The organism is uncultured Fibrobacter sp., from assembly GCF_947305105.1.
Taxonomy (GTDB): domain Bacteria; phylum Fibrobacterota; class Fibrobacteria; order Fibrobacterales; family Fibrobacteraceae; genus Fibrobacter.
In genome coordinates this window covers 1-57,671 of record NZ_CAMZCS010000010.1, presented here as the reverse complement: position 1 = coordinate 57,671, position 57,671 = coordinate 1, and the positions used below count along the sequence as shown (strand labels likewise).

General features: G+C 49.2%; 53 protein-coding genes (1 of these 53 running past the window's edge). 32 read left to right on the top strand and 21 right to left on the bottom strand.

Annotated elements, in window-relative coordinates; all coding sequences use genetic code 11:
• Positions 1-1,695: the 3' portion of an acyl-CoA dehydrogenase family protein gene (locus tag Q0Y46_RS06805; protein ID WP_297946041.1), read on the top strand. Its footprint begins 18 nt before the window's first position; the window shows 1,695 of its 1,713 coding nt (coding positions 19-1,713); its start codon lies off the left edge, out of view; the stop codon is at positions 1,693-1,695.
• Positions 1,696-2,007: 312 nt separating this feature from the next.
• Here Q0Y46_RS06805 and Q0Y46_RS06800 read toward each other — a convergent pair whose 3' ends face one another.
• From Q0Y46_RS06800 to Q0Y46_RS14890, 3 genes are all read right to left on the bottom strand, one after another.
• Positions 2,008-3,345, bottom strand: coding sequence for a hypothetical protein (locus Q0Y46_RS06800; RefSeq protein ID WP_295685359.1), 1,338 nt, complete (start codon positions 3,343-3,345; stop codon positions 2,008-2,010).
• A gap of 189 nt (positions 3,346-3,534) precedes the next feature.
• Positions 3,535-3,774 carry an IS30 family transposase gene (locus tag Q0Y46_RS14895; RefSeq protein WP_366522491.1) on the bottom strand — a complete coding sequence of 80 codons (240 nt, stop codon included), beginning with the start codon at positions 3,772-3,774 and terminating at the stop codon, positions 3,535-3,537.
• 78 nt (positions 3,775-3,852) lie between these two features.
• Positions 3,853-4,287 (bottom strand): hypothetical protein, encoded by a 435-nt coding sequence (locus tag Q0Y46_RS14890; protein WP_366522488.1) that lies wholly within the window; start codon positions 4,285-4,287, stop codon positions 3,853-3,855.
• Positions 4,288-4,625: 338 nt separating this feature from the next.
• On the opposite strand from Q0Y46_RS14890, the gene Q0Y46_RS06790 reads away from it, so the two are divergent.
• The gene (locus tag Q0Y46_RS06790; RefSeq protein ID WP_297946037.1) at positions 4,626-5,303 is read left to right on the top strand and encodes a DUF3800 domain-containing protein; all 678 of its coding nucleotides are present in this window, start codon (positions 4,626-4,628) and stop codon (positions 5,301-5,303) included.
• A 219-nt stretch (positions 5,304-5,522) separates the two neighbouring features.
• On the opposite strand, the gene Q0Y46_RS06785 is transcribed toward Q0Y46_RS06790, so the two are convergent.
• From Q0Y46_RS06785 to Q0Y46_RS06745, 9 genes are all read right to left on the bottom strand, one after another.
• Positions 5,523-5,870 carry a UPF0175 family protein gene (locus Q0Y46_RS06785; RefSeq protein WP_297946036.1) on the bottom strand — a complete coding sequence of 116 codons (348 nt, stop codon included), beginning with the start codon at positions 5,868-5,870 and terminating at the stop codon, positions 5,523-5,525.
• Between the two features lie 128 nt (positions 5,871-5,998).
• The gene (locus tag Q0Y46_RS06780) at positions 5,999-7,285 is read right to left on the bottom strand and encodes an FISUMP domain-containing protein (RefSeq protein ID WP_297946034.1); all 1,287 of its coding nucleotides are present in this window, start codon (positions 7,283-7,285) and stop codon (positions 5,999-6,001) included.
• Positions 7,285-8,124, bottom strand: coding sequence for a TIGR02147 family protein (locus Q0Y46_RS06775; protein WP_295685344.1), 840 nt, complete (start codon positions 8,122-8,124; stop codon positions 7,285-7,287). Before Q0Y46_RS06775 ends, Q0Y46_RS06780 begins: the two co-directional genes overlap by 1 nt.
• Before the next feature lie 165 nt (positions 8,125-8,289).
• Complete coding sequence (locus Q0Y46_RS06770; RefSeq protein WP_297946032.1) at positions 8,290-8,826, bottom strand: hypothetical protein; 537 nt, start codon at positions 8,824-8,826, stop codon at positions 8,290-8,292.
• Between the two features lie 194 nt (positions 8,827-9,020).
• Positions 9,021-9,560, bottom strand: coding sequence for a hypothetical protein (locus Q0Y46_RS06765; protein ID WP_297946030.1), 540 nt, complete (start codon positions 9,558-9,560; stop codon positions 9,021-9,023).
• A gap of 423 nt (positions 9,561-9,983) precedes the next feature.
• Complete coding sequence (gene ileS, locus Q0Y46_RS06760; RefSeq protein ID WP_297946028.1) at positions 9,984-13,169, bottom strand: isoleucine--tRNA ligase; 3,186 nt, start codon at positions 13,167-13,169, stop codon at positions 9,984-9,986.
• 198 nt (positions 13,170-13,367) lie between these two features.
• Positions 13,368-14,060, bottom strand: coding sequence for a WbqC family protein (locus Q0Y46_RS06755; protein ID WP_295685213.1), 693 nt, complete (start codon positions 14,058-14,060; stop codon positions 13,368-13,370).
• Positions 14,057-15,271 carry a hypothetical protein gene (locus Q0Y46_RS06750; protein WP_297946026.1) on the bottom strand — a complete coding sequence of 405 codons (1,215 nt, stop codon included), beginning with the start codon at positions 15,269-15,271 and terminating at the stop codon, positions 14,057-14,059. The genes Q0Y46_RS06755 and Q0Y46_RS06750 overlap by 4 nt, the downstream gene beginning before the upstream one ends.
• Positions 15,272-15,280: 9 nt before the next feature.
• Positions 15,281-16,465, bottom strand: coding sequence for a hypothetical protein (locus tag Q0Y46_RS06745; RefSeq protein ID WP_297946024.1), 1,185 nt, complete (start codon positions 16,463-16,465; stop codon positions 15,281-15,283).
• Positions 16,466-17,147: 682 nt separating this feature from the next.
• Between Q0Y46_RS06745 and Q0Y46_RS06740 the strand changes: the two genes are divergently transcribed.
• Positions 17,148-17,975, top strand: a complete 828-nt coding sequence (locus Q0Y46_RS06740) for a diguanylate cyclase (protein ID WP_297946022.1) — start codon at positions 17,148-17,150, stop codon at positions 17,973-17,975.
• Here the strand turns inward: Q0Y46_RS06740 and Q0Y46_RS06735 are convergent.
• On the bottom strand, positions 17,972-18,991 hold the full coding sequence (locus tag Q0Y46_RS06735) for a DUF4172 domain-containing protein (RefSeq protein ID WP_297946020.1): 1,020 nt from the start codon (positions 18,989-18,991) through the stop codon (positions 17,972-17,974). The genes Q0Y46_RS06740 and Q0Y46_RS06735 overlap by 4 nt on opposite strands.
• Before the next feature lie 87 nt (positions 18,992-19,078).
• On the opposite strand from Q0Y46_RS06735, the gene Q0Y46_RS06730 reads away from it, so the two are divergent.
• Both Q0Y46_RS06730 and Q0Y46_RS06725 read left to right on the top strand, forming a co-directional pair.
• Entirely contained in the window at positions 19,079-19,921 is an 843-nt protein-coding gene (locus tag Q0Y46_RS06730) for a 50S ribosomal protein L11 methyltransferase (protein WP_295859872.1), read from the top strand.
• Between the two features lie 77 nt (positions 19,922-19,998).
• Complete coding sequence (locus Q0Y46_RS06725) at positions 19,999-22,152, top strand: hypothetical protein (RefSeq protein WP_297946018.1); 2,154 nt, start codon at positions 19,999-20,001, stop codon at positions 22,150-22,152.
• A gap of 12 nt (positions 22,153-22,164) precedes the next feature.
• Here the strand turns inward: Q0Y46_RS06725 and Q0Y46_RS06720 are convergent, their stop codons facing one another.
• Positions 22,165-24,369 (bottom strand): YgiQ family radical SAM protein, encoded by a 2,205-nt coding sequence (locus tag Q0Y46_RS06720; RefSeq protein WP_297946017.1) that lies wholly within the window; start codon positions 24,367-24,369, stop codon positions 22,165-22,167.
• 140 nt (positions 24,370-24,509) lie between these two features.
• Here Q0Y46_RS06720 and Q0Y46_RS06715 point away from each other — a divergent pair, with 140 nt between their 5' ends.
• The 4 genes from Q0Y46_RS06715 (at position 24,510) to Q0Y46_RS06700 (ending at position 27,963) form a co-directional block, all read left to right on the top strand.
• Positions 24,510-25,148 carry a SagB/ThcOx family dehydrogenase gene (locus Q0Y46_RS06715; RefSeq protein WP_297946015.1) on the top strand — a complete coding sequence of 213 codons (639 nt, stop codon included), beginning with the start codon at positions 24,510-24,512 and terminating at the stop codon, positions 25,146-25,148.
• A 174-nt stretch (positions 25,149-25,322) separates the two neighbouring features.
• On the top strand, positions 25,323-26,153 hold the full coding sequence (locus Q0Y46_RS06710) for a TIGR02147 family protein (protein WP_295683754.1): 831 nt from the start codon (positions 25,323-25,325) through the stop codon (positions 26,151-26,153).
• Complete coding sequence (locus Q0Y46_RS06705; RefSeq protein WP_297946013.1) at positions 26,146-27,201, top strand: hypothetical protein; 1,056 nt, start codon at positions 26,146-26,148, stop codon at positions 27,199-27,201. The genes Q0Y46_RS06710 and Q0Y46_RS06705 overlap by 8 nt, the downstream gene beginning before the upstream one ends.
• Positions 27,202-27,294: 93 nt before the next feature.
• Positions 27,295-27,963, top strand: a complete 669-nt coding sequence (locus Q0Y46_RS06700; RefSeq protein WP_297946011.1) for an outer membrane beta-barrel protein — start codon at positions 27,295-27,297, stop codon at positions 27,961-27,963.
• Here Q0Y46_RS06700 and Q0Y46_RS06695 read toward each other — a convergent pair.
• The 3 genes from Q0Y46_RS06695 to Q0Y46_RS06685 all read right to left on the bottom strand — a co-directional run bounded on the left by Q0Y46_RS06695 (position 27,960) and on the right by Q0Y46_RS06685 (position 30,799).
• Positions 27,960-28,649 carry an epoxyqueuosine reductase QueH gene (locus tag Q0Y46_RS06695; protein ID WP_297946009.1) on the bottom strand — a complete coding sequence of 230 codons (690 nt, stop codon included), beginning with the start codon at positions 28,647-28,649 and terminating at the stop codon, positions 27,960-27,962. The genes Q0Y46_RS06700 and Q0Y46_RS06695 overlap by 4 nt on opposite strands.
• A gap of 112 nt (positions 28,650-28,761) precedes the next feature.
• Complete coding sequence (locus tag Q0Y46_RS06690) at positions 28,762-29,163, bottom strand: hypothetical protein (RefSeq protein WP_295683765.1); 402 nt, start codon at positions 29,161-29,163, stop codon at positions 28,762-28,764.
• 181 nt (positions 29,164-29,344) lie between these two features.
• Positions 29,345-30,799, bottom strand: coding sequence for a hypothetical protein (locus tag Q0Y46_RS06685; protein ID WP_297946007.1), 1,455 nt, complete (start codon positions 30,797-30,799; stop codon positions 29,345-29,347).
• Positions 30,800-30,878: 79 nt separating this feature from the next.
• Between Q0Y46_RS06685 and rsmG the strand changes: the two genes are divergently transcribed.
• The 4 genes from rsmG (at position 30,879) to Q0Y46_RS06665 (ending at position 35,072) form a co-directional block, all read left to right on the top strand.
• Positions 30,879-31,643, top strand: a complete 765-nt coding sequence (rsmG, locus tag Q0Y46_RS06680) for a 16S rRNA (guanine(527)-N(7))-methyltransferase RsmG (RefSeq protein ID WP_295683770.1) — start codon at positions 30,879-30,881, stop codon at positions 31,641-31,643.
• A gap of 610 nt (positions 31,644-32,253) precedes the next feature.
• Positions 32,254-33,066: a TIGR02147 family protein gene (locus tag Q0Y46_RS06675; protein WP_295683772.1), complete on the top strand. Its 813-nt coding sequence runs from the start codon at positions 32,254-32,256 to the stop codon at positions 33,064-33,066.
• A gap of 10 nt (positions 33,067-33,076) precedes the next feature.
• Entirely contained in the window at positions 33,077-33,751 is a 675-nt protein-coding gene (locus Q0Y46_RS06670; protein WP_297946004.1) for a hypothetical protein, read from the top strand.
• 88 nt (positions 33,752-33,839) lie between these two features.
• Positions 33,840-35,072 (top strand): hypothetical protein, encoded by a 1,233-nt coding sequence (locus tag Q0Y46_RS06665; protein WP_297946002.1) that lies wholly within the window; start codon positions 33,840-33,842, stop codon positions 35,070-35,072.
• Between the two features lie 319 nt (positions 35,073-35,391).
• On the opposite strand, the gene Q0Y46_RS06660 is transcribed toward Q0Y46_RS06665, so the two are convergent.
• Together Q0Y46_RS06660 and Q0Y46_RS06655 are read right to left on the bottom strand one after the other, a co-directional pair.
• The gene (locus Q0Y46_RS06660; protein WP_295683783.1) at positions 35,392-37,581 is read right to left on the bottom strand and encodes a PorV/PorQ family protein; all 2,190 of its coding nucleotides are present in this window, start codon (positions 37,579-37,581) and stop codon (positions 35,392-35,394) included.
• Positions 37,574-38,137 (bottom strand): hypothetical protein, encoded by a 564-nt coding sequence (locus Q0Y46_RS06655; RefSeq protein WP_295683787.1) that lies wholly within the window; start codon positions 38,135-38,137, stop codon positions 37,574-37,576. Before Q0Y46_RS06655 ends, Q0Y46_RS06660 begins: the two co-directional genes overlap by 8 nt.
• Before the next feature lie 73 nt (positions 38,138-38,210).
• On the opposite strand from Q0Y46_RS06655, the gene Q0Y46_RS06650 reads away from it, so the two are divergent.
• The 15 genes from Q0Y46_RS06650 (at position 38,211) to Q0Y46_RS06580 (ending at position 52,512) form a co-directional block, all read left to right on the top strand.
• Positions 38,211-39,491 (top strand): FKBP-type peptidyl-prolyl cis-trans isomerase, encoded by a 1,281-nt coding sequence (locus Q0Y46_RS06650; RefSeq protein ID WP_297946000.1) that lies wholly within the window; start codon positions 38,211-38,213, stop codon positions 39,489-39,491.
• Between the two features lie 228 nt (positions 39,492-39,719).
• Positions 39,720-40,577 (top strand): DUF4423 domain-containing protein, encoded by an 858-nt coding sequence (locus Q0Y46_RS06645; protein WP_297945998.1) that lies wholly within the window; start codon positions 39,720-39,722, stop codon positions 40,575-40,577.
• A complete protein-coding gene (locus Q0Y46_RS06640; protein ID WP_297945996.1) occupies positions 40,574-41,764 on the top strand; it encodes a carboxypeptidase-like regulatory domain-containing protein in 1,191 nt (396 codons plus the stop codon). The genes Q0Y46_RS06645 and Q0Y46_RS06640 overlap by 4 nt, the downstream gene beginning before the upstream one ends.
• Before the next feature lie 208 nt (positions 41,765-41,972).
• A complete protein-coding gene (locus Q0Y46_RS06635) occupies positions 41,973-44,021 on the top strand; it encodes a carbohydrate-binding protein (protein WP_297945994.1) in 2,049 nt (682 codons plus the stop codon).
• A 67-nt stretch (positions 44,022-44,088) separates the two neighbouring features.
• On the top strand, positions 44,089-44,685 hold the full coding sequence (locus Q0Y46_RS06630; protein WP_297945992.1) for a hypothetical protein: 597 nt from the start codon (positions 44,089-44,091) through the stop codon (positions 44,683-44,685).
• Positions 44,686-44,836: 151 nt separating this feature from the next.
• A complete protein-coding gene (locus Q0Y46_RS06625; protein WP_297945990.1) occupies positions 44,837-45,754 on the top strand; it encodes an Rpn family recombination-promoting nuclease/putative transposase in 918 nt (305 codons plus the stop codon).
• 53 nt (positions 45,755-45,807) lie between these two features.
• Positions 45,808-47,523, top strand: coding sequence for an RHS repeat-associated core domain-containing protein (locus Q0Y46_RS06620; RefSeq protein WP_297945988.1), 1,716 nt, complete (start codon positions 45,808-45,810; stop codon positions 47,521-47,523).
• Position 47,524: 1 nt separating this feature from the next.
• Positions 47,525-48,007, top strand: coding sequence for a hypothetical protein (locus Q0Y46_RS06615; protein WP_297945986.1), 483 nt, complete (start codon positions 47,525-47,527; stop codon positions 48,005-48,007).
• Complete coding sequence (locus Q0Y46_RS06610; RefSeq protein ID WP_297945984.1) at positions 47,989-49,224, top strand: RHS repeat-associated core domain-containing protein; 1,236 nt, start codon at positions 47,989-47,991, stop codon at positions 49,222-49,224. Before Q0Y46_RS06615 ends, Q0Y46_RS06610 begins: the two co-directional genes overlap by 19 nt.
• 1 nt (position 49,225) lies before the next feature.
• Positions 49,226-49,726, top strand: coding sequence for a hypothetical protein (locus Q0Y46_RS06605; RefSeq protein ID WP_297945982.1), 501 nt, complete (start codon positions 49,226-49,228; stop codon positions 49,724-49,726).
• Positions 49,727-49,774: 48 nt separating this feature from the next.
• Entirely contained in the window at positions 49,775-50,269 is a 495-nt protein-coding gene (locus Q0Y46_RS06600) for a hypothetical protein (protein WP_295683809.1), read from the top strand.
• Between the two features lie 50 nt (positions 50,270-50,319).
• Positions 50,320-50,664: a hypothetical protein gene (locus Q0Y46_RS06595; protein ID WP_297945980.1), complete on the top strand. Its 345-nt coding sequence runs from the start codon at positions 50,320-50,322 to the stop codon at positions 50,662-50,664.
• Positions 50,665-50,687: 23 nt separating this feature from the next.
• On the top strand, positions 50,688-50,906 hold the full coding sequence (locus tag Q0Y46_RS06590; protein ID WP_297945978.1) for a hypothetical protein: 219 nt from the start codon (positions 50,688-50,690) through the stop codon (positions 50,904-50,906).
• Positions 50,893-51,372 (top strand): hypothetical protein, encoded by a 480-nt coding sequence (locus tag Q0Y46_RS06585; RefSeq protein ID WP_297945976.1) that lies wholly within the window; start codon positions 50,893-50,895, stop codon positions 51,370-51,372. Before Q0Y46_RS06590 ends, Q0Y46_RS06585 begins: the two co-directional genes overlap by 14 nt.
• A 42-nt stretch (positions 51,373-51,414) precedes the next feature.
• Complete coding sequence (locus Q0Y46_RS06580) at positions 51,415-52,512, top strand: RHS repeat-associated core domain-containing protein (protein ID WP_297945974.1); 1,098 nt, start codon at positions 51,415-51,417, stop codon at positions 52,510-52,512.
• Between the two features lie 499 nt (positions 52,513-53,011).
• On the opposite strand, the gene Q0Y46_RS06575 is transcribed toward Q0Y46_RS06580, so the two are convergent.
• Both Q0Y46_RS06575 and Q0Y46_RS06570 read right to left on the bottom strand, forming a co-directional pair.
• Complete coding sequence (locus Q0Y46_RS06575) at positions 53,012-53,452, bottom strand: hypothetical protein (protein ID WP_297945972.1); 441 nt, start codon at positions 53,450-53,452, stop codon at positions 53,012-53,014.
• The gene (locus tag Q0Y46_RS06570) at positions 53,445-53,903 is read right to left on the bottom strand and encodes a DUF3990 domain-containing protein (protein ID WP_297945970.1); all 459 of its coding nucleotides are present in this window, start codon (positions 53,901-53,903) and stop codon (positions 53,445-53,447) included. Before Q0Y46_RS06570 ends, Q0Y46_RS06575 begins: the two co-directional genes overlap by 8 nt.
• A gap of 209 nt (positions 53,904-54,112) precedes the next feature.
• Between Q0Y46_RS06570 and Q0Y46_RS06565 the strand changes: the two genes are divergently transcribed.
• The 4 genes from Q0Y46_RS06565 to Q0Y46_RS06550 all read left to right on the top strand — a co-directional run.
• Positions 54,113-54,436, top strand: a complete 324-nt coding sequence (locus Q0Y46_RS06565; protein ID WP_297945968.1) for a hypothetical protein — start codon at positions 54,113-54,115, stop codon at positions 54,434-54,436.
• An 81-nt stretch (positions 54,437-54,517) separates the two neighbouring features.
• Complete coding sequence (locus Q0Y46_RS06560) at positions 54,518-54,940, top strand: hypothetical protein (protein WP_297945966.1); 423 nt, start codon at positions 54,518-54,520, stop codon at positions 54,938-54,940.
• A 226-nt stretch (positions 54,941-55,166) separates the two neighbouring features.
• A complete protein-coding gene (locus Q0Y46_RS06555; RefSeq protein ID WP_297945964.1) occupies positions 55,167-56,852 on the top strand; it encodes a sialate O-acetylesterase in 1,686 nt (561 codons plus the stop codon).
• A 236-nt stretch (positions 56,853-57,088) separates the two neighbouring features.
• Positions 57,089-57,671 (top strand): glycoside hydrolase family 27 protein (locus Q0Y46_RS06550; RefSeq protein ID WP_297945963.1); only part of this gene is annotated, 583 nt, incomplete at its 3' end.

Genomic DNA, 57,671 nt, shown 5'->3' with positions numbered 1-57,671 from the left:
GATCATCCCGAGATTAAATTCAACCTCGAAAGCAATTCCCTGATGCCGCGCATTGTCGAGCTCAAGGAAAAGGGCTATGCCGACAAGGACGCTTTCGACTATGCGCCGGAAGATTTTGCCGACGCTATGGACAACTACAACCGCGTGCTCGAAGTCGCTGGCGACATCACCGCGAACACCGTCTTCCCGAACTCGGAAGAAGTGGACGCCGAAGGCCCGCACTGCGAAAACGGCCGCGTTCGTTACGCCGCGAAGACCTACGAAAACCTCGAAGCCACCCGCAAGGCTGGCCTCAACGGTGTCACGATGCCGCGCCGCTTTGGCGGCCTGAACTTCCCGATTACCGCCTACACGGCCATCAACGAAATGATCGCCTCTGCAGACGCCGGTTTCGAGAACATCTGGTCCTTGCAGGACTGCATCGAGACGCTCTATGAATTTGGCGACGAAGACCAGCGTTCCCGTTTCATTCCGCGCATCTGCGCCGGCGAAACGATGTCGATGGACTTGACCGAACCCGATGCCGGTTCCGACCTGCAGCGCGTGATGCTCAAGGCCACCTACAGCGAAGAGGACAAGTGCTGGTACTTGAACGGCGTGAAGCGCTTCATCACGAACGGCGACTCCGACATCCACCTGGTGCTCGCCCGCTCCGAAGAAGGCACCCGCGACGGTCGTGGCCTTTCCATGTTCATCTACGACAAGCGCGACGGTGGCGTTGACGTCCGCCGCATCGAAAACAAGATGGGTATCCACGGAAGCCCGACTTGCGAACTTGTCTACAAGAACGCCAAGGCTGAACTCTGCGGCCGCCGCAAGTTCGGTCTCATCAAGTACGTGATGGCCCTCATGAACGGCGCCCGCCTCGGCATTGCCGCCCAGTCCGTGGGCATCAGCCAGATGGCCTACAACGAAGCTCTCGCCTACGCCAAGGACCGTAAGCAGTTCGGTCAGGCTATCGTGAACTTCCCGGCCGTGTACGAGATGATTTCCCACATCAAGGCTCGTCTCGACGCAGGCCGCGCCCTGTTGTACCTGACCGCCAGCTACGTGGACATCTACAAGGGCCTCGAAGACATCGAACGTGACCGCAAGCTCACCGACGAAGAAAAGGCTGAACTCAAGAAATACCAGAAGCTCGCCTCCGCATGCACTCCGCTCGCGAAGGGCATGAACTCCGAATACGCGAACATCAACAGCTACGACAGCATCCAGGTTCACGGCGGTTCGGGCTACATGCTCGAATACGCTTGCCAGCGCCTGTACCGCGACGCCCGTATCACTTCGATTTACGAAGGTACGACGCAGTTGCAGACGGTTGCGGCTCTCCCGCACGTGACCACCGGTACCTACAGCCAGATGCTCGAAGAATTCGAAGCCCAGGATGTGCGCCCGGAATACGAAGCACTCAAGGCCCGCGCAAAGGCCATGGACGCTAAGTACAACGAAGCTGTGGAATTCGTGAAGGCCGCGAACAACAACGAGTTCACCGACCTCTGCAGCCGTCACCTGTACGAAATGGCCGCCAACTGCGTGATGAGCCAGCTGCTCCTCCGCGATGCCACCAAGTCGCCTGAACTGTTCGACAAGAGCGTGAAGGTGTACCTGAACCTCGCTGAAGCCGAAGTCGCAAAGCACTACAACTTTGTGAAGAGCCTCAGCGTGGAATCGCTGGAAAGCTACAAGCAGGCATAAGCCATAGAATGTCATTCCCGCGAAGGCGGGGATCTCCCTTTAAAGAAAGCCTCGGTGATGAATCGAGGTCTTTTTGAATTGCTAAAAAAAATACAGCTAAAGTTTTTCCATATTCCGTTTTATTTACGTAAAAAAATGTTGTAAAAAAAACATTGCAACAGCAATTGTTCGCCATAGATATTCAGAACGAGACTATACTAAGTCTGAAAAGAACGCTACTCTTTGGCGCTATTTAAGTTTATCAAACTTTATCGTTTTATTAAAGAATAAATCCCTTTATTTCTCTAGAGCAAGTTTCAAGTTCCATTCATTTTAGAATTTTAATTCAATGTTATGTTTCTTGTTGTAGATAGTAATCTTTCCATCCGAAGAAACCTTTATTGAAGAACCTTTTTCTCCTAAAATTCTACATGCCATTTGTCCAGTTCCCAGTAGTTTTCCATGCGAAGTCAATTCACGTTGTTTAACAATAACACCATGCTTCAACAACAAGCCTTTTTTCGAAATAATAGAAACCCCATCACTCGTAAATATATTGAACAACGTATTTGTATATGTTTTATCAGAAACATTTATTTCGCCAAGAATGTTCAACCCTTCGTAGGACAAATCACTCTCATAGTCAGAATCTTCTTCTGGAATGAAAATAATTGAACTTTTGCGTTTTTGTGACAATTGAATTATAAAAAAGAAAATTGTTTTTAGGACATCTTCTTCCATAGTAAGCAAATTCATAAGTTTTTTTATTAAAGCATTGTAGTCTCGTACATGCCAAGCCCCCTCCAAATTAACAAACTCAACATTATTAGCTACCACAGATAAATAATTGGGATTCACAACCCTAATAAGAATATCCATTTGTGACAAAGTATTGGTCATTAAATACTGAGATATGTATTCTTTTAAAGGCAAATCCCGATGTTGCAAAACATATAGACAATTTGACTCTAATTTTTTTGAAAAAAGAAAAAAACTTGTTTTACCATCCGCAATGTACCATAAACGTTTATTGATTTCATCATTTCTTATTAAATTAAACAGATTATCATTTTTTGAAATGAAACCTCCACGATTTTTATCCCCAATAATATTTTTTCCATTAAACGAATGGAAAGATTTTGTTAGAATCATACCTGTTTGAATATTGGCTCCTTCAAAAGTCAAACTTTTTATTTTTATTGCATAAGCTATAAGAAATTTTATGTAATCAACATTATATTTGCCCTTCGCGGCATACGTCGTTATAATCTCTTTAATTAATGTTTCTCCAGCTTCATAAATCAAAGGATTATTCCTTTTAGCATAGACACTTGACAACAACGCAGTTAGCCCCTTTCCAATACAGTCAAATATTTTTGAAGGTATATAGCAAACGGCAAATCCCACAACACGAACACCCATTAATGAAACTATTTTTTTTTCATTCAAAACACAAGCAACTATAGAAACAGTCTGTTCATCCTCTATATATGTAGTACGTTCAGGACATTTAAATAGATTAAACTTTGATTGGTATGTGCTTAATTTACATTGTAAACGTACATCACAATTCAGCAATTCAGCCAAACAATTTTGAAGAACAGAAAGAAACCCACTTTCTTTTAAAGACTTAAACCTTGGCAACATTTCAAAATCAGTGATTTTTTCCATTGTTATCACTCCCTTCTTTTTAGAATAATTATTGTCAAAATGTCATCAATCAAAAACCAACACACCACAACGACTCATTGAAAGGGGAACAACACACCCCTCAGAAGTTGAAGAACCATTTTATAAAAATCAACCATCCTTTAAATCAACCATCCTTTACACAAATTCTCATTTAATTCATTGGCGAATTTAAGTCGCCAAGTAAATTTGTTTAACTTGCCTAGAAATATACTCTAATGGAGTCAGAAATCCAAGTCGTTTTCTCGGCCGATTGTTCAATTTCCACTCAATCCACTTGACCTCTTCTCTTGTCAGGTCCTCAAACGAGGTTCCCTTTGGCAGGTACTGGCGAATCAAGCCGTTCATGTCTTCGTTTGCTCCTCGTTCCCACGAATGGTACGGGTGGGCGAAGTAATAACCGACATTCAACCTTTGGGCAATTCGGGCATGATCGGCAAACTCCTTTCCGTTGTCGGTAGTGGTTCCAGAATGCAAAACATGGACATTCTATCGTTGGCGGTAAGCAGGTTGCCCTTGTGGTGTGCCCCGCTCTCGATACTTCTTGTCTCCATGCCTAAGGTGGGGCTTGAATTCCTCTCTGCCCTCGATATGGCGGTATATCGTCGGAACGCTTGGGGATTTCTTGCCCTCCAACCCCCTGCGTCCAACGACCTGCTCCGGTGACAAATCCTCCTTTATCAAGGCTTCTGTTTCCGCCCAGACTTCGTCGCTATACTCATAGTGAATGTGGGCTTTGTGCTTGAGCCTTACGGCCCTCTTGTCTGCCTTGTCCGGATCGTACTTTTTGCGTCCTCCGTTCCTGGAAATCTCCTTGCTGAGTCCGCCTTCGGAAATTCCGACCAGCTTTGCTATGACTTTTTGTTGATGTCCGGCAACCAACAGTGCGCTAATTTGGCATCTTATGTCTCGGTTAAGTCTCATCGCTTGTCCTTTTCTTGGTCGAAAACGCAAGTTAGAAACCTAACCATCCCTAGGATTTACTTTCTAGGGATTTTTTTATTTTCAGCCTAGATAGGATTTACTTGACGATGAGAATCCGCGTAACTTAAATACAACCCAGACGCACGGAAAAATTACAAAGCCGTCTGTTTTTGTGCCAAAAACGCCCTATCTGAAACTGCCAGACGATTATTCCAAGCTGGAAGAAGCTCAACATGTTGACTTTTCTAATAAAAATTGGTATATTATAACCGGGCTGGTCGAAAGACCCAGGTCCATCTTTGGCGAGGAAGTTCCTCGCCTTTTTTGTGGAGAGAGTCTTGAAGGAACTAAGTGTTTTCATCGATGAGTCGGGGGATTTTGGCGAATATAGCCCACATTCTCCGTATTACATAATAACAATGGTGTTCCATGACCAAGAAGTCGACATTCAAGAAAATGTTCTTCGCCTTGATACCGAGCTGTCCTATCTTGGACTTGAGAATCTTTGCATCCACACCGGCCCAATTATCCGCAAGGAAGAAATTTATAAAGACATGGGAATAGCTGAGCGGAGGCGCATTTTCAACAAAATGATGGCGTTTATCCGTTCAGTAGGTATCCAGTACAAATGTTTTTCCATCGAAAAAAAGCACATCAAAGATTCTGTAGAAGCAACAGGCAAACTTTCGAAGCAAATATCCTCGTTCATTAGAAATCATTATGATGATTATCTTGCTTTCAACGATGTCAAAATCTACTACGACAATGGACAAGTCGAAGTAAGCAAGCTTTTGTCGTCTGTATTCAACGCACTGCTGCCAAACCCAATTTTCCGAAAAGTGATGCCTACTGATTATAAATTGTTCCAGGTCGCAGACTTTATTTGCACGATGGAACTTTTGAACCTGAAACTTGAAAACAATCTTTTCTCAAAATCCGAAATGATTTTCTTCGGCAACAAGCGCGACTTGAAACAGAACTATTTAAAGGCTCTGAGAAAGAAAGAATGGAATTAATAGCTCGGGCGTTGCGGGGCGGCGTCTGAGCACCCGCAGTGGGGGTAGCGTAAGACCCGGCCGGGGGGGGGTGTCCGTGTTCCCGAAGGGAACGACTATAAGGGCGGGGGCCGGGGCTGAAGCGAGGGGGACTCCTCCCCCTTTATATTATGGCAAATATTTGCTATAGAGTCCTTGGTTGGAGAATGTCGGCTCCACGCCGTGCGTTTCTTTGGAAACCTAGCCGCTGATGGGACTCCTTTTTGCATAGGCATAACCGCATTCCATTTTGCGTTCGAACTCTTCGTCCGTTTCTTGCAAAGTTTTTACGCACTCCGTGATATTGGCTGCATCTTGTTCCACCTCGTCCCAGCTCTGGTCGATATAGGGGATTCCTTCGCTTCCGTAAAGTTCAATCAATTCCCATTTGGAAATGCCCAAAATATCCGCAGCACGGCCATGCGAAATAGTTTCGTTCTTGATGAAAGGATACAATAGCAACGCATTACGACGGAGCTCGTCGCTTTTATTTTCACACACCATGAAGTCCATGATTTCTTCAGGGATGTCCATTGTTACCGTAGCCATAAGAAGCCTCTGTCATTAAATATAAACGAATTCTGCAAGAGTGGCAAGCAGGCTTAATTATTAGGAAGTAGAAAAACTTAAAGACCTCGGCAGGAATGCCGGGGTCTTTGTTGTGTCCAATGCCGAACTTAGTCTTTCACGCAACGGACTGAATGTCCGTCGTTCTCGTCGTCGGCGCAGACGCTCACCATTCCTTCGGAACCATTGCCGAAGTGAATCATTGTTGGACAATCGTGATTTAAATTGTCTATAGTGGATGTCCAGAAAAAGGCGAAACGGCCGGGCTCAAGGAAAGATTGCGAACTTGCTCTGTATTCTCCGGCAGGCAAAACGGTAAAGCCGTATGTGTCTTTTCCGCCACCCCAGCCAACGACGGCGTAGTCAACGAATGCGGGGTATCCGCCGTTTCCTCTTTCGGGCCATTCTTCGACTGTGGGCAGGCTCCATCCGGGAGGGCATGCCACTTTTGCGGCTTCGAGGTTGTACAGGCGGCCATACTTGTCGCAGTTTTCTTGCTTGTTGCCGTTGCACCAGCTTTGCGGCCGGTTGGTTGGGAATCCCATGTCGCAGCCCCCGTTTTCGTCGCAATTGCTCACAAGGCTGTCTTTTATTTCGTAGTTGAGGTTTTCGGCCATCCAGATGCGTTCGCCGAGTTTTACAGTCCTGTACGTCTTTCCGTCTCGTGTGTCCGTAAATGAGGAACTGTCCTGTGCCGAAGTGGAATCGGTTTGCATCGATGTGGTATCGTTCTGCGTTGATGTGGTATCGATTTGCGTCGAGGAGGAATCGTTCTGTGTTGCTTTTGACGGTTCTGGATCCGGCTTGTTGCTGACTTCGTAAGTCTTTCCGCTGAACCGGACGAATTCGATGTCGTTGTTCTTTGCTTCGATGTCGAACCAGTGATCGCTATTGCACATGCATTTCGTTACATGTTTGAGGTCGCCATATTCGATATCCAAGGTGTCGCCGGAACGTTTTGTCGAAAGGTCCGCATCGAATGCACAGTAGTCGTTTACGTTCAAGAGCATCACCTGATAATGCCCTTCACCGTCGTTAAGGATGTACGCTTCGGGCAATTCTTCCGATGCCGCGTCGATGTCTGCTGCCAAGAAGGTTCGTCTTGCCAATGTAGAGATGCAAGAGCCGAGCTTGATGCCGTTCTTGGTGTCTGCGGCAAACGCCTTTGAGGGCTTCTCTTTGATACTTGAGCTGGATTGCTGCTCGCTTGACGACGGTTGCTTGCCGCCGACGGAACTGGACGAATTGCCGGTGTCGGGCGCGATGCTCGAAGAACTGTCGTTCTGCGCCACGGTGTTGTCAATTTCTGTAGTTCCCGCTTCGTTAGGCGAATCGGAGCAGGCCCAGAATAGTGCTACAGATAATGCGATGAAGTAATTTGTCTTGTTCATATTCATTAGCCTTTCCTTGATTCTGTGGTGTTAATCTTGTCTGTTAAAGGGAATACTTGCAAATTCATTTGATAGACCTGGTCTATCTTTTGGCATTCGTTTGCAATGTCAATAATCTTTTTGCGGAAGATGTCAATCTCTTTTGTGATGCGGTCATAAACGGATTTGTTTATTCCCATGGTGACACCCGAAAAGTTGCGTTCTTCTGCAGAATCTTTGGCAATGGACTGCACTGCCAATTCAGACATTTTCTTGTTCATCGTGCGGATGACAAGGGGAATCGTTTCTTTGGACCCTTTGACGGCTTTCTGTGTTTGTTCGTATGTTCCGTCGTCGTTCTTTTTGAGCAAATCTGCTTTGACAAGAAATTGAAGGATATCGCGGACTTGGACGGCCGTGATGTCGTGCTTTATTTTAGAGGCGATTTCTCCAAACGAGGCGTTTGGCATGAGGGGGGCGAGTTCGCGAATGATGGGGCAGGCCGGGGTCTCGTAATAATGGAATGCGTCGGCATCGACAATGCGAATCTTGTTCATGCGTGCTTCGCGTTCGAGTTGCTGGAGCGCGGCTTCTTTTTCGCTTTCGTTTTTTGCATTCCCGAATTTTACGAGCAAGGCAAAATAGGTGTAGTCAAAACCTTCAAGGCCCATGGCTCGGGCTGCTTTTGCAATACCTGGCTTGCTGAGGCTGGTTTTTCCGTCGCTAACGAGTTTCAAGTATGCTGGAGATGCAAATCCTGCAAGACTTGCGAACTTCCGCCAAGTGAAATACGAACTTCTCTTGCGCTCGGCATAGAAATCTCGCATGTACTCGCGATAATCTTGATATTCAGTAATTGGCTTCATATTCAAAAAAATAAAACAAAAATGCTGATTATGCAATAAAAACAGCAAATTTTAACAAAAAATTTTATCAGTCAATAAAATATGATACAAGGGTGTTTCATAAAGTTTTTTGCTAGGTAGAACCTGAGCTAAAATAAAAATGAAATTAAAAAACGATATCAAATGTTAGGGGTCAAAAATCCCGATTCTTGGAAATGACATCGTGAATATGGCGTTCACAAATACATTTTCTTTTTTGGCAAAATAGCCAACTTCAATATTTAGTAGAGATAAAAGGTCAAAACGGACGGATGCGCCATAGTCTAATCCCGTTGAAGAAAACCAACCCACCTGGGGGCCTGCTGCAACGCCCGCCAAAACGACAAATAGACCCTGAATATTTGGATAAAGTAAAACACCATGTTCATGATCGATGTAGTCATAAACATATCTAGTGCGAATGGACCACACAAATGCGTATTTCGGAACCCACAGACCATCTATACCCTTGGGACGTTCTTGCGCACCGATTAACATAGTAGGCAAAATCCACCACTCCAATCCAGCCACGAACATATTTCCGCCACCTACCTCTAACCCAAGAGGCAGTGGTATATAATCTGAGGCTTTTTCCTTATGCGCGTAAACTGAATCTTCTTCTGCCAAGGAATAACCCGGCAAGAACAAGGCTAATGCAAGAATCAGGTTCCTAACAAACTTCATGGTTGTGAATATATAAAATAATATCCCCCGGAATTTGGGTTTTGGGGATAAAGTGTTTTGGGTCTGGATCCTTCGCCCCTCCGGGATTTGTGGAATAGCCCTATTGTCACCTTGGAGGGAGTCCGCAGGACGACTTAAACGACACTTGGACATTTATGTCCCTAGTGGAGTTATCCTCTTTGGGGAGATAGGGTCTAAATGGACATGGCCACGAGAAACAACTGCGATATACAGAACGAAAGCGTAAAGTAGAACTTCTGGGAATTTGCCAAATATCCAAGTTCGTAATTCGCAACCAATAGCGAAGGTAAACCACCTATACGGATTGACGCTCCGTATTCAAAGCCTGTTTCTTTTTCCCAACCAATTTCGGGCCCCACGATAACCGAAAAGAGAAGTCCCGTTTCCCTTAAATACCGTAAATTTGGCTGGAAAAAGCCCCCTTGCTGGTGATTATCATAATCGTAGATGAACCTAATTCGATTCATCCATATCAGCATGTGCGGAGGCAGCCATGGCCCTTGCACGGATTTCGGCCTTGCGGGTTCGTACAAGACGCTGGACCGGCCAAATATTATATCCACTCCAGCAGAAAAAATCCCTGGGCCACTACCGACTGCAACACCCCAAAGGCTCGGGGAAAAGTCTTCCTGGAACATAAAGAAGTTCGGTTTCTTTTTTACGGGAACTTCTACATCGTCTGGATCTTTGGCTGAAGCCGATTCAGTTGCCATGGAAACATCCGGCAAAAGCAAAGCTAAAACAAAAATCAGGTTCCTAACAAACTTCATTTATTATCGTGGACCAGCGACAACAATCACTTAGACTCTCCGCAAGCAGCCAAAGCGTTTGCGATGTCGCGTTCAAGTTCTGCTTCATCCATGTCAATATACGGGATACCCATAGAACCATACAGTTGAATAAGAGACCACTGTCCATTTCAAGGATCTCTCATCCATAAATATACACTTTTTAAAACAAAAGGCCAAATAAAGGAAACGCCCTTCCGCAAAGAAAGAGCGTTTTCATAGTCTTTTGGGGATTGCCGCGGCTCCTTACGGAGCCTCGCAATGACACGCTAGGTTACGAAGCAGCGAAACGTTTACGTTTCGATATTTCGTAACCGACGCCGTCATGGCTCACAGAGCAATGACAAGCTATGCTTTTACAGTCGTAAATGCGAAAGCCTCGCCGTCGGCGTCGTTGGCTTCGAGGCCATCGGCAGCAGCAGCCCAGGCAATCTTCACGGCCTGAGTTTCGCCAGCGATGTAGGCTTCGTTTTCGGCAACGGCCTGCTTGAAGACTTCACTTGCAGAGAACAGCGTCACTTCGATCTTGTCGGAGATAGCGTAGTTCTGGTCCTTACGGCGGTTCTGGATGCGGTTCACGAGTTCGCGGGCCACGCAGGCGCGGCGGAGTTCGTCCGTGATCTTCAAATCCAGAGCCACGGTGAAGTGCTGGTTGGCTTCCACAGCCATGCCGTCGGCAACGATGCGGTTGAGCATCAAGCAATCGGCACCGACTTCACCGAATTCGAACTTGATGGTTTCGCCATTCTGCAAAGCCTTGATTTCATCAACCGAGAGGCTATTCAGCTTAGCGGAAATCACTTTCATGTTCTTTGCGTAATCCGGGCCCTTCGCCTTGATAGCGAGGAAGTTCGGCTTGGCGGAGAGCTGCACGAGCTTCGTCTCATCTTCGAGGAACTTCATTTCGCGAACGTTGAGTTCTTCGAGAATCAAGTCCTTCATCGTTTCAGCAACGTTCTTTTCTTCGGTGCCATGAGCAACGACCGTCATGCTGGCAATCGGCATACGGTTCTTTACGTTGTTCGTAGCGCGAATCACGCGGCCCATTTCGACCATGCCACGCACCATGGCGATGCGTTCCACAAGCTTTTCGTCCATCAGGGACTTGTCGGCGCTGGGGAATTCGCAGAGGTGCACGCTCACCGGAGCGTTGGCATCGACTTCGCGGACGAGAATCTGGTAGATTTCTTCGGCGAGGAGCGGGAGGAACGGAGCGAGAATCTTGGAGAAGTCCACGAGCACCTTGTACATGGTGGCATAGGCGGCGTTCTTGTCGCCATCGTTTTCGCTCTTCCAGAAGCGGCGACGGCTGCGGCGCACGTACCAGTTCGTGAGGTCATCGACCGCGGCAATCACGGCGGGCACCACGTTGTACAGGCGGTAAGCCTTCATTTCCACTTCGACCTTGGCGGCCAAATCCTGCAGCGTTGCAAGCATCCAGCGGTCAAGTTCGTTGTCAGACTTCACTTCCTGACCCGGCTTCCAGTTCAGCTGGCCCTTGGCGGCGTCGGCGTTGTGGTTAGAGACAAAGAATGCAACAGCGTTCCAAAGCGGGAGCATCACCTGCTTCACGATGCCCTTCACGCCTTCTTCGCTGAAGCGCAAATCTTCAGCCTTCAAAGCGGCAGAGTTGATCATGAACAAGCGAATGGCGTCGGCACCCGTGCGTTCGATGAGGTCGTTCGGGTCCGGATAGTTGCGCTTGGACTTACTCATCTTGGAACCGTCTTCGGCCAAGATAATACCGTTCACAATCACGTTCTTGAATGCCGGCTTCTGGAACAAAGCGTTAGAAAGCACGGTCAAGGTGTAGAACCAACCACGAGTCTGGTCAAGGCCTTCGGCGATGAAGTCGGCCGGGAAGCTGCGTTCCACGAGTTCCTTGTTTTCGAACGGGTAATGGCGGCTGGCATACGGCATAGAACCAGATTCGAACCAGCAGTCGAAAACTTCAGGCGTACGGCGGTAGACCTTGCCGTCCTTTTCAATGGTGAGCTTGTCCACAAAGTGCTTGTGCAAGTCATCGAGCTTCACACCAGTGAGCTGCTGGAGTTCTTCGATGGAACCCACAGCAATCATGTCGCCATCGTCAGAGAGCCACACCGGAATCGGCGTACCCCAGAAACGGTTACGGGAAAGGTTCCAGTCGCGGGCGCCTTCGAGCCACTTGCCAAAGCGTCCATTCTTGATGTGGTCCGGCACCCAGTTCACGGTCTGGTTGTTTTCGACCATCCATTCCTTCAGGGTCTTGGTCACGCCGTCCTTGCTGGTAACAGGCGCGTCAATCTTCAAGAACCAAGTCTTGAGAGCGCGGTAAATCAGAGGAACGCCGGTACGCCAGCAGTGCGGGTAGCTATGCACAATCGTGTCCTGCTTGAATACGCGGCCCTGTTCCTTGAAGAAGCGGATAATTTCCTTGTCAGCTTCCTTAGCACCAAGGCCCTTCCACATCGGGACCTTGTCCGTGAACTTGCCTTCGGTATCGAGCGGGTCGAAAAGGCCGAGGTCAAGTTCAGCACCCTTCTGGAAGTCTTCTTCACCGAAGGAAGGAGCGGTATGCACGGCGCCAGTACCGTCTTCGGTACTCACGTAGTCGGCGGGGTAAATCTTGTAGTGGCGGGACAGCTGGTCCGGCGTCACGAACGCATCGGAGATGCGGGAAAGCGGCTCGTAGTCCTTGCCCACGAGTTCGGAACCCTTGCAGGTATCGACGATGTTGGGGTTCTTGAAGTAGGCTGCGGTACGGCTAGCGGCAATCCAGTACTTCTTGCCATCCTGTTCCACCAGGTTGTAGTCCATGTCCGGGCCCACAACGATGCAGAAGTTGGAGTACAACGTCCACGGGGTCGTCGTCCACACGAGGATGCTCGTGTCCTTGAACTTGGGCTCGTTCGAGTTAATCGGGAAAATCAGCGTGAGAGACGGATCCTGACGGTCCTTATAGCCCTGGTTGGTTTCGAAGTTCGAAAGCGGAGTCGCGAGAGCCGGGCTGTACGGCTGGATGCGGTAGCCCTGGTAGATGAGGCCCTTGTCGAAGCACTGCTTGAACACCCACCACACAGATTCCATGAAGTTCTTGTCCATGGTCTTGTAGCCCTTGTCGAAGTCGACCCAGCGGCCCATGCGGCGCACCGTCTTCTTCCATTCGCTGGTGTACTTGAGCACCTTGCTGCGGCAAGTTTCGTTGAACTTGTCGACGCCAAGCTTCTGAATTTCGGCAACGCCCGCGAGACCGAGTTCGTTCTGCACCAGGGATTCAATCGGAAGGCCGTGGCAGTCCCAACCGAAACCGCGCGGAACCTTCTTGCCTTTCATGGTCCAGTAACGCGGAACGATATCCTTGATGGTACCGGCAAGCAAGTGACCGTAGTGCGGAAGGCCCGTTGCAAACGGAGGGCCATCGTAGAAAGTGTACGGTTCGGTTTCCGGACGGCTGTCAAGCGACTTCTTGAAGCTTTCGTCCTTGTCCCACAGGCCGAGCACGCGCTCTTCAATCTGCGGGAAGGTTTCTTCTTTCTTTACTTCACGAAACATGTTTACCTCTAAATAGTAGGCAGTAGGAAGTAGGAAGTAGACAGTGAATCTGCTTGAACCTCTACCGACCACAAGGCGTTAAATTTTCGGGTGCAAATGTAGAAATTGGCGGGTGGAATGGCAAAACAATTTATCGTTTTGGGCTTGCTGGGCTGCGCAAAATGCGCGCCGGAAGAGCTCTCGTTTAGCATTTTTTTCTTACTCCAATGTGAATTCGCCCAGCATCTGTGCGATTTCTTCGCGAGAATTGAACATGATGACATCGAGTATAGAAAGCCCGGGGACGAATGCTCCTCCTAGTTGCTTGTATTCGCGGCAATGGGAATGGATGAATTTGAGTTCTATTCCGTGTTCTGCAAATTCGTCTTTTTTGTATAGCGATTGCCCCCCGATTGCGTTGATGTAGGTGGTGCCTCCTAATCTGTCGCAAAAATCAAAAATGCGCTGTTCACATTTGTACCGGCAATTCCCTTCGATTTGCGATGTGAACATCATCTTTGTCTTTATTCCCAGATATTCACGGATGATTTCAATGGAGTTTACCAAAAATGCGGTGAGGTCTTTTTCTGGGAATGAGAAAATTTTTTCCATTAAGCTGTATCCTCGATTGAAAAACGGAGCCGAGTGATAACAGTAATAGAGGTCTTTCAGTTTCTTTGTTGAATTGATTTCAATCAGTTCCGTTTGATTGATTAGTCTATTAGGGCTGATTTTGCTGATTTCCAATCCGAAATAGGTTGGTTTCCCTTGCCGCAATATCCGGTTGCGTTGTACCCATCCATCTTTGATGAATGCGTAATCGTCCCCAATCAAGAACAAGTCGCATGCTGTCATGAGTTGCCAGTATGCAATATAGGGGATAAAATACGGTTGGTTTCCGGCGATAATCACAACAGGTCTCCGTAAGGGTAGAGTTCATCGCAATTCGTGGCGACAGGGCAGATTTTCCGGTCGTCTACTTTGTTTGTGACTGGGCAACTCGAAGCCCTGAACAATCCTGAGTCGAAGAACTTGTCGTCAACGCAAAGCATCATGCCGCAGGCGTAATCGTCAAATGGGGTTCCTTCCCATATCGTGGGGAATTTCCGTTGCTCCAGGAACGGTTGCATAATCATGTCCTTGGTTGCTCCGGAATCGAACAGTTCTTTCCATTCGGAATCAGTCGTTAATGACCCTGCATAGACTTTTTCGCTTTTCCCAAGGCAATGGTGCTTGAGAATGTAATGGTCCTTATGCAAATAAGCGTCGGCCATTGTGCCTTCGGCTGCTTTTTCGGCGCAAACATAAGTCTGGATGGAATGCTCACGGATAAACTGAGATTCTTCCGCTGTCAAGAAGTTGCCCGTAAAATCGTCTTCGAACCACATTCTCATGAACCGTTTGTCGTGCGATAGGAATATCGTGCGGAAGTCGCTGTACATTCCCGAATCAATCATTGCTTTGATTGTATCCATGGAATAGCTGAGGAGATCTTTTTGGTTTAATGCGCTGATGACAAAGTTGCCGTTCCACTTGTCGATATTCTCTTCTACTTGGTCTGCTTCGTAAATGGTGACGGTCTTGCCAAAGTATTCATAGAACGGTTTGTACAGCTTGATTTCCGAAGTCTTGTCTGAACTTTTCAAGACGTAGATTTTTTGTTTATCCCCGACAATTTTGAGCATGTATTGCATCATTTCTTCGAATCGGGAATCTCGATGGGTGCCTGGATGGCGGGCGATGAATTCATCGGCGGCGCTCTCCGCATAGTACGACATGAATATTCCATGCGCAAAAAAGCGGGAGGTGATTTCGCATAACTTTAATTCACCTGCAGGTGTAATCAAGTAATCGGGGCGGTAAGTGCCCGCTTTAAATGGAAACTGGCTTTGGTAAGCCAATATTTCCATTTCTTTGGGCGAAAGGGGCATGTATTTGTCTACGAATTGGGTATAGTGATTTGCCATGTATTCAATGCATTTGTACAAAATGCAATGCAATTGGCGTAGTTCCTGCGTCCGTTCGGGCGAAATGATGATGGGGCGTTCGTGATACCAATGATGGTAGTATTCGTTCCCTTCGCCGAAGAGTTCCTGACAAACTTGCCAATAGGTCTTGTTCATGAGCGTCTCTTATTTGGCGAAAAGTTTAGACTGGTAACCAAGGCATTGGAAACCATTGGCGTTGACGATAGGAATGAGGGTAGTCGGGATGTGCAATTGTTTGCGAACCCAGAAGCAGATGCTTGTGGTCATGCCCAGCTTTTGGGTGTAATCCATCATCTTTTGGATGCTCTTGATGCACAGGTCTCTTTCTGGTGCCGTACGCCCACGTTGCTTTTTGTGGTCGGCGTTGTCGGGCTTGATATAGATTTCGTAAAGCTCGCGTTCCAGGTTCTTGTCGAAATGCCCGAGCCACTGACCCAGCATGGCGAGGTTTTCCATGCAGGCGGTGAGAAATTCCGGCTTGTAATTGACAATCCCTGCGTTATGGAGCTTGTCAAAAAAATCCTTGATGTGCTCGTCGGTAAGGTACGGCATTATGATGGGTTGAATGAGTGCCGAATTTGCCTGGATGCCGCGTTCTTGGCATAACTTGACAGACTGCAGGCGTTCTTCGATGGGGGCTGCGTAAGGTTCCAACAAGTTACGGAACTCCGTGGGCATGATTGATACGCTCGTGTTGAACTGCATTTTGCCCTTGAGCTTTTCGAAAAGGTCGAGGATGGTTTCGCCTTCGTATTTGTAAAGCAGATGCTTGGGTCCAGATTTTGAGGCGATGAACAATCTTGCGTTTGAATCGGGATACTTTTCAAAATGAGCGATGAATTCTTTCAAGATGCGGTGGGCGATGCCGGTTTGCACGGTCGGTTCTTGGAATGCTTCGGTCTTGGGGGAGAAGTAGTAGTAATGGTTCCAGTTCTTGCCGCGACTGATTTCGACGATTTTAGATTCTATTTCTTTTTTGCGTTCGGGTGCTTCTTCGATGGCTGTTGCCAAGTCTTGCAATAAAAGATTTTTCTTGTGGATGTCTTCTTCTGTTATGGGGCGCGTCGGGGTCCCGTTCATCTCTTCTAGGAGTTTACGCACGTACAGGTGGTAGTTCTCGTAGGCGACCAGATGCTGTTCGTGGACGCCGTCCGTGACCAGGCAGTACTGGCAACCGACGTTGCAGCCGCGGATGGGGTTAATCTCGAAAGTCAGTGTGGGGCAGCGGCCCGTGTAGTTGTGAATTTCTGTTTCCACCTTGTCAGGATCGATGTATGCCATCGTGAGCTTTGATACCGGGATGACTGTCCTGCTCTTGATGCGCTCCATGAAAATTTTGGAACCCCTGATGAGCCCTTGTAGCGTTTCTTTGGATGGAACGGCTTTTACCCCGAGATTGCGTAAGTATTCGGTATTGACAATGTGTGGCTCAAATCCATCTAGATTATAGACATTGGTTCCGTGTGAATAAAAATTATTTAGCTCAAATGTCCCCTGCATATAATACCATCTGATTTTTTTTAAACGACTATCGTTGACGAATGTCTGTTAATAATAATATAAAAAACAATTCGCCGAGGACCGCAGGGAAAAGGGGGTTAAGGAGAAAAATTTATAGAGCCGCCATGGTGAGACTTGACTACGTGATATTGAGGAATTATATTATATACAAGTTTGTTGCATATGTCGCGTTTATAGAACATTTATATACGGATGCTTTTAAAGGTTTTTTAAGATTGGCTTTTTACCTGTGCAGGTAGGAATGATCAAAAGGCTGAAAAAATTCTGGAGCGAACAGGACTCCCTAGAAAAAACGCTTTTCTGGGTCATTATGGTTTTGTGCATTGTTGTCGGGTTTTTGTCAACCGTCCTTTCGGCATATGAACGTGTGGGTCTCGCTTCGGTTGTTGTCGGGACAAGCTGTTGTATATTGTTTATTGTATTGAGTGCCTTTGCGTACAAAACTCGCCTTTATGCCCCATGCCATCTGGTAATGTGTGGGGTCCTGTGCATGTTCTTGCAACCGATGTTGTTCTTTTCTTGCGGCGGTTTTTCGAGTGCGATGCCCCTGTATTTCGTTGCGGGCATATTGCTCCTTTCTTTGGGACCATCCGGTTTGGCGAAGAATATTTTGTTTGTACTTTCGTTGATTGTTTTCTTGCTAACCTTTTTTGTCGCCAATGCCTACCCGCAGACGGTTACGCAAATTTCTCCTGATATGGAAGTCATCGACATGGCAGTTTCTCTTGTGGTTTTGGGGTCAGGGGTGTTTGCCTTGGGGAGCTATTTGCTTGGGGCTTACGAAAAGGAACTCGTAGAAAACAAGAACCTTGTGGGAAAGCTGGATTTTTTGGCGAAGCATGATTCGCTTACGGGGCTTTGCAATCGTCGTTACTTGTTGGATTATCTTGGCAACATTGTGTGGCTGGAACGGAACGGGTATTATATCGCGATGTACCGCGTCAACAACATAGAACAAATCCGGGAAACGCACGGGCCGTTCTTCTGCGATAGCGTGATTTGCGATGTGGGCCGTCTCATTGGCCAAATGGGTTTGGTGGGTGGCGGCGAATGCGTTGCTTATTTTGGTAATCACGATTTTGTGCATGTGATGCAAGCGGATTCGGAAATCGAAGTGTTGTCGCGTGCTGAGAAATTCCGCGACGAGGTGACGCACCTTTCTTGGGCGGAACACCCGGAGGTGGGCGTAACTGTGAGCGGAATTGTGACGGCTTGCAGTGGCCATGGTTATTCGAACACGACGCAGCTTTTGCAGGCCGTGTATGGGCAACTTTCCCATTTCAACGCAATCGACAAGAATACGATCAGGAAAATCTAGAGAATGAGGCTGTAGCTTGTGCTCCGGCCGCCCTTTTTACTAGGGGCGACGAGTTTTTGTGCGATGAGTTTCTGGATATCGCGTAATGCGCTGTCGTGACTTGTTCCGGTAAATTTGGCGACATCTGTGACTTTGAACGGTTGCGGAATTTTTCCGGCAATGACTGCATCTACGATTTTCTGGGCGCGGGGCTGTATGCCCTCGGCGCCTTTCTTGCCCTTGAACCGGACGGCTTCGGCGTGAGGCTTTATTGCGGAGCGCCCTTCGCGTATTGCATTGCGCAAGGTCTTGAGGAACCACAGAATCCATTCCGTGAGGTCGCCGTTGCCGGATTGCGTTGCGGAGAGAATTTTAAAGTAATTGTCGATATCGTTCAGGATTTGTTCGTTGAGCGAATACCGCAGATGTCCCGAGGATTCGGCACGGGCGAGGAGCAGGTTTGTGATGGCTCTTGCGATTTTTCCGTTCGCCTCGTCGAAGGGGCGGATGGTGAGAAACCAGAATTGTGCAATGGCCGCCTTGAGGACGGAATCCAGTTGCGTCGTGTTGAGCCATTTTATGAAGTTTCCCATTTCGTGCGGGAGGCGTTCCGGGCCGGGCCCTGCGAACACGACCGAGTTATCGGTGCGCGAAAGAACTTGTCCCGGACCGCTGCGGTACTGGCGTTGTGGCTTGCCGGCCAGTGTTGCGTGCCACCCTAGGATTCGGGCTTCGTCAATGTCGTCGCGGAAATTCCGGATGGCGCCTATGAGGCTCCTGAAGGCGGCGTTGTCTGCCTTCTCTTTCTTGCTGACTTGCTCCTTTACAATTTCGCTGTCCAGCTGTTGCCCGTCGATGGCGTATGTCGCGATGATGTCGCGTACGATGGTCTCGGCTTCGAGCGTGTCGTCGTCGAGCATTTCCGATATACCCAAAAGTCGGCCCTCTTCGAGGCGGACTTGGCCGAGCTCGTTGATGATGGCCTTGGAATCGAACCGGAAACGGGTCCAGTCAGGGAACTGGTGAATGTACAGCATGTTATCAATATAACATTTTCTACGCAAAAAGTGCGTTGCAGAACATTTCTTTGTCGGGGGGTGCATTTTTTTTCATAAATTTGGATTATGCAGAAAGTCGATACATGGTACAAGGCGGAGGGCTACTGCCCTGCCGAAGAATTTGAACTGGCGAGCTACTTGCTGTTTGAAGCGGGTGTGGCGACGCTCGAGGAATTGGACCCCAAGGCGGAAGGCCGTACGGACTTTTGCTTTTATACGGGCGACAAGGCGGAACGCGACCGCATCGTGGCCGAGTTCCCGCAGTACCATTTTACGCTGAGCGATGAGCCTGCGAAGGATTGGGACAAGTGGTGGCGCGACCGCGCACAGCCTGTGTCTGTTTCTCCGCATCTCTGGGTGCGCCCGCCTTGGGTGGAATTCACGCCCGATGACCCGCAGGCTGTGGTGCTTGAACTCGAGGCGAAGACGGCTTTTGGTACAGGCGAACACGACACGACAAGCAGTTGTGCGACTCTCATGGAAAATATTGATTTCAACGGCAAAACCGTGCTCGACATCGGTACGGGTACGGGCATCCTCGCAATGTACGCCCGTCGCCTGGGGGCAAAGCTTGCCGTGGGCACGGAAATTGACCCGCTCACCATTCCTTGCATTGCCGAAAATTTTGAACGCAACGGTTTCGACAAGAGCGACTGCATTCTCGGATTCTTGGATGCGTTCAAGGACGGCGCAAAATTTGACGTCATCCTCTGCAACATGATCCGTAGCGAACTCTGGCCCCTGCGCGACGATATTGAGGATTTGCTTGCTAAGGGCGGTGAACTCATCATCTCGGGCCAGCTCCTGACCGAAAAGGACTACATTCTCCGTTGGTTCGAAGAAGCCGGTTTCAAGGTGAAAGTCGAGCGCGAAAGCGGCGAGTGGTGGAGTGTGCTGGCTTGCTCTTAATTTGTGCTTAGATGGGTCTTGCCAAAAGAGCTATCTAGAGTATATATTTAGAACGGTGCTTGGGAGAAGGGGTGATAATGAGTAAAGCCTTTTCTTTTTCCTTTTTCCTTGCGCTGGCTGTATTCGCACAGTTCTCTTTTGCTGCATGGGATGGCTCCGCCAAGATTCCAAAAACTGTGGGCAGCGGAGATTCTATCTATTACGAAATTACGTCTCCTGAGGAACTCGTCGGCTTTTTGGATTCTGTAGTTGTGGCGCAAGATTCGAATGCCTCTATTCGCGCCTACTTGAAAAACGACATCGTGTTCGGTTCGGATACGTCCAAGCTATGCTCCAAGCTCTGGAGCCGCAGTACTGCCCAGGGAGCGTTCTGGGGTGAATTCGACGGACGCGGGTATACCATTTACGGATTGAATGCCGACAAACCTTTTTTCGAAACGGTCGGCCCGGACGCGGGCGAGATTCACGACTTGAATGTTGCGAACAGTTCCTTTGCGAACGATTCCATTAACGGTGTCGCCTCCATTGTCACTAGGCTGAGTGCGGTTATCAAGAACGTGAATGTCTACAACACCGATGTCAAGGGCAATGTGTCCGCCGGTGGCATTGCCGTGTACGTGACTGCGACCGCGAAAAGCCCAGCTCTTATTGTGAACAGCAACGTTGTCGGCGGTTCGGTCGGTGCGGGCACAAGTGCAGGTGGTATAGCCGCATCTGCATCGGGCGGTATTTTGGGTTGTTCCAATTCGGCCAAGGTGTACAGCAGAAACGACGTTACGGGGTTGTTTGGCGAATCCAATTTTGGCGGTGTTGTGGGGCAATCCCGTGTGTTGGATGGCATTGCCATGGCAAATTGTATCAATCGCGGAAAAGTCGAAGTGGATTTGTCGAGCCGCATTGCCTATGTCGGCGGCATTGTCGGTAATCTCGTCGGCAATGCCGAAAATCTCCAGAATTACGGGGACGTATCCTCCAAAGTTATCATTAACTCGTCAACAGTGGGTACAGGATTTTTGGCTTCTTATTTTTCGTCTTATGTCGGTGGCGTTATTGGCCGGCATATTAATGAATCGGATATCACGAAACTCAGGACGCATGTGGATTTGAAGGATTTGTTTAACAGCGGTAAAGTTTCTGCAATGTGTCAAAGCAACGAACAGATGATTCTACTTTATGTTGGCGGTATTCTGGGTGATTGCGCTTGGGCGAGCGTAATTAATGCGTTGAATTTGGGTTCGGTTGAGGCCCGCGGTGATGCAAAGGAATTGATTTTGTTTGTTGGCGGTGTTATGGGCGAAGGGCTGACGGCTTATAAGGATGAAACTTTTACGATGCTCAGGAACCATGGTAACGTCACTGCCGAAGGTTCGTTCGAGACAATGGTGGGGGGACTCGTGGGCCGGATGAGCTATTGGTCTCGCCCAACGATATATAATGGCTTTGCGTTGGAGAAGTCTTTTAACTATGGTAACGTGACTGGTATTACATCGGATTCGGCGACGAGTTCGGATTCCCTGCATGTCGGCGGTCTTGTTGGCAACATCTATTTGGCGCGAATAGCCGATGCCTATAATCACGGGCGGGTCGAGGCGAAAGGCAAGTTGGCTCAGGGTGCAAGCTATGCTGGCGGGATTGCTGGTAAAGCGGATAATCTGCATTGGTATCTTAACAATGTTTATAGCGCTGCACCCGAAGTGAAGGGGGATGCTGTTGGGGGGCTTTTCGGTTATGTACGAAGCATGAAACAAGAGGAATCCGTGTTTTTTGATGAAGCGCTTTCCAATATCGCTCCTTTCGGTGTTGCTTACGACACATCCGCCCTTGTGAACCTCACGAAGACGACTGCGGAACTGCAGAGCGATTCAATAGTAACCTTCTTGAATACTTCGGGTGGGACGGAAACCGATCGCCAAATTTGGACGCGTCACGGTGGATACCCGATATTTGATTTCGACACCCTTAAGTTTGATTCGCTTCCTTGTTGCCAAGACAGTGATATTACTCTATTGAAGCTGAAGCCTGCGGTGCCCTTATTACGGTTGGAAGTGTCTTCACGCCTTATTACCGTTTTTGGCGTGGCAGAAAATCACCCTGTTGCCGTATTCGATATGCGTGGGAATGTCATTGCGTTTATGCGTGCCCACGGGGCGTCTGTGAATTTGGAAGTGCCGCGTGCTGGCCGTTACATTGTGCGTAGCGGTTCGCAGGTGCGGCTTGTGACGGTGCGGTAAAAGATTTTTTGGTTATCGTCCGCGGCGGCGCGAACTGAATTGCACAGGGGAGAAATTTTTGTTTCCGCCCTTGTTTCCGCCGTTATTGCGATTGTTGCTGCGATTCTTGTTGAAGTCGCGGCTGTCGCGGTTGGCATGGAATTCACGCCGTTCGTTACGGTTGTCCTCGCGACGGTCGCGGTTTTCGCGGTTGAAGTCGCGCTGGTTGTTGCCGGATGCTTCGCCGAACTGCGCGGCGCGACGTTCCCTGCGGGCGGAGTTTTCCCAACGGCCCTTCTCGCCGACTTTCTTCGGTACGATGGTGACGGAGCGCTGTTCGCGTTTCTGCTGTTCGCGCTCGCGGTACTCGGCGTTTTCTTCGCGTTCTTTGCTCGGGAAGAATTCCTTGCCTTCGGCCATCGCGCTACGGCTCAGCAATAACCTGCCGATTTTTCCGAGTTTGAGGCGTTCAAGCGTGGCACGGATTTGCGGGCGGTTCTCTGGAATGTACCAGAAGAAGAACTGCCGCTGGCTTTTCTTTTGTTCCGGCGTCTTTGCCACGTAAAGCGGCTTTCCGTCGGGCGTAAGTTCGCTGTAGAACATCTCGGTCGCAATTGTCATCGGCGTGGGCGTAAAGTCCTGCACCTGCTCCAGCTGGAATCCAAGCTGCTTTGTCTCGAGCGCGAGTTCCGCCATGTCGGCTTCGGTACACCCGGGGTGGCTGCTGATAAAGTAAGGTATAATCTGCTGGCGCTTGCCGATGCGCTTGCATTCGTCGTCAAAGAATTCCTTGAACTTGTGGAACAGCGTGAAGCTCGGTTTGCGCATAAGCTTGAGCACTTCGTCGCTTGTGTGTTCCGGTGCGACTTTCAGGCGCCCGCTCACGTGGTAGTCGATAAGTTCGCGGGCGTATTCCTCGTGATCCTTGCGCAGTTCTTCGTCATCCGTCTCCTGCAACAGCATGTCGTAACGCACTCCACTGCCGATGAACAGGTGCTTCACCTTCGGGTGGTTGCGCACTTCGCGGTAGAGTTCCAGAATCTCCTTGTGGTGCGTATCCATGTTGTCGCAAATCTTGGGCGTGAGGCAACTGGCTCGTGCGCACTTCTGGCAACGGCTCTGGTCGCGGCCACGCATGTTGTACATGTTGGCGCTGGGGCCGCCCAAGTCGGTGATGGTGCCGGCAAAGCCGTCCATCTTGGTAATCAAATCCACTTCGCGCAAGATGCTTTCGCGGCTACGGCTCGCGATGAACTTGCCCTGGTGCGCGTTGATGGCGCAGAAACTGCAACCGCCGAAACATCCGCGGTGCGTGTTAATGCTGAACTTGATCATGTCGAACGCAGGCACGTTTCCGCGCTTCTTGTAACGCGGGTGTGGCTCGCGGGCGTAGGGGTATTCAAAACTTTCGTCGAGTTCGCCGTATTCAAGAGGCGGGTACGCGGGGTTGATCACGACCGTCTGTTCTGCAACGTCTTGCAATACGCGGTGCTGGAACCACTTGTTGCATTCGATGTCCACCTTGCGGCAGTTTTCCATCTGTGTGCGTTTGCTTGCTGTGCATTCCTCGTAGCTCGCAAGTCGCAAGTCTTCCCACTGGTTGCTTTTGGGAATGTTCCCCTTGGGCACAAGATAGGCTGTTTGCGGGATGGAATGCAGGCTAGAGAACGGCACTCCCTTCTTTAATAACCTGACCATCTCTTTCAAGGGCTTTTCGCCCATGCCGTAAACGAGGAGGTCTGCCTGCGTATCGAACAGGATGCTCGGCTTTAATTTGTCGCTCCAGTAGTCATAATGCGTCACGCGGCGCAGGCTCGATTCCAGCCCGCCAATCATCAGCGGCACATCGGGGTAGAGCTTCTTTAAAATCTTTGCGTAGGTGTACGTCGCATAATCGGGACGGAACCCGGCCTTGTTCCCGGGAGTGAACGCGTCGTCGCTGCGGAGGCGCTTGGCTGCGGTGTAATGGTTCACCATGCTGTCCATGCCGCTCGAAATCGCGAAGAACAGTCGGGGCTTGCCGAGTTTCTTGAAATCGCGCAGGTCGTCGCGCCAGTTGGGCTGCGGCAGAATCGCGACCCGCAAACCTTCATGTTCGAAAAGCCTGCCCACTACGGCATGCCCGAAACACGGGTGGTCTACGTAGGCATCGGCACTCACGATAATCACGTCCACATAGTCCCAGCCGAGTTCGTCCAGGTCTTCTTTGCAGATGGGTAAAAATCGCGGGTCGTACATAAAGGAGAAGATAGAAATTTTGACGGACTCGTTCGTAGGGTGCCTGAATCGAAAAGCGTACGCTCTCAAGGGACTCTTTTTGTATTGCTCGGGATGAACTCGCATATTTTTTTGTATTTTCCTTTTTAATTGGGGGTTTTATGAAACTGAGATTATTGCCTATTGTGGCTCTAATGTTGCCTTTGATGGCGTTGTCTGCGGAAGTAGGCGATGTGGTCAAGTTCGACGCTCCACCGACGAAGGTGGGCCGAGATGTAATGCAGGCTTTTGCAAATCGCAAGTCCGGCACCAGCTTTAGCGGTCGTCCGGTTCCGGTGAAAGACCTGGGGAATATCCTTTGGGCTGCCAACGGGATTAACCGGCCCGAGTCGGGGATGCGTACGGCTCCGTCTGCATTGAACAAGCAAGATATCGACATCTACATTTTCGACCAGAAGAACGTTTACAAGTACGATCCCAAGCCACATGCGATGAACCTTGTGGTGAAGGGCGACCATCGTTCGCTGTTTACCGAACGCATGAAGACTCCGGTGATTATCTTGCTGGTGAGCGACGTGTCCAAGTTCGACGGTGGCGGCTACGGGACTGAGGATGATTTCCGACGCATGGGCGCTTTCGATGCCGGTATCGTTTCGCAGAATATTTCGATATATTGTTCTGCTCTAGGTATCGCGACGCGAGTCCGTGCCAGCATGGACGGTCCGGGAATCCAGAAACTGCTGGGCCTGAGTGCAAAGCAAATCCCGATGCTGAATCACGCCGTCGGGTATAACAAGTAAATCCTTTATTCCTGAATCGGTGGACAGGTGTTTTGTCCTGCCCGCCTCTATATGAAACAGTGTGTTTCATATAGATTTTAATTTGCTTAATTTTTGAAGAAAAAAGCCTATTTTTGTGCAAAAAATAGCATTATTTGTTTCATGAAATAGATAAATTATGGAAAAAGGCTGACGATGAATCCGATTACTGAATATCAAGATTACCGGCGATATATGCGCGAATTCTACGAGGAACGCAAGAGGGTTTCCGATTTCTCGTGGCGCGAATTCACGAAACTTGCGGGATTTTCGTCGTCCGGCTACTTGAAACTTGTCTGTGACGGAAAGACTCGATTGAGTCGTGTCGGTGCGGCGAGGGTGGCCGGAGCCATGAACCTGTCTGGTTACCAGGCGGACTACTTTTGCATGATGGTTGATTTTTGCGAAGCGCAGGACGATGTGGCGCGACTCCGTATTTTTGAGAAAATGTGCTTTTTGGCGAAAGAGAACAAAGTGCATGTTGTGGGAGCGGAGGCGGTTGAATATTTCGGATCGTGGTTGAACTTGGTGGTGCGCGAACTGGCTCCGATTATGCCGGGGGCGAAGCCTTCTGAAATCGCAAAGAACTGCATACCCGAGGCGACTGCGGGCGAGGTGCGCAATTCCTTGGAACGGATGCTTAGACTTGGGCTTTTGGAAAGGGATTGCTACGGGAATTACAGGCAGACGGATCGTTGGATTTCAAATGGCGGTGTGCCTGTCCCCATGTCGTTACAGGCGATGCAAAAGCAGTTTGCTCTCTTGGCGGCCGATGCGCTGGATACGATTCCGAAGGAGGAACGCAATGTTTCGGGACTTACCTTCGGTGCAGACGAAAAGACTTATTTGCTGCTCATGGACGAAGCCAATAAGTTCCGGCGGCATGTGATGGATATTGTTTCGAAGGTCAAAAAATACGATAGGGTTTATCGGTTGAATTTGCAACTATTTCCGCTGAGTCGGAAGGGGGATGCTGAAAATGAATAAGGAAATATTCAAGAAAAATATTATGCTGGCTGTGATGGGCCTTCTTTTCTTGTCCGGTTGTGTCGGGTTTACCGAGGATTGGATTGGAACGAGCCATGATAGTGCTCCAGGTTTGGACCCGCAGGAAATGATGGATACCCCCTATCAAAAAGCATGCTCGGCGCAGAGTGGTAAGATATTGGCTAATGAAACTGACGATTCTCTTGTCTTTGTTTTTAATAACAATCACGAATGTCCTCATGATGAGATTTTGGGCAAGTGGGATGAAAATTTCTCCTTTGACGATACGGTGAGGGTTGCGTACAACCTTAACGGGGATACTTTGTCGCTGTCGTTCAATGAGGGTGCCGAAACGGGTGAAATCACGATCATGCTTGTCGCTGAGAGTGCGTTGAACGGTTGCCTATTAATAAATGGACAAGTTTGCGACAGCATGAAGACGGGTGCTGGCCGGCTAGATGGCGAATGGAGGTTCTTGCCGTGTGCATATATAAACGGGGAACTGAACTGTGAAAATAGCGGCCGCAACAGGTTTATTGGCTTTGACGTGGAACCATGGCGTGATGATGCGTATTTGGACTACCGAATTGAAAACTATTATTTCGATGCTAATTTGGTGCAGTCGGGGGAAATGCAAGTCGATGTAAATAGCGATTCCATTTTCCTTGCGCTTGAAACCGTTGTGGACCAGAGTGATGAAAATATTCTTTTTGACAATGATGTGAGGGCTGCGTATAGCTTTAGAGGGGATACCTTGTTGCTGTCGTTCAATGTAGGGCTCAGAAATGGGAATAACACGATGATGCTTGTCCCTAATAGCCAGATGAATGGTTGTATAGAAATGACTCCTGAAAGAAAACATATAGTGGATTGCGGATCCGACGTTGGCAAACTCATTCGGGAGTGGAAAATTTTGCCGTGTACTTACGTAAATGGTGAAATCTCTTGCGATAGTGTCAATCATGAAAGATTCCTTGGTCTTAATGTGGATGCGAGGGAAGGACGTCTGATTGTGGGCTATCTAGTCAATGACAAAAAGGAACCTTAGAGAATGATAAAAGTGAAAATTAGATGGGGTGTCTTGCTTATGGCGTGTTTGCTCGTAAGTCCCTGTCTGGCAGAAAAGACGGAAAAATCTACAATGGCTTATGGAGCCCGCCTTGGTGCTGGGGTCAATTCTGTCATCTCGGATGCGGAGCGGGATATCTATCCCGAAATTGTCGGGCTTGGTGGTGAACTCTCGTTCGATGTTATGTACAAGATAAGCCAGAAGTTGTACCTGCATCCTGCCGTGGGTGTGGAATATCGGGATTTTCGGGCATATGAAGAAGGTAATGTGTCGGCGGATTGTGACTGGGGTTGCGGCAGCGAAAGCTGGAAAGGCGATGACGTGAATTCGTTTGTTTATCTGGATATTCCCGTGATGGTGCAATGGCGCATTCCTCGCATCCTTTATCTCGAGGCGGGTGCGTTTGTGGATGTTTTGCTCCTGGCTCATGAGGAGGACGCCAGGCCGGAGAAATACCGCTCCTCAAGATGCTACGATGACAAACAATTTGGAGCGGGCGTTACCGCGGGCTTGGGACATGAATTCTCGTCGGGGCTCTTTGTGGATTTGCGCGTTTCGTTCCAGCTTACGGACCTAGTGGACGGGGATAGGCGCTGCCTCACGAATGTGCGCGAGGAATTCGAAATGAGGGAAGAAAATGGTGAATACCACACCAAGGTGGTCGACCGACACGAAGAGTACCTGGGCGGAGATTATTACAATCTGCTGAAATTGCAGGTTGGAGTCGGTTACTGGTTCTAGGGGGCCGTATCTTCGTTCTTCTGGGTGTCACGGGCCTCGGCATCGCGCTTCGAGTACACGCAACCGCAGTAGTTCTGCCTGTATAGATTGTATTCTGCCGAAAGCTGTATGGAACGCTTGTAGCCGCCCTTTTTCTTGAAATCGCTGGGGAGTCGCTTGATTCCGTAGATATCGCACTGTTCCTGCGCCACTTCGTTCAGCACCTGGGCGTCTTTCATGGGGCTGATGGTGAGCGTGGTGGTGAAGTATTCGGCGCCGAGTTCTTTGGCGAGCCTGGCCGATTCGGCGAGGCGAAGCTTGAAGCACTTGCGGCAGCGCTTGCCGCCTTCGGGCTCGCTTTCGAGGCCGCGCACGGCGTCGTAGAATTTCTTGGGGTTATATTCGCCTTCGATTAAGGTGACTGGGTGCTTTGTCTTGAATTCTGCGACGAAACGCTTGATTTCTTCGACGCGGTGCCGGTATTCCTCGTCGGGGGCGATGTTCGGGTTGTAATAGAAGAGCGTAATCTTGAAATACTGCGAAAGGTATTCGATGGTGTAGCTGCTGCATGGCGCGCAGCAGGCATGGAGCAGCAGGTGCGGCACCTCGCCGGTGCGCTCCAGTCGCCGAATGATGCGGTCCAGGTCCACCTGGAAATTATGCTTCGGCACAACCGATTGAATGTCTTTTTTAGTATTCATATTCATTTTTCTCTTCTATTCTCCTAACCACTAACTAAAGAGAGACTAGAGAATAGAGATTAGAGGCTAGTGAAAAGAATCTTCTCCCTAGCCTCTAGATCCTAGATTCTAATCCCTTTTAGTACAACGTTCCAAACGCCACTATCCAAAAACATATTGTCGTGGCGACTGCAAAAACTCCCATGACCGTACGTTCCTTGAGGCTTGTGCTGAAAAGGACTGTTGCCGTATAGAACGTGAGGTACAGCGCGAAGAAAAAGCAGAAGATGCGCGTAATCATGTAGGGAATGATTTCGGGCAAGACCCGCCCCGCGAAAAGCAGAATGAACAGGGCCACGAATTGCATCACGGTGGGGACGATGAACGCCCTGCGGATTTCCTTGGGGACGACCTTGTGCTTGGCATTCATGGCATAATCACCGAGGGGTGCTCCACAACCGAGCGCAATATTCAAGGCAATAGAGGGTAAAAAGGTTATCGCGCCGACAATCGCCGCGACAAAAGAAATCGTTGCAATCATACTGAAAAACTAAAAAAAATGACGCTTCCAGGTAAAGGAGGGGACCTGGAAGCGTCCGGGAATGTATGCTTGACTATAAATTACATATCCTGGTGGGTGTAAAGTGCCTTGTTGGGGGGTATTTCTGTTTACATGTGTAACCGCATCGCTTTTGTTTGAACGGTTTTTGCCTTTTTTCGCGTCAAAACGCCATTTTTGCCTGGATGTAGGCCCGTGCGGGGTGCATATCCTGTACACGGCTTTGCTTGAAGTCGACGATGAGCGAACATTCGAGCCAGTTGGACTTTATTTTGACTTCGTTGTGCAAGGTGATTGCTTCCCGCGGGTCGCCTTTGGGTAAAATGACCGCCATTCGGAGCCGATTTTGCGGTTTTTCGATGTAGGCCATTCCCGCTTCCACACGAGGTTTGCCGAAGTCGCTCCGGCCGCCGTTTTCGTGCTTATATTTCACTTTTACGCCCGCGTCTATTGCGACAACATTTTCAGTGCCGTGCTCCGAAATGACTTTACCCGCCAAATCGTCTTGCTTGCAGCGTGTTGTCGCATCTAGGCAGGTGGCGCTGATCTTGGCGTGGATTGCCCTTGGGCCGGTCTCTGCGGTAATCTTGAAACGTGCCCTTAGCGTGTCGGCATCGATGGGGGCGAAAAGGCTTGCGGTAGTGCCGAATTTTGTTCTGGTTTCCCCTGTTCCCGATAGGGTGATGTTCTGCGAGGCCCACAATTTGTTTTTTAGGATGGAGGAACTGAGTCGCGAGTATTCGGGGACTTGTGTGCCGTGGAAGTAGGCCGTGGTGTTCCAGAATATGAGATAGTTCCGCTGGTGTTCCCGTGCTTGTTTAATCGTCTCGCGCGAGTGTATTTGCACTTTGACAATCGGCATGCTTTGGTGAATCTGGTACCAGGCGGCAACATTTGCTTCGCTTGTGGTTGCCTGCAAAACGAACGAGTTGTTCTCGCGGATGTTCCAGTAGGTGGCAGCAATGTTGTTCTTGCTGTAAGTGAATTCGGCGTGGACGCTTTTGGCCAAGGCTGTATCGAGCGAGCCTCCCAAAAGGAATGGCCCTAGCGGGAAGTAGGCGACGGTCCCCATGAGCGTGTCTATGGGAATCAGGCTGTGCTGCTCGCGTGTCGATATGTCGCCGAAGTGCGCCTCGTAGCGTTGGGCCCGGTAGGTGAGCAGGTTCTGTGAACCCAGGCGCAGCCTGTACCGGTAAAATGTAATTTGGAGTTCCTTGCGCATGCTGGCGGGTTTCCCTGTGGAATCAATTCGGGTTTTCCACAGGGCGTAGCCATGTGGCGTGAGGCTTGCTCCGTCATCTGCGTCTTTATCCGGATTTTTTGAGGATCCTTCGAGGGTGCTTTTTTTCTTAGTTGTCTTTTTCTTGGGTGGGGGCGCCTCTGTGTCGGTACAGACTTCCTGCGCATAGACTTCTGCGAGTGCGCATGCCTCTTGCGTGTTTCCCTCTTCGAGTAGGCTCAAGATATCTTCGGCTTCGTCTTGAGAAATGATGCCGTTGTCCCACCAGTTGAACACGTCGGATTCGTCAATGCTTGTGGATTGCCCGTGGCAAAGGGATGCCGCCGCAAAGAGAAATGTGAATATGGATAGATGCGGTTTATGGATGTCTAGACTCAATTTTTTGCCTCCTGAGTCTATAGACATTTGAAAAGCATTTTTTTTCCAGGGTCGGCCGTTCTTTTTCTATTTTTTACATATGGCTAAATCATCCTGGTCGAAAAAAGGGCCCGCTCGTGGGGCCAGTGCGTTGGGAAAGGACTTTGTCCCGCACATGAAGGCTCCGCGTACGGAATTTCCGCTGTTTAACGGCAAGCGCGTGACTCCGTCTTTGGCGGGGCTAGACAAGCTCTTGCATTATTACGGTGTGGAACTGCAGGGGAAAACTCTGGAGCAGATTTGGGAATTCCACCAGTTGCTGCGGGCAAACAACGACGACCAGGACTTGACTCGACTCAACGCTTTCGAAACGATGGTGGAACGCCACTATGCGGACTGCACGCTCATCAACGCGTTTGTTCCTGAGTGGCCCGCCCGCATGATCGATGTGGGCAGCGGAGCCGGGTTCCCGGGCATTCCGCTGAAACTCGTCAATCCCCAGATTCGCCTTACTTTGTGCGAACCGCGCCCGAACCGCATCAATTTTTTGAACATGGTTATCGAGAAGATGGGGCTCAAAGGCATTGACGTGTTTGGCCACAAGGTCACGAGCCGCAGTATGACGCTCCCCGTGGATGGTGTCATCAGCCGCGCTTTCGAATGGATGGAAAAGACTCTGCCGCGTCTGGAAAATTCACTCAAGGTCGGTGGCCGCGTGTACTTTATGAAGGGCCCTGCTGTAGCCGACGAACTCAAGGTGTTCCACCCTGAGGACTTTGGCTACAAGATTGTCGGCAAGCATTTCTATACGATTCCCAACAGCACGCAAGAACGCGCTCTGATCATACTTGAACGAGTGGAGTAGGCTCGAGAATAGAGACTAGAGAATAGAGACTAGGGGCTAGTGAATAAGAATCACGCACTTCGTGCGTCAATATAAGACGGCAAAGCCGTGATATTTCTCCCTAGCCCCTAGATCCTAGATCCCAATCCCTAACTCATATCTAGAGATTGCTTCAGGGCTAAACGCCCTTCGCAATGACAACCAAGGCGAATGCCGTGCCAAAACGCTTGCGTTTCGGCATGGCTGAGCCGACAAGTCATGCGCCTGCGAATGACAAATTTCTATAGGCTCGAGGCTCCAGGCACGAGCAATGAGCGGTGAGCTATGAGCAGTGAGTTTATCAAGTGATTTGTGATTAAGTACAGAACCCTTCCTAACCACCAACCACTGTTTACTTCCTACTGCCTACTGTCTACTTCCTACTCCCTCACACCTCAAAGCGACCGAAGGTCGCGACCTCGCACCTCATAGCTCTTGTATCATTTGCATTTTGTTTTGTATCATTCGTAATTTTGAATTTTTCTACACACTAAATTTTTGTGATTTTTGTTAAATTTTTTGAGTTTTTGTATCATCATATATTGACTTTTGAAAGATTTTAGGCTAAATTATTGATGAAAGGATACGAATTATGAAGCCGATAACCGAATATCAAGATTACCGTCGCTATATGCGGGACTTCTACGAAGAACAAAAGAAGTCCGGCTTTACGTGGCGTGAATTTTCGAAGGATGCCGGATTTGCCTCGCCGTCGTACCTCAAGCTTGTATGCGAAGGGAAATCGTCTCTTAGCCGTGTCGGGCTCCCGCGTGTGGCGTGCGCCATGAAACTTACCGGCTACGAACGCACCTATTTCGAAAAGATGGTGGAATTTGGGAATGCGACAAATGACGAAAAGAAAAAGGCAGCCTTTGCCGAACTCAACCGTATTGCCAAGGAACAAAAGGCCCGCGTTATCGATGCAGACACGTTTGCCTACTATGAATCTGCGGTGAACTCCATTGTCCGTGAACTTGCTCCCTTGATGCCGGGCGCACTCCCGGGCGAAATGGCGAAAAAGATAAAGCACGCTTTCACGGCTCAGCAAGTCCGCGATTCGCTTGCCCTGTTGACCAAGGCGGGTTTCCTCAAAGAGACGGACGAAAACACCTACCGCCAGACAGACAAGGCGATAACCGGCTCGACCGAGGCGATCCCGCTTGCGCTCCGTTCCATGAACCGCGAGATGTCCGACCTTGCCAAGGAAGCCATTGATTCCGTTGATGTAGGTGAACGCAACATTTCGGGTGTCACGATGGGGCTTGATGCGCAGACGTTCGCCCGGATTAGCGAGGAAGTCAACAATTGCCGTAAACGCATTATCGCACTCGCGAACGAATGCAAAAAAATTGAACAAGTCTACCGTCTCAACTTGCAGTTTTTCCCGCTGACGGATAGGGTATAGGAGGATTGCCATGAGAATCGTTAAGACTTTTATATCTGTCGCGACAGTGTTGTGGGTTCCCCTGTTTGTCGCCTCTCTCATGATTGCTTGCGGAAAGGACAACACCGCCGGCACCGATGAACAGGCCAATTCCGTTACTGCGCAAATCGATGCCGCCGTCGACAGCGCTTCGGCGATCTGGTTCCAGGGCGAGAAATCGTTTGTTGTCGAAACGACGGTGGATACGGTTCCGATGGACTTACCTGTCAATTCGGATCCGTATGCCAAGTTTATAACTGATCCCGACACATCTGCGCAATCGACCAGTACCATGAACGGAATCCGGACGGAACGGGGCCTTTTACGGCAGTATGAAAGTTCTTCTTTCGCTTCAATCAGCTGTGAAACGGACGAAACTTGGTACGACTATGTTATCATCGTCATGAGCAAGCTTATAAAGAAGGACCTTGCTATTCCGGATACCCTCGGGACAGCAGAAACGATTGCTAACGATTTTAAAAATGATTGTATCAAAGAAAATGGGGAATTCGCCACGAAAACAGAAAGTGCCACCCAAGGCCAGTTGTACTACCGTTGCGAGATAACGCCTGTTGCCGATAGCCTTGCTATAGCTGATTCTTTGCGATACACCGACCCGAACTGGGAGAAATACGGGAAGCAGATTATAGGAATCTGCCGAGAGTAAGAAGTATTTGAAACAAACCTTTTTCGCTTAGGTGCCAGGGGCTCTCCCTCGGCCCGTGGCGGGATGCAACTTTTCCAAGGAGGAAATTATGAATAACGTAGCAATTACTAAATCGATTGCGGGTGCTGCCGTTGCTTTTGCCCTGGTCGCTTGTTCGGCGGAGAACGCCGCGGCTCCGGAGAATGCGGTCTCTAGCCTGCAACAGAACGAAGAAGCCCGTAAAACGGGGACTACAATTGATGGATTCAATACATCCAAGAAAGTTGACTCGGTCGCAATCAATTTGATGCTTGAAAACCTGCAGGCCCATACACTTAGCCAGGACATTGCGGTAGAACCGCTTTCCCCGTGCCCGGACAATAAGGCCTATCCAAATGATCGCATGTGGTGCCACAAGCAACAACTGGAAAACGGGCGCATATTCTTTGGCTTCGCGGGTTCTGGCGAATCTGCCGTTTGCGAGCATGAATATGACAGCGAAGAACACGAAACCGTCTTGGACACGATTTCATACAGTGTTTCCATGGACGGCAATGTCGTCACGAAGACAATAACGAATACGGTGCCGGAGTTCAGCTTCGGAGCGCTCGGCAACATTTACGACATGATCGAGGCGTTCGAAAAATCCTGTACGAATGAAGGCGGGAAAATCACGGAATCTTCGTTTGGCAAAACAAGCTGCGAAGTGGAAATCAGCCCTTGCGACAACGAGTTTTGCTTGGAACGTACAGAGCCCGTCTACATGTATCAAGACCCAAATTGGAATCAATTCGCCACAATGACCATCGATGTCTGCAGAAACAGTTTTGAGCAGGAATTGGACGGAAATATCATTGACGTTTATCTTGAAGGCCATGCGATAAGCAATATGATTATGGTCGACCATTGGTGTGTCGAAAATCCAGATTATCCGGATGATCCTTGGTGGTGCCTCCCCGTTAGGAGCCAATTGGAAAGCGGAACCGTGTACAATTCTTACGAAGGCTTGAGTAATGCGATGTTCTGCGAAACCAGTAGCGATACTCTTTCCTACAATGTGTTCTTGAACGTCAGCAGCAAAACAATCACGAAAAAATTAAGTCGGAATTTGGCCAACTACATTCCTCACGTTATGGATGAGTTCAGGGATTCTTGCGAAACGGAGGGAGGGACCATTATGGAAGACAACGAAGGAACCATGGTCTGTTCTGTAAAAATCAGCGCCTGCGATAGAGAATATTGCCAGGACTCAGTGGAACCGGAGTATTTCTACACCGACCCGAGTTGGAAACTGTTTGCCACCAAGGCTATCGAACCCTGCCGAATGAGCGATGAGCAGTGAGTCTTTGAGAGACTAGAGAATAGAGGCTAGTGAAAAGAATCACGCACTTCGTGCGTCAATATAAGACGGCGAAGCCGTGATATTTCTCCCTAGCCCCTAGATTCTAGATCCTAATCCCTAACCACTTCCTACTGTCTACTAGTACTCTCGCTACGCTCAAGTACCAAATGCTCGGCTCGGCCATGTTCAAGCAAGCTTGACCGCGGCACTCGCCTTACGCATTTGTCCTACTTCCTCTCGTCTCTCGTCTCTCGTCTGTAGCCGCGAAGCGGCGTTCTCTCGTCTATCTCACACCTCAAAGCGAAGCGACCTCGCCCCTCTAGAACTTAAACAACATGCCGAAGCGCATCTGGCCGTCGCGCACGCCGTCGTTGTCACCCACGTCCTTGATGGTTGCGAAGTCGAACTGCAACATGTCGCTGAGCATGAAGCCAAAACCGAAGTCGACTTCATGACGCTGACCGGTCCGGTCGTACAAGTAACCGAGGCGGAGTGCAATCGTATTCGAGTAGATGAATTCGGTACCGACGTTGAACACGCCCTGCATCAAGGAGTTCTTCGCCGTCTCTAAACCCTTGGTGTCCTTCTTTTCTGGGTCCACGATGGATTTCCAGCAGGCGATATAGAACGGTTCCGGGTTACCCTTGTCGTCGTCGTAAATGGTTTCGCGGTTGTAGTCGGCTGCGATGGTCCAGCGGTAATCGGCTAGGGAAAGCAGTTCGTAGGCAAGGCCGAGTCGCCATGTGAGCGGAATCGGGTCTTCGATGGTCTTGTCGACGTAGTAGACGCTCGGGCCGATGTTTGCAAGGACAAGGGCCAGGTTCAGCTTGTCGATAAGGAGGTTCTTCTTGAGAATGCCGATGTCGAATGCGTAACCGAATGTCGTGGCTTCGTCTTCGTCGGTAGAGCCGCCGGAACTCAGGTCGGAGTAGAAGAACTTGACAGAGAGGCCCAAGCCCCAGTCGTTCGGGAAACGCGTGCCGTAGCTGATGCCGCCGACGATTTCGGAACTGTTGTAGGCGACCAGGTCGTCTGCGTCTACGTCACCTGAAACGACGGTGGAACCAAAACTCACGAAGTTCACGGAAAGGCCCAATGTTCCCCAATCGTTGAGCGGAATGGTCATGCCTCCGTACAGGTGGTAAAGGTCAGGAATGTTGAGGATGGGTAGGAGCTTTTCGTAGAAGGCGGTCAGCTGGTAATCGGCATCCTTGAACTGTTCCATGCCGTTTGCTGTGCTGAACCAGACGTCGTTGCCCTGTGGGAGCACGGCCCAGACCTTGTTGCTCGAAAGTCCGTTGCCGGAGTGGTAGTGAGTCCATTCGTCTTCGGACTTGACTTCGCCTTCTTGTTCGGCGGTGCCGCGTTCGAGTTCGGCCTTGCGTCCGCTTGCGGTGGCGTAGTCTGGCAGATGGCGCCATACGCCCTTGTCGGTAGCAATCCAGATGGCTCCCTTGCCATCGACAGAAATGTCGTTGATGTTGTTGTTCTCGAATTTGACCTGTTCCCACTTACGGAGCGTAAAGTGGCTGAGACCACCGGCGTGGGCGGCCCACACATGGCCAGAGCTGTCTACGGCGAGTGCGGTCGGCTTCAGGTCCATGATGCCGTCTTCTTCGTTGAACAGGCTCCAGCGGTCCTTGTCGTTCACGCTCTTCTTGGGGACGAGTCGGGCGATACCTGCGCCGTCGACTGCGACATAGAGTTCCTTGCGCATTTCGGACCAGACGAGCGCATTGATTTTTTGGCTCGGGAGCACTTTGCCCTTCTGCTCGAATCCGCCGTTGCGGTAGACGAACAGACCGTCGTCCGTACCAATCCAGACGGATGCGCCCTGGCTTGTGAGCGTGTTGACATGGTGGACGCCCAGTTCTTTCTCGTAGCTCTTCCAGGCCTTGCCGTCGAAGCGGAACAGTCCCTTGGGCGTACCGACCCAGAGCTTTTCCGTGCGGTCTTCGTAGAGAATTGCCGTGATTGTATCCTTGACGACGAGGTTCCAGGGAATGTTGACTTCGACAACGTGGGATTCGTCGTCGGCATTCTTGATGTTGTTGAATTTCTTGACTTGGCGTGTGTACTCATCGAGGCCGCGTTCGCTACCGACGAACACGCGTACGACGTCCTTGATTTTGGCGGTGCCCTGCAACGTCACGGAGTGGTAGTCCAACCACTGTTCGCTGTCGAACTTGAGGATGCCGTTTGCCGTACCGGCCCAAAGTTCGCTCTTGCTGAAAAATCCGTTCTTTGAACGGGCCGTCATCTTTGTGAAGAAGGGGGCCTTCTTGGAATCGGCTGGGTAGGATATGCGCCACTCGTCGGCGAGGGGGCCGAAGGCGAGGCCGGCGGGGTTGTAATACATGGCTGTGGCATCGTCTGCGAGGGCCGCACCGACTTCGCCCATACCGAGCTGCCTGGCGCCGACAGGCATTTCAAGTGTGATAATCGCGGAACCCGCAGCAAAAGAGAGTGCGGGGATTAAAATAAGGGAACCAAGTAGTGACTTATGCAAGTTGCCTCCAATCGGGGACGTCGTAAGAGTTTCCGTGTGTGGGGATGACCGCTTTCCAATCTGCCTTGCTTTGGGTTTCCCAGGGGTGCCTGGGCATGAGCTTGCAATCGCAACCCAGCACATAGGGTGGGAGGATTTCGGCGTGGTGGCGGATTTGTTCGCGGGTAATAAAATTGTCTTCGTCTACAAATTTGCAGTAGTTCTTGCCTTTGGGGCCTATTGCTATCCTATAGGTGGCAGTGCCGTTCTTGTCGCCTTCGTTGATGGTGCGGATGGTGTCTTCCATGGATTCGTTCCACTGGCGGATGAGTTCTTCTCGTGACTCCGGAGTGAGGTCCTGCGTTTCGAGCCATGCCCTGAGAGAGGCTTCCGAAGGCTTGACCGCTATCAGGCGCTCCTTTGCCGACCGGTTGACGACCGCATATTGCCCCGACACATCGATAATGGGTTTGGCTTCTTCTTTCTCGTCGGAATTGTGCACGACAACATAGGCGCCTATGGCCGCCAGGATGAGCGACAATACTATAATCGCGATGACGATGATGACTGATAGCATATTCAATTCCGTTTATGGCGATTTCAATACTCTCTAAAACTAGCATTTTCTATCTTGTGAGATAGGAGTTTTTATGTCTAAAACAAATCTTTTTATTGTTTTGCTGCTTTCTTGTGTGGTTTGGGCTATTCCGTATAAGGTTGAAACGATTAAAGAGGGTTCGGGCGATCCGATTCGTGCCGGTCAGCTGATTAGGGTGCATTACAAGGGCTTTTTGGCCGCGGACAGCGCGCTGTTGCTAGCGCCTGCGGCGCCCCAGACGGCTGAAATTGCTGAAAATGGCAAAAATAAGGCGGATACCGTTGCTGTGAAGGATTCCACTGGGGCGCCAGCGGATTCTTCCGAAGAATCCGCTCCCCGCGGCCCGTTCGCGAACACTTACGAGTCCGGCGAACCCCTTGAATTCAATATTGGCATGGGCCAGGTGATTGTCGGTTGGGAAAAGGGGCTCATGGGAATGAAGGTGGGCGAAATCCGCAGGCTTTATGTCCCGTCGGAGATGGCTTATGGCGAAAATTCGCTAGATGGCATTCCTCCTAATAGCGACCTCCTTTTCGAGGTAGAGCTTGTCCATGCTGATAAGCCCATGGAACCGGATGCCTTCCCGAAAGATGTGAACAAACTAAAGTGGAAGAATCTCGCCAAGGGCCTTGAAATATACGACGAGAAGGCCGGCTCCGGGAAACCTGCCGTGGCAGCCACGGTGCTCAAGGTGCATTATACAGGGTGGATCCTTTCTGGCCGCAAGTTCGCCAGTTCCAAGGAACTCGGCAAGCCGCTCGAGGTCACGCTCGGCGCAGGCAAGATGATCAAGGGCTGGGAGAAGGGCCTTGACGGCATGCGCGAAGGCGGCGTGCGCTGGCTCCGTGTGGCGCCTTCTATGGGCTATGGCGCTACGGCTTATTCCATGATCCCTCCGAACTCGACGCTTGTTTTCCGCGTGGAGCTTGTCTCTTCTGAGGTGGATCCCGAGGTGGCGGAACGTATGGATTTCTTCCCGGATACGGCTTCGCTCCAGTTGGAACCGGGCAGCGAGGGCTTGCGCTATGCGATTATCAAGCAGGGCGAGGGCGAACCGGCCAAGTCGGGCGACAAGGTGAGCGTCCATTATACGGGCTGGATGGTGAACGGCTACAAGTTCGACAGCTCGCGTGACCGTGGTCAGCCTTTTGGCTTTACACTGGGTGGCGGGAGCGTCATCCGCGGGTGGGAACTCGGTGTGCAGGGAATGTTGCCCGGCGAAAAGAGAATTCTCGTGATTCCTCCGGGACTGGGCTACGGGAGCCGCGGTGCCGGCCCGATTCCTGGCGGCGCTACGTTGATTTTCGCCGTCGAATACTTGGGAACGCGTTAAATACTTAATTTTCCGTTGAGGATAGAGCAACCCTTTTTGGTGACGCATGCTTGGTCATGTATCCCTGAAAAGGGCTTTTTTATCTATTTTTCGGTAGAAGTGTAATGCATCTGGTCCGTTGTGTGACTATCGTCACACCCTACGTATCAGTGGTTTGGACAAAACATCCACAGAAAGTGATATGAAGGGTAAACTTTTATAAGCATGAAAAAAATAACTTTATAGACGATGGTTACTTTTTCTGACATAGCGGACTACCGCGACTTCTTGAAATCCTACTACGACAGGCGGAAGGAAGAGATGCCTTTCTACTCGTACAGGATGATGGGCGATAAGCTGGGGCTGGATTCCAGTTACCTCTATCGCGTGCTCCAAAAGAAGCAGCACCTGCCGGCACATGCGTTGCCGTCGGCCAAAGATCTCCTGGACTTGTCGGGGCGTTCTGCGGAATACTTCGACCTTCTCTACTCTGCTGCCGTAAGCAAGGATAAAAGCAAGCACGACGAGCTGATGGCCAAGGCGCTCGCCTTGCGCGATGTCGATCGTCATAGCTTGGAGGCTGCCGAACTCAAGCTCCTGCGCAACTGGTGGATTCCCGCTGTCCGCGCCTACCTGGAACTGAACGGTGGCGTTGTCAATATCAAGCAGATTTCCCGTGACATTTGCCCGCCCATTACCGAGGCCCAGGCCGAAGAGGCTATTGAAATTTTGAAGGAGGTGGGCCTGGTGAAGAAGCTTGCCTCGGGCAAGTTGGCCCTCACGGATGCCCACTTGACGGTTGGTGGCCCCGAAAAAGCCTCTGCCGTGCGAGAATTCCAGAAGCAAGTACTCGGTTTAGCCAGTGATGCTTTGGATAATATCCCTGTTAGCGAACGAAATATTTCTACACTTACTTTGTCAGTTGACCAATCCTGCTTCGAAGATCTCGGGGATATGCTCCGGGAATTCCGCAGACTGGTGCAAAAACGTGTTGACGAGGCGAAATCCCCGGATCGCGTTATGCAACTCTCGATGGCTTTTTACCCGGTTGCCCGCAAAGGAGACCTGGGTGCTTCGATGGGGGACGGACACAAGGAGTCAAAATGAGAAAACGGGTGTGGAATATAGGAGTAACGGTCATGTGCGGCGCTGCGCTGTGCATGGTTGGTTGCGGTTCGAATAGCGATGTTGCCGGCTCGTCTTTGGAGACGGAGAACTCCGTCGCATTTTCTGTGCATTTTGCTGATGGCACTCCTGCGGCGCGTACGAAGGTCCTTGTCCGTTCGGCCTCTTACCTTGCTGGTACAAATACTTCAAATGATACTTTTGTCGATGCCGAGACAGACGATAATGGCGTTTTGAAAATCAAGACGATGAATGTCGGTTTCTATGTGGTCGAGGCCCGTAACGATTCGTTGAAGGGATTCAAGAAAATAGAGATTACCGAGGCCGATACTGGCCTTATCGAGATGCCGCTGCGTATCCAGAAACCGGGCGCCTTGAATGGTAAGGTGAACCTCCCGGATGGCACTGCGGGTGTGACGGTCTCTGTGCGTGGCTTGGACTACTCCGTTCAGACTGATACATCCGGTTCGTTCGCCTTCAAGTCTTTGCCGGAGGGTAAACTTGAGGTGGTCGCGTTCCTTTATTCCGACAGCACGTACAAGGATGAAAACGGCTGGGAATCCCATGTGGAAAATACGAGGATTATCGGCTCGAAGTCCGCAGATATCAAGTCGAAGAAGACGGTTGATTCCTTCGAAATAGGTGAGCCGGAACCTTTCTATGCCTTGTTTGCTGATTTTGAAAGTGGCGTTAGAGGTTGGCATACCGGTGTTTCCCAATATGCCGAGGCTAAACTTGAATCCGAACAGGTGAACGACCGTGAAGGTTGGGTGGCGCACTTCAGTTCTGTGAACGATTCCGCCCTGAATTGGGCCCTTATGGGGTTTGCTTTTGAAGATTCTGTGGATTTCAGCAATTTGGATTCCGTGGTATTCTGGGCGAAGGGCACGGACCATATCAGTGTCTCGTTCGACGTGAATGCGGACAGCACCGAAGATGTCGAAACGGGCAAGTCCTGGACGCACCTGGAGCTTGATTCCGTATGGACGCGTTACTGTGTTACCCCGGCCGACATGATTGATAGTTCCGATACCAACGGGGACAACCTTGGGTGGGATGCGGTCAAGACTCATGTAACGCATTTCTCCCTCTTCAGTGGGCCCGGTACGAGCGAGTTCTGGATTGACGATATCGAATTCTTCGGCGTCAAGAAAAGTAAGCTGAAATAAAAAGAAAAATTTACCTTGCAAAGGAGCTGGCTGCGATGTCGGCTCTTTTTTTTTACATTGTGCTAGTTAGTTTGTATTGAATGTGAAGTGGCAAAATTTGACAAAATGTCATTGGAACGATTTTTCAAATATGTGATTTGTGCTCTTGCGCATGTTAGATTTAGAAAAAAAGCCGTGAATGTCCACGGTTAAGTGTAAAGGGCATGTTATGTTTTGTAGAGGCTTCAAAAGAATCGTCTTTACGTGTGGTGTGTTCATCACTATCGGTAATGCGTCTACGGTGGACGTGAAATTAGACGAAGAACATCAGGTTATCCGTGGTTTCGGTGGCATGGTGCATAACCAGTGGCAGAACGGCGGCGGGCTTTCCGACGCCGATGCGAAACTTGCGTTCGGTACGGGCGAGGGCACTATTGGCCTCAATACGCTCCGCATTCCTGTGTACGCCAGTTCCAACGACTTCAATAAAGAAGTGGCTGCCGCAAAATCGGCGAAGAAGTACGCTGGCGATGACTTTATTCTTTATGCGACGCCCTGGACATCGCCTTATGCAGGCGCCAATCAGCATATAAGGTCTTCGGATTATCAGAAATATGTCGACCACTTGAACAGCTTTACCGCCTACATGAAAAACCAGGGCGTTCCCCTGTATGCAATTTCCATTAGTAACGAGCCGGACTGGTGCGGAGAATGGGCTTGCTGGAGTGCCGATGAAATTTACAACTTCACCAAGGGCTATGCCGATCAGATGCGCAAGAACGGCACCAAGGTGATTTCGACGGAATCGTTCAAGTATGACAAGAACCTTTACAACAAGGTGCTGAACGACCCCAACGCCCTCAAGAACTGGGATATCCTCGGGGCGCACTTCTATGCGAGCCAGGCCTCTACGGGCGACGACTTTTTTGCGTACAAGCTGGCTGACCAGAAGGGCGTGGAACGCTGGATGACGGAACACTACACCGAAAGCCAGGGGAGCGGCAATTACTGGCGCAAGTACATGAAGACGGGCGACCAGGCGAATACGGCTGTTTACGATACGGTACGCGCGATGGATTTGGCTTACGAAATCCACCGAGGCCTTGTCATCGGCAATTTCAACCAATATACTTGGTGGTACATTCGCCGCTGCTACGGCCTCATCATGGATAAGGATTTCGGTAACAAGCTGCAGGTGCCGCAGAACGAAATCGGCAAAATCAGTAAGCGCGGTTACGTGATGAGCCAGTTTGCCCGGTTCATCCGTCCGGGGGCTATCCGCGTGGGGGCGACCGCGAAGCCCGAAGCGAACCTGTTTGCCAGTGCCTACAAGAGCGCCGACGGTGACAGCGTCATCGTGGTGCTCGTGAATCGCGATTACAAGAACAAGAAGACGGTAACCGTGAACGTACCCGGTGCAAAAATCGGGGCTTTCCGTATGTACACGACTAGCGAGGCGAAGAACGCAAAAGACGAGGGCGAAGTCGAGGTGAAGAGCGGTTCCGTGACTATTACCATGGATGCCGGCGACACGGAGAACAAGGATTGCATCGTGACGCTTGTGGGTGTGAACACTCCGGTGAAGCCCGTTCCGCGCAAAACCTATGGCGACAAGGTTGCGGAAATTCCGGGCAAGATAGAAGCTGAAAACTACGACATTCCCGGTGTTGGCGAAGGCAACGATAGTTACATGGACAAAGATTCCGTGAACAAGGGCGGGGAATACCGCAATGATGGTGTGGATATCGAAAAGGGCGGTGACAACTACGCCATCGGTTATACCGAGGCCGGCGAGTGGCTGGAGTACTCGGTGAAGGTGACGAAGGCGGGCTCCTATCCCTTGATTGTCCACGCCGCGTCGGGTCGCGAAGGTTCTTCCATCCAGTTTGCTATTGACGGCAAGAACGTGACCGAAGCGGTTGCCGTTCCCAAGACAGGCGAGGGCAGTAGCGTTTTTGAGGATGTTAATGCAGGAACGGTCGACCTCAAGGAAGGCGAGCATATTGTGCGCCTGACTATTGTTGGGGATTACGCAAACGTCGACTGGTTCCGCTTTGGCGATGCTGACGAGGGCACGACTGCGGTGTCTGCTCTCGCTCAGCTCGCTCAGGTTTCCGGCAAGTACAAGGTGTTCGATTTGAATGGCGGTTATGTCGGTATGGTCGAGGCCTCCGATATGCAGTCGCTGCGTGCCGGTACGGCAAAGCTTGCCAAGCGCGGCGGAATATACCTGGCTAAATCTTCCAAAGGGAAGACCCTGAAAATTGACGTAAAGTAATTGCGGAAAAGAAAATACTACGCAGGGTCCCTGGCATTGCCGGGGATTTTTTGTATATATTTATGGCATGATGGGAAATTTATCCAAAAGGACGGGGATTCCAAACGAGAAAATAAACAGTAACATGAAAGTGTTCGCGTGTTTAATCCTTTTGCCTTTCATGCTTCTCTTGACTTCCTGTTTCTATTTGGAAAGAGTTGTTGACTATGATGTAAAGGGGTGTGAGGATCCAGGTTTTTTCTGCATGGCTGATTTCCCTTATACCCAAGAGGAAGTCGGGGATTCCGTTGTTCCCTACCACAAATATTTTGTGGTACAGGTGAAGACCGGCTCGGATTATGGGATTTTCCTGCCGAAGCATGTTGAAAAGAAGACTTCTATGGAGAATGCGTCCATTATAGATGAGTTTGGACAAAAAGTAAATTTGACGGTTATGCTAAAAAATGGGGAAAAAGAAATAAAGATAGGATCGAATAAAATATTTCTTGAGATAGGTTTTGATACGGATTTCTTTATCTATGTTGTGACACCTTCTATTCCGTCATACGAGATTGAATTCCGGTTTGAGAAGAAGGATGGTACAGTCCATGTTTTCAGCTTTAAAATGAATCAGGAAGAAAACCATAAATTTCGTATTCTTCTGTTTGATTTGTTGGCCGGCTGATGTGTGGAATCCCTAATTTTTTTGGACGTTTTAAACAGCTTTTTTGTCGGCCTATTTTTGCAAAATTATTTTGTCTTGACTTGCGCTTTCTGCCGGTTTATATTGTCCGTGTTTGAAACATTGAACGACAATATCGACAGGGGAATGTACAATGGCCAAGCGCAAGCTGCTTAAGGACTGTATCGTGAAACCGGGCGAAAAGAGCCCGTTTGCAAATTTGCTGGTGGATTTGGCCTTCAAGAAGGCTTTTGACCCGGACAAACCTTCAAGCCGTGAAAACCTTGTGAATCTCCTGAACGACCTGCTGGAACCTCAGCTCAAGCGGCCCATCAAGAACGTGTGGACTCGCAACGTGGCGAAAAACCTGAGCGGGAGCAGGGAATCCCGCACGGCGATTTTTGACCTGCACTGCGAAGACGATATGGGCAACCTCATCGAAATAGAGGTGCAAATCCGCCGGATGACCAACTTTTTGAAACGCCTCGCCTTTTATGCCAGCGAAATGGTCGCGAACCAGTCGGAACCAGGCGATGATTGGAATTACGATATAAAACCCACGTACGTGATTGCATTCGCGCGACATAAGGTGTTTGATGACAACCGGATTGTGCACCGTGCTGCCGTTACCGATCTTGAAACGGGTGCACAATTTGTGGATGCCTACAATTTTACGACTGTTGAACTTTCGAAGGTTCCCTTCTTTATCAAAAAGAAATCCGACGACTTGAGCAAGTGGCTGTTTTTCTTTCGTTTTCTGAACCGGCTTAAGGAACTGCCCGCCGAGTTGGACGAGAAAAAGTTCGAACACTTGACAGAAAGTTCAAAAGTATCTAACTTCAGCAAGGAAGAATTCGAGGTATACCAAAAAATGTATCACGAAAAATGGGACCACAATGTTATGGTCGATGGCATCTTTGAAGAATTCGCGGACGAAATCAACGCGAAGGTTGCCGAGAGCGTTTCTGAAAGTAAACGCGAAATGGCGAAGGCTATGCTTGCCGATAATGTCCCTGTTGAGAAGATTGCCGCTTATTCCGGCCTCTCAGTAGAAGAAATTGCCAGGCTGTAGCCCCAAATACGTACAAGAGTACGCTTTTTGGTGATTTTGTATATATTTATGACATGATGGGGAATTTATCCAAAAGGACGGGGACCGCAGGCGAGGTGGACTTCGCCTACGACGAGAACGGGCGCATGCTCTCGCAGGACTACGGCTCGTCCCGTCTGGACTACGTGTACGGCCCGGGCTCCTACGCCGTGTCCAGCGCAACGGGCCATACTCCGATGGACGCGGGCCGCAACGCCTCCCGTGCGAACAACTTCGCCTACGACGCTTCGGGCCGCATGATGCACGACAGCTCCAGGGGACTCTCCATCGCCTACGACATGGACGGCATGCCCGCCGTGTTCCTGCAGGATTCCGGCTCGGGCACGTGGCGCGAGCTGGCCGTCTACGACCCCTCCGGCTGGCGCGTGGCGACGTATTCCTACGAGAACGGCTCGCTGGTGTCCCTCCGCACCGACATCATGCTCGACGGCCGCAAGGAGCTCGAACGCCGCGCATCGTTCGCCGGGAGCGGTAGCTCCGTCACGGAATACTCGATGCTATACGGCGCGGGCGGCGCGCTCGGCCGCCGCCACGCCGACGGCACCAGCGAATGGTACGTGAAGGACCGCCAGGGTTCCCTGGTGATGAGCGTTGTGAATAGCGGCTTGAACACGGCCCTCGTCTACGAGCCCTTCGGGTTCCAGCGCCTGCTGCGCGTGTCGGGCGACGAGCCCGCGGAGCAGTACACCGGCAAGGAGTACGACGGCCGCCTGGGCCTGTACTACTTCGGTGCGCGGTATTTCGACCCTTCGTTCGCGCTGTGGCTCACTCCCGACCCGGCCCGCCAGTACCTGAACCCCTACAGCTACGGCGGCGACCCGGTGAATGTCATCGATTATGACGGGAGGCTCGGTTGGGCCGGAATCCTTGGAATTGTTGAACTGGCTACTGGCGGCATGGTGAGTTCGGTAGTCTCCGGTGTTGCCGGAGTCGCTGCAGTGACGGCCGATGCGGCTACGGGCCCTGCTGCACCGATGTCTTTGCTAACATCCCTCTATGCGAATGATTGGGATTTGAAGAATCCCAATGTACGAAATTCGTTCACTTCGGGTTTGTACGTTGATCTTGCGGGCGGAATGGGCCCTGCGTCTACCTATATGACAATGCTGTCTTATGGTCAGCGCTGCCGTTATGGTGATTGTGGAGCTGTATTTACGGATGCCATAACGGGTGGTTTTTTTGCGGATAATGTTGGACACTATATAGGGCTTTCGAACGTGAAGAACCTAGGCGGCACCGCCGATTGGTACAAAATGGATGGCGTTTCGGAATATTACAGGGGCAACACAGTATATTCTGGTGGATTTATGAATTATGCACCTGGCAGTTTCGCTCATTTTGGCCATGCGACATTTGTGACGGATAGAACGGATTCAGTGGCGATTGCGCACGAGATACATCATTCGTACCAGATGGAAGATGTAGGATGGCGTATCATGTACTACTATGATTACATGGAACAGAGTGATTGGGATCCGACCCAGTTTTCGTCATCGTATCACTCGAATAGCAAGGAAATGGATGCCTATTTTATAGGTTATTTGAGAGAAAAAGGCTTGGTTAATAAATACGGAGAGGGTATAGAAAAGTTGAGCGCTGAAGAAATAAGGGAGTATTCAAAAGCGTTTTACAATAATTATCGCAAAGAACACGCTGATGAAGCCGCAGCGATAACGAAAAAGTTCGGGGAACAGTGGGTCTGGGAAGAAGGCTGGTGGCGGGGGTATTGAAATGAGAAAACTAATTGCTGTAAAGTTGTTATTGTTACTCTTGCTGCCGCTTTTGTGCGCCTGCCCACCTGATGAAAATTATGAGGATTTATGCTGGAATAATTTTAGATGTTTTGCTTCAGTGCCAAAAGGTGATTCTGTCTGGATAGAATTGTATGCCAAAGACTCTCTGTTAGAAACTGATAAGCCATTTTCGCCGACCTTCAGTTCTTTGCCTGGTGTTAAACACGAATTCAGGGATACTCTTATACTTCGGATACATGTTTTCTGCAATGGAGTATGGTTGGACTCTCGTGATTATGAGTTTGTCAACAGAAAAGATAAGTATACTCAGGTTGATTATGATTATTTTGATTTATGGAAAACCGGTTCTCCCGGTGTTCAGGTTTTTGATGAAAAACAACTGGAAAAATGTCCGGAATTGTCCGAATATCACATTTATGAAGATACGGAACATGGGTTTGATTGTCCGCAATTTCATTGATTTTCGACGGGCGCATTTCGCAGGTGAAATCCACGACGAAGCTGCTGGACAGTACGTTTTCGGACAATTCTGTATATATTTATGACATGATGGGCAACCTGCAAACAAAGACGGGGACAGGGACCGCCGTGACTTTCGCCTACGACGAGAACGGATCGCTGGTGTCCCTCCGCACTGACATCATGCTCGACGGCCGCCTGGGCCTGTACTACTTCGGCGCGCGGTATTTTGACCCGTCATTTGCGCTGTGGCTCACTCCCGATCCGGCTCGCCAGTATCTGAATCCTTACAGCTATGGCGGCGACCCGGTGAATGTCATCGATTATGACGGGAGGCTCGGTTGGGCCAAAATCCTTGGAATTGTTGAACTGGCTACTGGCGGCATGGTGAGCTCGGTAGTCTCCGGTGTTGCCGTTGTCGCTGGAGTGACGGCCGATGCGGCTACGGGCCCTGCTACACCGATGTCTTTGCTAACATCCCTCTATGCGAATGATTGGAATTTGAAGAATCCCAATGTACAAAATTCGTTCACTTCGGGTTTGTACGTTGATCTTGCGGGCGGAATTGGCCCTGCGTCTACCTATATGACAATGCTGTCTTATGGTCAGCGCTGCTATTATGGTGATTGTGGAGCTGTATTTACGGATGCCATAACGGGTGGTTTTTTTGCGGATAATGTTGGACACTATATAGGGCTTTCGAACGTGAAGAACCTAGGCGGCACCGCCGATTGGTACAAAATGGATGGCGTTTCGGAATATTACAGGGGCAACACAGTATATTCTGGTGGATTTATGAATTATGCACCTGGCAGTTTCGCTCATTTTGGCCATGCGACATTTGTGACGGATAGAACGGATTCAGTGGCGATTGCGCACGAGATACATCATTCGTACCAGATGGAAGATGTAGGATGGCGTATCATGTACTACTATGATTACATGGAACAGAGTGATTGGGATCCGACCCAGTTTTCGTCATCGTATCACTCGAATAGCAAGGAAATGGATGCCTATTTTATAGGTTATTTGAGAGAAAAAGGCTTGGTTAATAAATACGGAGAGGGTATAGAAAAGTTGAGCGCTGAAGAAATAAGGACTTTGTCTGAAAATTTTTATAAAAATTATTTGGAAAAACATTCGGATGAAGCCTCGGCGATAAAGAAAAAGTTCGGGGAACAGTGGGTCTGGGAAGAAGGTTGGTGGAGGGGGTATTGATATGAGAAAACTAATTGCTGTAAAGTTGTTATTGTTACTCTTGCTGCCGTTTTTGTGCGCCTGCCCACCTGATGAGGATTATGAGTATTTGTGTTGGAATAATTTTGAATGTGATGCTTTTGTGCCAGATGAGGATTCTGTCTGGATGGAACTCTTCTCAGGGGATTCCTTGTTAGATATTGATTCTACAACATTTTCGGCTGATTATTCTCATTTACCAAATTTTAAAACAAAGTATGATTTTAGAGAGCGGTTTACGCTCCGAATACACGTTTTCTGCAACGGAGAATGGCTTGATGATATAGATTTCGAATTTGAGAATAGAAGGGACAAATATACGAACATTAGTTTGAACAACAATGATTTATGGCATACTGGTACCCCTGGTGTTCAGGTTTTTACCGATGAACAATTGGCCAAATGCCCTGAGCTGGCAGAATACCGTATTTATGAAGATACGGAACATTCTCCTGGATGCTTTGATGGCAAAACTTCTCAGTGATGGAAAACTTGGGCGTAGGAAGAAGGCTGGTGGCAGGGGTACTGAGTTATGAAGAATCAGCTAATTATCAAATTGTTCCTCCTTCTTCTGCCGCTACTGTTTTCGGCCTGTCCGCTAACAGAAAAAACAGATATTTTTGAGGATCTTTGCTGGAATAATTTTCGTTGTCAAGCTTTTGTCCCGGATGAAGATTCCGTCTGGATTGAACTTTATTCGGGAGACTCCTTAATTGACAAGGATTCGCTGGAAGGTCATTATTCGGTGCTTCCCCAAAGTAATTCGAGGTATGAGTTTAAGGAATTGCTCACACTCCGTATACATGTTTTCTGTAATGGGGAGTGGTTAGATGGTGTAGATTACGAATTTGAGAACAGGACGGACAAATATACGATAGTCAGATTGGAAAAAGGAGATTTGTGGCATACTGGTTCTTCCGGTGTTCAGGTTTTTACCGATGAACAATTGGCCAAATGCCCCGAGCTGACGGAATATCGCATTTACGTAAATACGGAACATCCGCCCAGTTGCTTTAATCCATCGTGATAATGCGAAATCTACGGCAAACTTGCCGGACAGGACATTCCTGAATATTGGTGTCCGTCGTGGGGTACGACCAGCTCGACCGTGTAATTTATACGGGAAAATGGGAAACGTCGCTTGACGAGGACGCCCTCAGAGAATATTTTAACAACGTGGACAACAAGAATTCTCCATCGGTTGACGAGCTGACCCCCGGTACGGTGACGCGTACGTTCTATGACCGTATGCCGGCGAGAGACACGCTGGGCGTGGAACTGTACCCGCCAAGTGCGATCGTTTCTGTTTCCACGTATACCTTCGGCAATGATTTCCATGGGACTGAACCTGTGCGGCTCGACCATGCTCGTGGAATTCGCCGACAAGGTGACCGAGAATTTCACCGGCAAGGAACGCGATGACGAGACCGAGCTGAACTACTTCGGTGCCCGTTATAGGGGTCAATACAGAGGGTGATAGAGAAAGATCTAATTTTATTGGGCTTGCTCATGAATTAGGACATGCTGAAGATATTATTGATGGAAATTTTACAACAGATGAAAGATTTAATGCAAATGGGATTCCTTTTAGTGAAGAAAATTCTATTAGAAGAGAAAATCAAATAAGAGAAGCCGTTGGAGAACCTTTACGTGAAGAGTATTAAAGAAATTTTTTTGGGAAGAAAAATAATGTTTATTCTTATTTTTTTTCTTGCCATCATCTCTTGTTTTATTTTCAAAATAAAGCAGTTTTCATTTTGTTTGGATTTGAAAAAGTGCCCTGTTGATAATGAAATTCTTTTTTTTGAAAATTATTTAGATTCGTTAGATTTGTTTGTTGTAAAAGGTGGAGAAGGGAATGTGATGGATTATTTTTTATATGATGGCTTTCGGATTTATTGTGTTTCTGACACATCATCTTTAATGTTGAACGCAAAAGGAATATGGGATGGTGAATTTGAAGGTTCGAGTCTTGTTTATTTAAAGCCCTATATTGCAGATGATGTTTTGCTGTTCAGAATTAGAAAGAAATTGGATTTATTTTATTTAGTTGAAGTAGATGAAAATTTAGTTGATATTACATACTGGTTTTTTGCAAATTATAGTTGTGGAAAAAAATTTGTTAATTAACGACACCAGAACGGCAACCTGATCCAAGACAAGTCTAAGAAAATGAAGATAACATACGACTGGCGCGGAATGCCGACGGAGTTTGTGCGGCAAATCGGCTGCTATGATTACCATGGGCTTGCTTTGTGCGATTCGACAAAACTGGTGATTGCCTACGATGGTTCCGGTCGTCGTATTTCGAAAACCCGCATGAAGGAAAGTCAGAATGGTACCTGGTGGACTGAGCTTGTGACTCACTATACGGGTATAGGCACTGAAGTTCGCGAGAACCCCATAAATAAGGAAGCCAAGGTCGTGGTGAACATACCCCAGGGACTCGGTCGCTACGGTGTCGACGATGCGGTTAATTCCCGCGGGAACGGCAAGTCGTTTGAATGGTACCTGAAGAACCACCTCGGTTCGACGATGCTCGTGTACGGTACGCAGTGGGTTGATGACGAAAACCTCGCTGACGTGGGTGCACCGATTGCCGCATACGACTACAGGAGCTTCGGCGAGCAGGTGACGCTCACGGAATCCGCCGGCAAGGTGACCGAGAACTTCACCGGCAAGGAGAAGGACGACGAGACCGAGCTGAACTACTTCGGTGCCCGTTATCTTGACCCCATGTTAGGCGTGTGGACATCCATTGACCCGAAGAGACAATATCAGAATCCGTTCATCTATGCAGGAAACAACCCGATTATGCGTATCGATCCGGATGGAAATTTGGATGCAAATGCCATTGGGCTCTCCTTGTTCATGGACGAAACTCTCAAGCCACAAATGCAGACTGCGTTTGAAACAGGAGTTGATATCGGTGAGAAGGCAATTATAGCGAGTAGCGTAGCTACTATTGGTGTGTTGTCTGTTGGGGCTGTTGCGGGTGCTGCCGGAAGTGGGATGATTACTGCGGGATATGAAAGAGCCTCTGTATTTGTTGCGGAAAATTACGGCGAAATAATGGCTGCTGGATGTATTATTAATGGAGCGACTTCTGGACCGGGGCCATCATCAGATCCTTTTGAATTTGGAGGGCAATTTCTTCGCGGTATGGTTGATGAAATTGGTTTTAATCATCAACAGCCTCTTATGCCAACGGAAGGTGTTGCTCCGGCAGACAATACTAATATCGTTAAACCATTTGATGAAGAGAGGTAGTTTATGAATTTTTTTCTTCAAAGTTTGTTTAGTGCAATCTTTTTAACGATGTTGATGGTGTTTTGCCGTCAAAATAGGATTGGAAATAATCCAGGAATACCTTTAAATGAAAATAGTTTGATTGTGGGAACATTGATAACGTTTGTTATATGTTTTTTTGCATCGATGTTGTTTGTCTATTGGTGGAAAAGAAAAAAATAGCTGGTGCATTCATTTTATGATTTTTAGTGTAGGCGCTTGTTTTTATCAATGTTATAAAGAATGGCTAACGGCAACATCAGCCGCATGGCGCACCAGATGGCGAGTTCTTTCTACACATCGAATCGCGATGTTGCCTATGCCTATGATGCCCAGGAGTGTTGACTAGCAGCGCCGTAGGGGTGCAAATGGCGGCAAGTAAGGCCGTTGGTGAATGTTTCGTAGAAAAATCATGGGATGCCACGGACTGCTACTCAGGCCGGTGTAAGATACGTTTTTTGTAAATGAGAAATTCAATCCGTCAAAGCAGTTTGCCGGCCTTGAACGATTCTTCCAAGTAGCTTGGATTCTGGTAGTAGCAATCGGAATTAAAATTGGAGATGTAGTCGCTGATTACCGAGGAGAATATCTTAATCAGCATATCCGTTTCTTCCCCGGGCTTGGCACAGTCCATTATCATGATGCTGTATAGGCGGCCGATGTCGGTATAAGACGGGACGGAATACTTGCAATTCTCGAGGGTCTCGAAATCGCCCTGTGGAATCTTGTAGCGTTCTACAACTTCCTCGCCAACCTGTTCGAAACTAAGGCTATGATTGACGCTAGCATCCTTAAGTTCTTTTGCAACGCCATCGGGTCCGAGACAATTGGCGACAACTCCCCGCTTGTTCTTGGTAACGCGGGCGACGAACTCAATCAAGGAACACACATAGAACAAATTATTCTTCTCGGAATCAGCCATGCATGACCTCGTGTTTCACAAACTTCAGGCAAGCCAATGCAGACAAAGTGTGAAAACTTATCTGGTGAGTCGGGTGCTTGAACTCGGCCAAAGCCCAAAACTGCTTTCTAGTAATTGCACCCGACATAAAGTCATTCACATAGTTCCAGACCGTATCGTCAGCCATCGGACCTTCAACGACGTCATACGGATGCGTTTTCCCGCTACGGCATGCTGCAATGAAATCAAGCCATTCGTCAGTCATTTTCTCGAACCGGAGAACATTCAAATCACTCGCCGGTTCATATTCAAAAAAGTTGACGCGAGGCTCTCCTTCGCCACGGTTCGCCCAACGAACCGTCTGTTCAAGATTGTTCGTACAATAAAATCCCCAGGAAAAATCCTTGGCGAACTTCGTCTTACGGATTTCGGGAAATTCCACAATTTGTTTACTGGCGTGGTAGATAAGCATGGAATAAATATAATTCCTTTAAAATGAGTGCAGAATAGGGGCGACCATCTCGACCGTGGAAAATGGGAAACATTTTTTTAATGACGTCCTAGACGGATTTTTTGTCCATCTTTTTTTGGAAAATTAAGTTTGCTTGACATGTGCTTCTTGCCGGTTTATATTGTCCGTGTTTGAAACATTGAACGACAATATCGACAGGGGAATGTACAATGGCCAAGCGCAAGCCGCTCAAGGAACTGCCTGCCGAGTTGGACGAGAAAAAGTTCGAGCACTTGACAGAGAGTTCGAAAGTGTCTAAATTCAGCAAAGAAGAATTTGAGGCATACCGGAATATGTATCACAAAGAATGGGACGATACCGCCATGGTGGAAGCCTTTATCGAAGACCACGCGGACTTGTTCAACGCGAAGGTTGCCGAGAGCGTTTCTGAAAAAACTCGCGAAATGGCGAAGGCTATGCTCGCCGATAATGTCCCTGTTGAGAAGATTGCCGCTTATTCCGGCCTTTCTGTAGAAGAAATCGCTAGGCTATAGCCCCCAATGCGTACAAATGTACGCTTTTGGGTGATTTTGTATATATTATGACATGATGGGAAATCTTTTAACAATCTGATATTGGAATGGAATACTCAATGGGCCCTTGAAAAAGGGTTGTTTGCAAAACCTGCAATATTCGTACGAGATGGGAAATTTGTCTTTATTACATTCTGCGATGACAAATATTTTGTTCAATTTGATTTTGATTCAAAAGGCCAGTCAAAAATAAAGGAGCCTTTGCTTTATACTATAGACAGAAAATCGGCGTCAGGCTTGATTGACCATGAATATCGCACGGCAGAATTTTTCAGTTACGAACTAAACGATACCTTGATAACGATAAGCGCATTGAACGGGAAAATTCAATATCGTTTTGTTATTGATGAAGAAACAAATGCTCATCCTGAACTAGGCAAAAAACTAAACTTTGCTACGCCATTTGATGTATTTCCAGAAAAATATTGTAAAGAGGAATTTTTGCCGCCTGATTCGCGGTTTTAAACTTTTGTAAAAAAACTATTCTATGAAATTTCCCGTTGCTTGGTTATATTTAGGTGTAACCGAGTAATGGGTGTTTTTTTCGGAATAATGGCGAAATTGCCGAATATTCTTCGAAAAGTCGTTTTGGGGGTGGCTTTTATTGACTATTTGTCCATAAAATATGCGCTTTCTGGCGCGTTTTTGGCAATTTTGGGGGTAATTTATGAAAAAACTTGTGAGGTGTGTTATGGATCCAAAAAAGATGTCTGAGTTCTTGCCTATCTTATTCTGGCTTCTTGGTGGCATCCTTTTGTGCCCGATGCTCACCAATGCGGCTCCGAACCCGAACTTCCATATTTACATTGCTTACGGTCAGTCCAATATGGCGGGTAACGGCGATATCGTGCCTGCAGAGGACCAGGCGACCGACCCCAAGAATTTCCTGATGCTTGCCTCCCATAATGCGAATGCCAACCAGCGTAGCGGCAAGACCACCCAGTCTATCAAGACTGGCGAATGGTATCCGGCGATTCCCCCGATGTTCCATCCTACCGAGAATCTCTCCCCGGCGGACTACTTCGGCCGCGCTATGGTCGATTCGTTGCCGGGTGTCACTGTGGGTATTATCCCTGTGGCAATCGGTGCTGTAGCTATCAAGGCTTTCGACAAGGATCAGTACAAGGCTTACTTCAGTTCTGCTGAAAGTTACATCCAGAATTGGGCTAGGGACTACGATTCCAACCCTTACCAGAGAATTGTGGACTTGGGCAAGAAGGCCAAGGAAGTGGGCGTCATCAAGGGCTTTATCTTCCACCAGGGCGAAACCGACGGATCTGGCACGGAATGGCAGAATGCCGTGTACAAGACCTACAAGGACATCGTGGACGCTCTTGGACTGGACGAGAACGAAGTGGCTTTCGTGGCAGGCGAACTGCTCCAAGAAGGCAACAACTGCTGCGGTGGCAAGAACGGCGGTATTGCCGAACTCAAGAGCAAGTTCAAGAAGTTCGGCTTGGCGTCTTCCAAGGGCTTGCAGGGCAACGGCAGGGACCCCTACCATTTTGGCCGTGCGGGCGTGATTGAACTGGGCAAGCGCTACTGCTCCGAAATGCTCAAGCTGATTAACAAGGATCTTGACCCTAATGCTCCGGCGGTGAACTTGACGGACCCGACCCAGTCTACGGTTCCTGACGCTCCTCCCGAGGAATACGGCCCCTATGGCGACGCCCCCGCAAGTATTCCTGGCACGATTGAAGCCGAAAACTATAACAAGGGCGGTGCCGGCAAGGCTTATATGGACTTGAGTGAGGGCAACGAAGGCGGCAAGTTCCGCAAGGATGACGTGGATATCAACCAACCGAATATGGGCCTTGCTGTGGGTCATAGCCAGAAGGGAGAATGGCTCAAGTACACCGTGAATATCGCTGCCGATGGTGAATATGAAATCTCTGCACTCGTGGCTGGCGATAACGGAACAGGAAGCATTAAGCTCTATATGGACAGTGTCGCGATTGGCACTGAAATTGCCAACGAGGGCAAGGGTTTTGACAACTTCACTGAAGTGAGTGGCGGCAAGGCGACTTTGAAGGCCGGCGAGCATGAACTGAAGCTTGAAATTACCAACGACTGGATCGACATTGACTACATCAAGTTCACGGCAGTGGCCGATTCAAGCGCTAATAACGACCCTCCGACGAAACTTGTCCAGCCTGCATATGTATCGTATGCAACAGAAACCGAGTCCAGCTTTGCAATTGTTGACATGCAGGGGCGCAAACTGGGTGTAATCAAGGCGGCAAGTATGGCTGAGGCCGTTGAAAAAACTAAGGAGAAAATGACGCAGAATAAAACTTCCGGAGGGATATACTTTGTTGTTTCCAATACGAAGAGTTCTCGCCGGTTAATGCAAAAGGTGGTGGTCTATGAAAGGTAGTGAAGCCGCTGTTGTCAAGCAAATCCTGCTCTTCTCCTTGATGGTCGTGGTGCTCGGTTTGCTCTATAGATAATTTTTATTCCTTCTTGAACTCGGCGTGGATAAAAAATCAACGCCGAGTTTTTTTGTGCGCGTCTTTTGGTGTAAAAAGGGTTTAATTTAAGAACAGCACTAAAGGAGTGTATAGTATGTTTGGTTTGAAGAAAATGCCCCTTGGCATGTTTTGGGTGTGTGCTATGGCGGGTCTAGCCGTGCAGGCATTCGCACATCCCGATAGTCTGGTGCTTACGCCCCCGTTGGGTTGGAATAGCTGGAACGTGTTCCACGAAAACATCAATGAAAAACAGATTCAGGAAATTGCCGATGCAATGGTTTCTTCTGGTTTGAAGGATGCCGGCTACATTTACCTGAACCTTGACGATAACTGGATGGATACCAAGCGCGATGCGCAAGGCAACCTCCAGAACAATCCGAAAACCTTCCCGAGCGGCATGAAGGCCATTGCTGATTACGTGCATGCAAAGGGACTCAAGTTCGGCCTTTACGGCGACCGCGGTAAGCGTACTTGCCACCATTACAACAGCAATTGGCAAAGCGAAAGCGGCTCCAATGGTCACGAAGAACAGGATGCCAAGAAGCTCGCTGAATGGGGTGTTGACTACTGGAAGTACGACAACTGCGATTCCGACCCGAGTACCCAGGAAAAAGATTATACCGCTATGTCCAGGGCGCTCCGCAATTCCGGACGCGACATCGTGTTCAGTATTTGCATGTGGGAATACAAGGATTGGATGCCTAAAATCGCGAACCTCTGGCGCA

Coding starts and splice junctions, on each gene's coding strand:
- Q0Y46_RS06800 (WP_295685359.1), bottom strand. CDS start 3,345: ATGGAAAAAATCACTGATTTTGAAATGTTGCCAAGGTTTAAGTCTTTA.
- Q0Y46_RS14890 (WP_366522488.1), bottom strand. CDS start 4,287: ATGAGACTTAACCGAGACATAAGATGCCAAATTAGCGCACTGTTGGTT.
- Q0Y46_RS06785 (WP_297946036.1), bottom strand. CDS start 5,870: ATGGCTACGGTAACAATGGACATCCCTGAAGAAATCATGGACTTCATG.
- Q0Y46_RS06780 (WP_297946034.1), bottom strand. CDS start 7,285: ATGAATATGAACAAGACAAATTACTTCATCGCATTATCTGTAGCACTA.
- Q0Y46_RS06775 (WP_295685344.1), bottom strand. CDS start 8,124: ATGAAGCCAATTACTGAATATCAAGATTATCGCGAGTACATGCGAGAT.
- Q0Y46_RS06770 (WP_297946032.1), bottom strand. CDS start 8,826: ATGAAGTTTGTTAGGAACCTGATTCTTGCATTAGCCTTGTTCTTGCCG.
- Q0Y46_RS06765 (WP_297946030.1), bottom strand. CDS start 9,560: ATGGCAACTGAATCGGCTTCAGCCAAAGATCCAGACGATGTAGAAGTT.
- ileS (WP_297946028.1), bottom strand. CDS start 13,169: ATGTTTCGTGAAGTAAAGAAAGAAGAAACCTTCCCGCAGATTGAAGAG.
- Q0Y46_RS06750 (WP_297946026.1), bottom strand. CDS start 15,271: ATGAACAAGACCTATTGGCAAGTTTGTCAGGAACTCTTCGGCGAAGGG.
- Q0Y46_RS06745 (WP_297946024.1), bottom strand. CDS start 16,465: ATGGAGCGCATCAAGAGCAGGACAGTCATCCCGGTATCAAAGCTCACG.
- Q0Y46_RS06740 (WP_297946022.1), top strand. CDS start 17,148: ATGTTCTTGCAACCGATGTTGTTCTTTTCTTGCGGCGGTTTTTCGAGT.
- Q0Y46_RS06735 (WP_297946020.1), bottom strand. CDS start 18,991: ATGCTGTACATTCACCAGTTCCCTGACTGGACCCGTTTCCGGTTCGAT.
- Q0Y46_RS06730 (WP_295859872.1), top strand. CDS start 19,079: ATGCAGAAAGTCGATACATGGTACAAGGCGGAGGGCTACTGCCCTGCC.
- Q0Y46_RS06725 (WP_297946018.1), top strand. CDS start 19,999: ATGAGTAAAGCCTTTTCTTTTTCCTTTTTCCTTGCGCTGGCTGTATTC.
- Q0Y46_RS06720 (WP_297946017.1), bottom strand. CDS start 24,369: ATGTACGACCCGCGATTTTTACCCATCTGCAAAGAAGACCTGGACGAA.
- Q0Y46_RS06715 (WP_297946015.1), top strand. CDS start 24,510: ATGAAACTGAGATTATTGCCTATTGTGGCTCTAATGTTGCCTTTGATG.
- Q0Y46_RS06710 (WP_295683754.1), top strand. CDS start 25,323: ATGAATCCGATTACTGAATATCAAGATTACCGGCGATATATGCGCGAA.
- Q0Y46_RS06705 (WP_297946013.1), top strand. CDS start 26,146: ATGAATAAGGAAATATTCAAGAAAAATATTATGCTGGCTGTGATGGGC.
- Q0Y46_RS06700 (WP_297946011.1), top strand. CDS start 27,295: ATGGCTTATGGAGCCCGCCTTGGTGCTGGGGTCAATTCTGTCATCTCG.
- Q0Y46_RS06695 (WP_297946009.1), bottom strand. CDS start 28,649: ATGAATATGAATACTAAAAAAGACATTCAATCGGTTGTGCCGAAGCAT.
- Q0Y46_RS06690 (WP_295683765.1), bottom strand. CDS start 29,163: ATGATTGCAACGATTTCTTTTGTCGCGGCGATTGTCGGCGCGATAACC.
- rsmG (WP_295683770.1), top strand. CDS start 30,879: ATGGCTAAATCATCCTGGTCGAAAAAAGGGCCCGCTCGTGGGGCCAGT.
- Q0Y46_RS06675 (WP_295683772.1), top strand. CDS start 32,254: ATGAAGCCGATAACCGAATATCAAGATTACCGTCGCTATATGCGGGAC.
- Q0Y46_RS06670 (WP_297946004.1), top strand. CDS start 33,077: ATGAGAATCGTTAAGACTTTTATATCTGTCGCGACAGTGTTGTGGGTT.
- Q0Y46_RS06665 (WP_297946002.1), top strand. CDS start 33,840: ATGAATAACGTAGCAATTACTAAATCGATTGCGGGTGCTGCCGTTGCT.
- Q0Y46_RS06655 (WP_295683787.1), bottom strand. CDS start 38,137: ATGCTATCAGTCATCATCGTCATCGCGATTATAGTATTGTCGCTCATC.
- Q0Y46_RS06650 (WP_297946000.1), top strand. CDS start 38,211: ATGTCTAAAACAAATCTTTTTATTGTTTTGCTGCTTTCTTGTGTGGTT.
- Q0Y46_RS06645 (WP_297945998.1), top strand. CDS start 39,720: ATGGTTACTTTTTCTGACATAGCGGACTACCGCGACTTCTTGAAATCC.
- Q0Y46_RS06640 (WP_297945996.1), top strand. CDS start 40,574: ATGAGAAAACGGGTGTGGAATATAGGAGTAACGGTCATGTGCGGCGCT.
- Q0Y46_RS06635 (WP_297945994.1), top strand. CDS start 41,973: ATGTTTTGTAGAGGCTTCAAAAGAATCGTCTTTACGTGTGGTGTGTTC.
- Q0Y46_RS06630 (WP_297945992.1), top strand. CDS start 44,089: ATGATGGGAAATTTATCCAAAAGGACGGGGATTCCAAACGAGAAAATA.
- Q0Y46_RS06625 (WP_297945990.1), top strand. CDS start 44,837: ATGGCCAAGCGCAAGCTGCTTAAGGACTGTATCGTGAAACCGGGCGAA.
- Q0Y46_RS06620 (WP_297945988.1), top strand. CDS start 45,808: ATGATGGGGAATTTATCCAAAAGGACGGGGACCGCAGGCGAGGTGGAC.
- Q0Y46_RS06615 (WP_297945986.1), top strand. CDS start 47,525: ATGAGAAAACTAATTGCTGTAAAGTTGTTATTGTTACTCTTGCTGCCG.
- Q0Y46_RS06605 (WP_297945982.1), top strand. CDS start 49,226: ATGAGAAAACTAATTGCTGTAAAGTTGTTATTGTTACTCTTGCTGCCG.
- Q0Y46_RS06600 (WP_295683809.1), top strand. CDS start 49,775: ATGAAGAATCAGCTAATTATCAAATTGTTCCTCCTTCTTCTGCCGCTA.
- Q0Y46_RS06580 (WP_297945974.1), top strand. CDS start 51,415: ATGAAGATAACATACGACTGGCGCGGAATGCCGACGGAGTTTGTGCGG.
- Q0Y46_RS06575 (WP_297945972.1), bottom strand. CDS start 53,452: ATGGCTGATTCCGAGAAGAATAATTTGTTCTATGTGTGTTCCTTGATT.
- Q0Y46_RS06570 (WP_297945970.1), bottom strand. CDS start 53,903: ATGCTTATCTACCACGCCAGTAAACAAATTGTGGAATTTCCCGAAATC.
- Q0Y46_RS06565 (WP_297945968.1), top strand. CDS start 54,113: ATGGCCAAGCGCAAGCCGCTCAAGGAACTGCCTGCCGAGTTGGACGAG.
- Q0Y46_RS06555 (WP_297945964.1), top strand. CDS start 55,167: ATGGATCCAAAAAAGATGTCTGAGTTCTTGCCTATCTTATTCTGGCTT.